The organism is Pedobacter nutrimenti (genome assembly GCF_032678445.1).
GTDB lineage: Bacteria > Bacteroidota > Bacteroidia > Sphingobacteriales > Sphingobacteriaceae > Pedobacter > Pedobacter nutrimenti_A.
Map to the genome: position 1 here is coordinate 288,357 of NZ_JAVTSQ010000003.1, position 54,907 is coordinate 343,263.

Here is a 54,907-nt window from a genome sequence, read left to right on the forward strand (position 1 = left end):
AAGGCCCCCATTCATAAAAATCGGTTACAAGGGGCATTCCCGCTATAGAAAAACTACTCGCTATACTTCGAACCTTCTCTATATCAAATGGACTCTTTTCCGAGTAATACAACCCTATGTCCAGATCTGATTTTTCATTAGCAAGACCAGCAGCATAAGACCCCCCCAAAACAATTGCAACTATACCCTCCACATCTTTCAATGCAGAAACCATTGCATCCAAAGTGGCTTTTTTTTCAAATAATTCAGTTCCCATGCGTAAATCCTTTTTAAGCGGACATCCCCTTTCTTCAAATAACAATCGACCGTAAGCTCATAAGCATAAGAGACATCCCCAGACCTCTATTTATTTACTAACGAGTTGCTCAGCTAAACCAACTAGAATCCCTTCAGTTCCTCTAATGTAGCAGAGTTTGTATGAATCTCCGTACTGAACCACCTCGCCAACCAGTTCAGCCCCATGCTTGATGAGCCTGGATACCAACTCATCAATATCCTCAACAGCGAACATAACACGTAGATAACCGAGAGAATTCACAGGAGCAGTCCTGTGATCTGAGATAGTAGGCGGGCTAAGAAACCGCGAAATTTCAAGCCGGCTGTGGCCATCAGGAGTAACCATCATAGCAATCTCCACACGCTGAGAACCCAGCCCAGTAACACGACCAGCCCATTCGCCTTCAACCATAGCCCGTCCTTCGAGCTTCAAACCGATCTCCGTAAAAAAAGAAATAGCATCATCGATGGACTCCACAACGATGCCCACATTATCCATTCGCAGTAATTTATTCTTTGCCATAGCTCAATCTATTTTCTAATTAAATTGATATTTTCTATTTAAAATTTCACTCAATGAGGCTGAAGTACCTTTTAAACTGAAGTTAGTAAAATCCCATTAAAAAGGAAAGCGGGAATGATCTCCGACCACTCCCGCTTAATCTAAATTAACGCTCTCGTATATAAAGACGCTAAACACGATCAAATATTGTATCCCAAATAAAATTATTTATAATTCCCCTTAAAATAAAATACCAAATAAGACCCCAAGAATGATAGTATATCGTTAAAAGAGGTAGAAATCGCATTATAGATCGGTTAGGTCCCCATATTATTTGAGTGCATAGAACTACTGCAAATGTCTTGGTTTTTGTTGCTGCGCAGCAAGATCTACAATTTCAGCTATTCGTTTTTGTCTGGTCTCCGGACGCTTTGCAAGAACAAGCCATTGTAAAATGGCTTTTTTTACCGATCTGCTTAAACCAATAAAGAAACGCTCCGAACTTGGCCTGTTTTTTAGTTCCATCTCCAGGTCTTTCGGAACCATCAGTTCCTCAACCTCATCTAATATTGTCCACGAACCATTTTGCTTTGCAATTTCAATGCTTTTGTGACCAGCCTCAGTCATTAGACCATTTTCTATAAGTTGTAGCACTTTCTGTTTATTAATCTTAGACCAAGTACTGTTTGATTTTCTCCTACTAAAAAACTGATGAGACGACTCTTCATCTATTTTTACTTTCTTACTGTCAATCCAACCAAAACAAAGAGCCACCTCAACAGCCTCACTCCAGGTAATAGATTTTTTATTTGAAGCTTTAATATAAAAGACAAGCCGTACAGCTTGCTTAGAGAGATGGTTTTTTTCCAGCCACTTCCTCCAGGCCAGTTTGCTGGCCGGATAAAAAATCTCTATTTCATCTTTTTGCATGAGCTCATCCAGTTTAATACCACAATTGATCAATCATAAAGTTAATCCTTTAGATCCAGAACAAATTTAAATATGCGTAATGACAACCCTATGTCAGAGGCGAAACACAAACATCTACACATTTAGATATCTCAATATATAGATATCAAACTACCTCCAGAAATGTATGCTACCCGCCAACCCCGGATATCCCCCCCAAAAAAACCTGCACCTCTCTTCACACCTCAGGACCTGTAAGGTCCAGTGAGAAAAGAAGTGCAGGTTTTTCACAAATCTTAATTGTTGCCAAGAATTTTGTTATTCCACTCCTTTTAGATAGTTTTAATCATAAATAAACCTCTTGAACAAATAAGAATGTTTGAAATAGAAGAAACCGGTGGCGCTAACATAGGATCTGCCCGAGCCACATGGCCATTTGTCAAATTGTTAGTGAACAAAAATGAATTGCAACTCAACGCCTCAATCCTAGGCAACCTGCATTTCAAGCCCTCAGATATTATCTCCATAGAACCATCAACCCTGCTTTCCGGAGCCGGCATAAAAATTAATCACCGTGTTAATGGATACAATGAAAAAGTCATCTTTTTAACATCCGGCGGCCGAGATTTGATCAAAAGAATAGAAAACACCGGATTTTTAAATAACCCAGGTCCCATACCTGCAGAAGTAGAATCCAGGATAATCAATTACCAGTCAAGCGGAAGCTTTCCAATGAAATGGCCAGCAGTAATAGCCTTTATTGTAATTTGGAATATATTATTCCTAGGTGATCTACTCGGTTATTTCGGAAAAACCAATAACCATATTCCAATTGGAATAGGTGCACAATCAGCCTTAGCATTTGCCTTTTTATTTGCCCTGGCAACCCTATTATCAGAACCATTTAGCCGCCTTATATTAAAACAAGGTCGTAAAGCAGGAGACATTAAATCATTCTTGCTCTTTTTAATGCTGATCACCGGAGTAATGTTTACCATGATTTCGATCATGCCACATTAACCACCACCCTCTCCGGTCTGCACCCAAGAAAAATATGATTTGCTGAACGAACATCAAGACCTGTAAGGCCCAGAGAGGTCAGAAAACATATTTTTCAGAATATCAAACCCAGGCAAAAGCTATTTATCAGCTCTAAAAACATTAGACACCAGCTTCCTTGGCCGCTTACCCTTCACCTCTCCCACCATACTGTCACCAGTACGATCCACCATACCAGGAAACCGGTTTTCTTTAAAAACCTTAGGTCTTTGCTCCCGATTTTCATCCGCAAGCTTTACCGTCATCTTCCGTCCCCTCAGCACGATACCATTTAACGCAGCAATAGCCCGCTCAGCCCCAGCCTGATCCACCATCTCCACAAACCCAAAACCTTTAGGACTATGCGTTACCCTATCGGTCAATAAATGAATACTATGCACCATCCCATGGATACTAAAGAGCTCAATAACATCCGCCTCCTGAATATCCAATGGATAGCCAACTACAAATAATTTAATCATGATTTTATTTAGGCTCCAAAGTTAACAAATTAAGAATTACTAACAAACTTAGAATCACCACCATCCCCAGTCTGTTCCTCAAAAAAACTACACCACTTATCGGAGCTCAGGGCCTGAAGCCACAACAAACCACACTTTGTAGAGAAATTCACCAAATCCAAAGCACCGCCTTCAACCAAAACCCCAATAAAAGAACCCACAACAACAAAAAGAAAGAACCAATCATTATGGCATAACAATTGAAATCCACGATTTCACACAATGAAACCAATTAATATCAACAGTCCAATTATGAAAAAGCTATTATTTCTATTGCTTCTAGCAATCGGTTTTGTGCCGACCAAATCAAACGCACAATTTAACCTCAGTGTAAACATAGGATCCCAGCCATCCTGGGGACCTTCAGGTTACGAACGCGCCGAGTACTACTACATGCCAGACATTGACAGCTATTATTACGTCCCAAAAAGACAGTTTATCTACATCAGTAACGGCAGGTGGACATTCTCAACCAATTTACCAGAAAGGTACAGAGACTACGACCTCTACAATGGTTACAAAGTAGTCATCAATTCCCCACAAGCCTACTACAATTACAGAGAAGATAGAATAAGGTACGCCAAATACAGATCCTGTCATTCCCAAACAGTAATCCGTTACGGCCGTTCAGATCGCTACTATGACAATGATGATGATGATGACGACAACGACAGACGATATGTAAGATACAAAGAACACGGACATGGCCATCACAAGCACCGTGACTATGACCGCGGAGAAAGAAACTGGCGAAGACATGATGACTAAAAATTAATCACCACCATACCCGGTCTGCACCCCAAAAAAACCTGCATCTCTTTTCACACCTCAGGGCCTGTAAGGTCCAGTGAGAAAAGAGATACAGGTTTTTCACCAAAGGTCAGCACCTCAAAAAAATCGTTTAGTTAACTCACCTAATTTCGATGTTTTTTGCCTTAAGGTAATTCTGAATTTCTTCTTTCTTTGCCAAAATCACCTTTCTAAACCTCGGCCTATCACATTTTCCATTAGGAGTAATACCACAAAGCCCACAATACATTTGATTAAAATCCGCATCAAGACTCTTATCCCACTCCACCTTAACCGTACTCAACTGACCAATATCCGTAGTACCGTAAAAACTATACAAGCCCAATACAGGAAATACATAAACCGTACGCCCCTTCGGCTCCACAAAGAAACTCAAAGCCCAATCTTTTAGAGTCGTAATTTTACCCTGCGTCCAGGGATCCATAACAATCGTATCCCTTTTTCCGTTATTTTCAATAATAGCCCCAGCAGCCACATGATAACGCCAATAGACCATAGAACGACCAGTTGAACTGATATTAAAAGCCAGTCCCCTGCTATTATTCACCAATTCCGGAGTGTTATATTCCTTTTCCACCAGCCCCTCCTTAAATATCCAAAAACTGACAGGATGAAAACCCAGTTTTTCCAGTACGTAAAACGTAAACTCAGCCCTGTTTTCACAATTATTACTGATTTCTTTCTTTGACAAAAGATAAATAGGCGCTTTCTGAATAATATCGAAAGCCCCATTTACATCATCCATTGTTTTAAGAGAAACACTCAAACTATCAAACCCATCTACCATTTTCAAATTATTTTGCGCAGCAGCAGCAAAACAACAAGCAATACACAAAACGAGCATGAACTGTAGCCTTCTCATAACTATACTAAATATAACCAATTCATTATTTATTCTAAAAAATAAAAGATATTGTAAGGATATCTTATCAGCTCCGACTAAGAACAAACCCTTATTAATTTTAAGAAAGAATATTAAAGCAATGCCATATGCAAACTGAGTCAAATGAAGCCGTCACCCTTAAAGATCGCACCCTCGATCCACAATCATGGGTAAGTAAACACGCAGACTACTTGTTCTCCTATGCCCTTACTCGTCTAAATGACGAAGATATGGCCAGAGATTTGGTTCAGGAAACATTCCTCTCGGCACTGGAAAGTGCGAACAAATTTGAGGGAAGAAGTACAGAACGAACCTGGTTAACCTCTATTTTAAAGTTTAAAGTGATCGATGTGTACCGCAAAAACTCTGCTGGCTTTACCAAACGTGGGGACCATGATGTTGACAAGGAAGAAGACAGAGACTTTTTTGACGCTCATGATGGCCACTGGAATGATCAGCATAGACCTAAAGAATTTGGCATTGAGCAACCCGACTTATTAGAAACCAAGGAATTTCAAAAAATACTGCAACTATGCATGAAGAAATTACCCATCCTGTGGCTATCCGTATTTACCATGAAACATATGGATGAAGAAGCAACAGAAATCATTTGCAGGGAGTTGAAGGTCTCCGCGTCAAATTTCTGGGTGATCATACACCGTACCAAAGTAAACCTGCGTTCCTGCCTTCAAAAAAACTGGATTTAAACTACAGCTATGAACGAACTAAAGAAAATACTGTATAACTGCAGAAAAGCAACCTATCTAATCGAAAAACAACAAATCGGTCGAATCACCCTGCGCGAGAAAATGGAACTCAAAATCCATTTGACCGGTTGCTCCATATGTAAAACATTCCAACGGCAAAGTATCCTGATCAACCATATGGTGAAGAACCTATTTAAAGCAGATCATCAAACCGAATTAAAATTGGATGATAAATTCAAGAACCATCTACAAAAACGCATTGAGGAAATCATAGAGAAAAAAGGCCCCTAAAAACGATGCTACAAGTCCAACCCCAAACCACGCTTACCAAACACCATAAGTTCTTTTGGTTTTAAAAAACCAGAAAAACGAAATATGACCGCACCCTCAGGATCTAAGATCAACAAGGTTGGATATTGTTCAACCCCCCACTTCTCCGCAAGTGATATGCCCTCGCCTTTTTCCATATCCAAAGAAACATTTATAAAATGTGCATTAAAAAATGTGGCTACCTCCGGATCCTTAAACGTGCTTGACTTCAACAATCTGCAAGGACCACACCAATCGGCATACGCGTCTACAAATATGTATTTTTTTGACAACTTTGCCTGCACAATTACAGCAGGCAAAGTATTCTCTGTGAACTTGATACCAGGCTTTCCCCCAAGGCCCGTTTGTCCGCTGACATTCAAAATCTGGCCGGTGAAAGCCAGGAACAACGAAATACCATAAATAAAAACATCCTTACATTTCATCCCGCAAAGATTTAGCAACAGCCTTAAGCAGAGAAGCACTTAGCCTTTGTGTAATATCCGGGTTAATATATTCAAACAGAATTTTACCACTCTTTCCCAGGATAAACACCGAAGGTACAGGCAATAGCTTATCCACATTTTTTCCACCAGAGCTTTCCGGTAAAAAAGAATCATAACTCTTAGGCCCTTTGAATGCAATTCCGAATTTTTTAGCGGCGCTGAGGTCGCCATCAGATAAAAGTGTATAAGATAATTTCTCCTTGCCCATCGTCTTATTCAGATTTTCCGGACTATCTGTACTAACAGCAATGATCTGATATCCCATCATTGTCAAATCACGCTCAATCTCCTGTAAGCCTGAAAGCTGCTTAGAACAATAGGGGCACCACCCTCCCCGATAAAAAACAAGTACAGTCGGTTTTTCAGCAACCGATTTATTCAGATCAAAACTTTCTCCCGAAGATTTTGACAACTTCAGTGTTGGTATCGTCTCCCCAATCAGCAACGGACGAATATCATTTGGTCGCAATGGTACGCCCGAAACCATCTTTATAGTATCACTTACCTGGTTCATACCCGTCATATCTGCAGCTAGAGCTTCCATTCCCGAGCTTAAAAAACAGATCAGCCCAAATGCGAGCAGATAGTTCTTCATTCCTTGCACAACCAAACAGTTGTTTTTGTTACGATTCATTTCCATACGATTATTAAGTTTTAGGCTTAGTCGTTACAACCGCACATTCCTTACAAAAAAACTCAACTAAAAGAAAATGGAGCACCAGAGATCATAACTAATGCCTTTGGTTTTAGTAGCCTGCAAAAAAGATCCGTTTACTACATTATGCCAGCAATAAATGAAATTGTAAAAGTGATTCTGAAATAGAATTAGAGTAACTTATACCTATAATCTCCCACCATCCTCAGATACCTCCCCCAAAAAACCCTGCACCTCTTTTCACACCTCAGGGCCTGTAAGATCCAGTGAGAAAAGTGGTGCAAGGTTTTACTTATAATAAACCTCATGTTCGAAAACATAAATTAAAAATAACGGAGCATTTCGGCAATAAAGAGTGTAGCAAAAAGAACGGAGGACTTGATCTTCTTTCTGTGTTTCAACCCAAATTCGATCAAAGCATTAATGACAGGCAGGGTTTCAGTGGCATGACTAGTAAGTGCATAAGATACCGTAACAGGCTTAGTATTGTTCACAGTTCGGGTAATCAGCAAATTTTCTTCTAATTGCTGCAATTCGTTCGACAGCACTTTTGGTGTTATACCTTTAGAGGTTTCAAGCAAGTCTTTAAACCGAATCGTTCCATTAAGATATAAACTTCTCAAAATAAGTATTTTCCATTTACCTCTCAATAAGTCAAGGGCATCCTGGAGCGCCAATTGCCGCTCAATGCTAGGTTCTGATTTTGATTTTCCCATAATTATAGTCACTATGCTAAAGGTAACGGATAACAAGACTATAGCAAATGTCCGATAATTTTGTACCTATCAAAAAATCAAATAGAAAAAGACATGGGAAATAAAAGAGAAAACGGTTTGGCCGGTAAAAAAGTTGTCCTGTTGGGCGGCACATCCGGTTTTGGATTGGCCACAGCAATAGCAGTGTCAGAGGAAAGTGGATCCGTTGTTGTGGTTTCAAGCAGTCAGCAAAAGGTTGACGAAGCTTTATCACTACTACCAAAAGACAGCACAGGTTTCACTGCAGATCTTGGTAATGAAAAGCAAATCGAGCAGCTTTTTAAGAAAACAGGCGAATTTGATCACCTTGTTTTTACCGCAGGCGATGCATTAAATTTCAGTAACCTCTCTGCGTTGGACATTGACAAAGCAAAGCAATCAATTAACCTGCGCTTCTGGGGCGCTATCATGGCTGCAAAGCACGGAGCGCCGCTAATACGCAAAGGTGGATCAATTATATTAACCACCGGCGCCATCGGGAGAAGACCGAGGAAAGGAACCGCTGTGGTTGCAGGAATGGCCAGCGCCATTGAGGGACTTACCCGCTCGCTTGCTTTCGAGCTTGCACCAATAAGGGTTAATGCAGTATGTGCAGGAACTTTCAGGACAAATCTTTTATCCAATATGACGGAAGCCGACAGGGAACAATTGTTTAGTCAGATTGGAAACAAATTATTAACTGGCAGGGTTGGCAATTCCAATGAAATTGCCGAAGCTTATTTATACCTCATGCGCGGAAGCTTTACCACTGGTCAGATTATAGTGGTTGACGGTGGAAGCTTACTTGTTTGAATTCGATGCTAAAAAAGAAATCCCCCTACCCGGATCCACCCAAGAAACATATTTCCCCATCACCATCTCCGGTCTCCTATTCCTTATCAAAAAGCCCCCTCTATTTTTCGGTAGTTTATTGCAAATGCCAATGTAGTGCAGAGTACTACACTTGCCCACACACGTTCAATAATATAAAATTCAGTATTTGTCATAAACAAAAGGCACAACAAGGGAAAGCTTAACAAGGATACGACAAAACAAATACCACCAATAACAGATATTAAATCTTTCGCAAAGCCCGAAAACCGACTTCCAATTACCCCGAAAACAACACCCAAAATGGGCATCCCAAAAAAGCTAAAAAGAACAAATACCGTACTTTTTTCAATATGCTGTTTAACCGGCGCAAAAAATAAAAAGTAATTGACCGCGAGGTACATCAAGATAAAATAAGGCACCAGGTATTTAAAAACCTTAAACGATTTTTTTGTTTTATCTTCATAATCAGGCGTGGCAATAACCAATGGCTGGTTGGTTTGTTCGTTTAATTCGAACTGGTAGTTGCTGTTTTTAATGGCATAACCCAAGACGCTTATCAAATCGCCGTTTTTAAGGGTTCTTTCGGTATAGCGAATATCATCTACCGCATACTTAATACTATGTATAGTGTCTGATTTGGCAGGCAAAAGGGCAAGATTAAGGCTATTTAGAATTACTTTTATTTTGCCCGTTGCATTAGTTAAATAAAAATCCTGAAACTCTTCTTCTACAATTACGCTGCCCTCACGTTCGGTATTATCTTCACTAATATAGCTAATATCTGCCTTCCTATAAGTATAAGCAATGCATTCTTGCTTAAAATAAGGCGTCTCAAAAGTTTTTGATGCACTTACTGTTCCCTGTATTTTAACCCAGCCCTCAGCAATCTGGTAAATGGGCATTGTAGCTGTTTTAATTAATTTCCGCTGGCTCTTGGTTGTGTACCATACCAAAAGCCCAACAATAATTGGAAACAATGGAACCAGAATGCGACCAAATGACAAACCTATATAAAGTGCGATCCCCAGTCCAATCAACACTAAAATACCTATTTTTAAGCCTATGGTTTTAATTTGCATCAAGCGTAGTTCATTTAAATACCTCAATTAACTTATGGAATAAAACGCATTTAAAATCAATCACATATCCTCAATGGATAAACCAATGAATTCAGCATGATAATCTTTGAGCTGAGCTTCAAGATTTCTGGCTTTGTCTTTTAATCCAGCTATGCTAATGTTTTCCTTTTCACGTTTTATCTCAGCGAAAATAATTGATTTTTCCAAATCATTTACAGCAACGATATCAATTTCCTTTAGATAGGTTAAGTTTCCTATTTCTACCACGCTACGATACTTATAAATAAAGCGGAACCAGAAATTCAAAAAGTTATCGTTAATGTAATACTTCACCGATCGGCTACTAGGTTTAGCGAAAATAGGCTTTACCTTACTAATCAGGCAAATATCGCAATCACCGCCCTACAATCATCTCGAATCTTATAAGTCTAATGCCCCTGGCTCATTAAGAAAGCAATAGAAAGTAAAGAAGCCCGCAGCAAGGTAACCGCTCTGGTCAACTGATTCTGAACAGTTTTTCTTAAAATATTCAGCTTCTCGGCAATTTCACTCGTAGAAAGATCCTCGTGATAACGCATCCTGTAGATATTCTGCTGTGCCGCAGGCATAGCCTGAATTAACAGATCATAATTTTTAAAAAACTCCTTCTGCAAAAGCTCCGCATCCGCTCCAGGATAGTAGGCTTTCGCCTCCAGCACCAGATCGCTGATCGGTAAAAACCTTTCATCTTTCTTAAAGCTCCCCTTATTTACATCAATCACCAGCATACCCGGATACCCATCAAAAAAAAACCTGCATCACTTTTATTTACCTCCAACTTAATCGATCTGAAATACGAAATATTTTATTTAAAAAAATGTTATTTATATGATATTATCAATAACTTAACATGAAAATAAAGTTATCAAGCAATGAATAATCTAAAAAACATCGTCACAAGTTTACAATTTACATTTGCCATTGCAACCGTATTGACCTTCGGTTTAGAAATGAATCAGCAAATCGCATTCATATCCTTCCTCATGCTGGGTACATTTCTGTTTTTAACTTTTTACCTCATCAGCCTGGATAGAAAATCTTCGGAAAACAGGATCTACCAGTTATTTAAAAAACAAAGGAATGCTGTTTCGTCTATTGGCAACAAAGCTACTTCTATGAGGAATCCAGGCGAGCCGGCATTTTAGCGAGAAAAGTTTAAACTATCACATTCACACAAAGACATCTAAACACATAGATATCTGTATTATATACATATAATACAGATATCAGGCGGTAAATTGCCTTTAATGAAGTATTGGTGTTATTCCACCTGCTTTTGAAAAGGTATTTTTACGTTAAAGCATGCGCCCGATCCTATTTTATTATAAATTTCCATCGTACCGCCTAAGCCCTTGATCAGGTGTTTAACCAATTCAAGGCCGAAACCATAACCTTTCTCTCCGCAGGTACCATTCGTACTCGAATAGCTGCCCATTTCTAAATATTTAAGCGCCTCTTCGCTAATCCCTGCACCCGTGTCTGAGATCTTCAAATCGAGCAAATGCTGGTGTTCTTGCTCAATTAAACTCAGCTCCACCTTAACCATCCCATTTTCCGGGGTAAACTTGATGGCATTAGAAATCAGATTGCCTGTAATTTGCAACAACTTGTTCTTAGGGAAAGGCGATAAAGTATCACCCTCATTAAGCTGAATGAGCAGGTTAATGTTTTTATTTTTCGCCTGGCCATTATAGAGATCCTCTAATTTGCCTTTAAACACACTCAGATTCAATTCATTATCCGTCAGTTTTCTGCCCTGCTGGTCTTCAGTCAAAATCTCATCGGCCAACTCTAGCAATGACTTACTGCTTTTGTGGATCAGTTGAATAAAATCCAGTACCTCACTCAGATTATTGCCATTGCCTTGCTGTACAATAATATTAGATAAGCCAATGATCCCTGCCAATGGTCCGCGAATATCATGTGCAACTTTACTTTTTGTTTGGTTCGCATTTTTGACCTCTCCCTTCAATTCCCTTATGGCCCTGTAGGTATTGATACGGTTGATCACCTGATCTGCTATAATTTTCAGCATTTCAATCTTTTCGGGGCTCAAATTTTTAGGAACCGTATCCACTACACACAGAGAGCCAATCTGCTGGCCATCGGGATCTGTAAGCGGTACACCCAAATAATACCGAAGCGACAAAGGTGCCTTAGTAAAATCTTTATCCTCAAAGCGCTTATCCAATAAAAGATTTGAAACTTCAAATTGCGGCTGCCCCATAATGGTATACTGACACAGAGACTCTTCTCTTGGTGTTTGCTGTACTTCCAATCCATGCCCCGAAATAGTCCAGGTAGTATAGGAATCAATAAGGTTGATCAGCGAAATATCGGTACCAGCTACTTTGGCCGCCAGCATAGCCAGGTCTTTAAATTCTTCAGAAAGTTCGGAATAATCCAGATCAAGCTCAGACAAATTCAACAATCTTTGCATCTCATTTGCCGGCACGGGGAAAGTCTCTTCTAATATCATTTTTTTAAAAATACAAGTATATTACGCTCAGCACTAATAAACAAGCGATCTAAGTTAAATTTACCATTACTGCCTTGTTAAATATTAAACGTTATTGAGTAGGTTTAACGTATTGTTCTGATTGCTTTTTTTTCTACCAGTTGTGCCATCGCATTAACATAAAGACATTTATATATTTCCAAAAAAATATATCTAGATTTAAAAAACCAAACGCTCTATCATGAAAACAACATCATTTTTCTTCCGAAAAAAAGCTGCCGGGACTTTATTATTTGCAGTTCTTTTGGTTTTATCCATCAATTTGGCCTTTGTAAACAAAACTCAACCCTTAAATGGAAAACTAAAGGTTACGGTGTATCAAAATGATACACCAATAATGGAATTAAACAATATCTATGTATTTGACCATTTCGTATTGGAAAAGGTCACATCAATTTTTGATACGGTTATCTACAATCCAAAGAAAAATCTAAAAGTACCGGCTGCTGACACTACTGTTCCCATCGCAGAAAATTTTGAACCGGTTAAACATAGTACAACAGAAAAACTAACCAGCTATCTGATCAGCAACCTAACAACCGGTATAAGTTCCAAATTTGACCTTTCCGAAACCAATCCAACCTTAATTGAAAAATTGCCTTTAAGCTCAAAGAAAAAAGAAGGCTTACAATTATCTGATTATTTGAATTCCATAAACTTGCCGGTAGAGAGGCTTAAATACAGTAAGGACACCTTATTAAATCATAAGAGTTTTAAAATGTTTGTTGATACTACAGCTCAACCTACTGCTTCTGGACTTAGGACCAAAACCATCTGCTATTTAGATCCAAGTATTTCTAACCTATCATTTCATATAAGCAAGGAATTTGACCAGAGAAACAAGGGATTTTTAAGCCGTATCGACGTCTTTTACAAAGATGTCCCTCCTATCAGCACGGTTTGTGAGTTTCAAGAGGGATTAGAAAAAGAGGAAGTCGCATTCATACAACGATATATCTCCTTGTCTGAGAAAAAGTAATGAAGATCTTGAATGGAACAAAATCCAATTTTACGCTGATAATAATCAATCACCTTATTTAAAAAAGCCTCCCCCTTACGCCTCAGTTCATTAATTTCCTTATGCAATTGCTCAATTTTTTGATCAATCGCTTTATGATACGCTGTATTTCCACCTTTAGGATCACGCAGCACCATGTTATCTAACAAGCTATTGATTTGATAGTTGTTCAGCTCTGTATTTTCGTATTTAGCCTGAAATTCCTCTGGAGTATACCAATTGCCATTCAGTTTATTATAAAGCCACACCTTGTGCAATAAGGCTTCCTTTACCATCGGCATTAATTTCTGTTTATCCCCAATTTTTTGCTGTTGGATGCTCAGGCGGAATTCCGGATCTACAATTCTCATGGTTGTTTGTTTGAAAATTTAAGTGACTACAAAGTTAAGCCAATAATTTTAGCACAAACAAACATCTACTAATATATTTAGTTATAAAATCAGAGAAAAAGCCACATTGTTGTGATTCGGAATTTTTGTATCTTCATTTAATTAACGAGTATACATATGGCATACACACTAGCCGCATTTGTCAACATTGACCCCATCTCAATACTTGTTGTATTAGCCATATTAATCGCAATAGGATTCTTTACAGGTAGAACCATACTCTCCAGAAAACTGAGACAGCAAAAGAAATACGTGATAAATATCTATTCCGGAATATTCAGTTTAATATTCACTATTGCCGTAATTCTAGCGGTTTTCTTCTTACTCAGATAACCCTAGAGATAAATGCAGCTACAGGGCAAAGAGAAAACTTCATATAACCAAATTATCTTTTTGTATGTTTAAATATGAAATCAAGCGCTCTAAAAAGTTCACTCCTTATCAAACTGGCATTACTTATAATGTTGTTCGCAATTTCAAGTTGTAAATCAACCCAAAAATCAGTACAAATACTTTTCCCTCCCCCAATAATCGCATTTACTGATCTAATCAACTTTTGCGACCTGCCCAACCACAATAATGAAAGCATTTATGTAAGATCCATCTATAGCAAAATTGATGGCCGTTGGACACTAAGAGCCGACAATAAAAACTGCAAAGATCTGAAAGTAGAATTTAAAATTGCAGACGGTGCCTACGTAAACGATGAGCACCTACTAAAAGAAATCGATCAAAAACCACCAAATTTCTATTTTATCATTGACGCTATTGGAACTTTTAAATTATACGACACAAAACGTGACACCACTACAGGATCAAATTCAGGAGAATTTATAGCGGAGAAGATCTTAGTGATTCAAAAAATTGCGAGTGAAAATGAAACTTTAGTTCACTAGCTTTATCAAGACAAACCAATAAACAATGCTCTTTAAATATTTCAAACTGAAACATAAATCAACAGATAAAAATATACTAGGCCATTGGATATTAGATCCTGAAGACATGACTTCATTAGAAATATACGGAAATATATCCATTCAGTTTAAAGCAAACTCCGAACTTATATACACCATACATTCCGATAACAGAGACCAGATTATTCTGATGACTTATGAAATAAAGGGTGGCATTTTGATTACAGACCAGCCATCTTCGCCCCAAAAAGAACAAACAAAATTCAATTTAGTCTCCAAAGATCGATTAGAATTGTTTTTTGGAGGAGAAAAGTCATCATATATAAGGAAGTAAGATAACTATTAGTCGAACAAATAGTAAAATTCACCAAAATTTCTCCAGAACGAATCGAGGCACTTTAAATCTTCCGTTCCCCGGATATCCCCCCAAAAAAAAACCTGCACCTCTTTTCACACCTCAGGGCCTGTAAGGTCCAGTGGGAAAAGAGGTGCAGGTTTTTCCCCCTTAATTTCCCGTTAAAACCACACCTCAATAACGCCCCTTCCGCAAATTCTGAGTAAAATCAAACCACAATGTCCCCTTAATCAACTCTCCATTAGCCAGATTTTTCTTGCTTTGAGGCCCCATCACCCCAGCAGCCTGAAATTTTGTACCAATAGGACTAATTGCATTTAAGAACCCAATATTCCCCTCAGGGAAAGCCGGTTCAACATTATTATTTTTAAGCGCATCTTTCTCTTTTTCAGGGTGCAACATTTGCAAATACATGTTCTTATCAGCAGTAAAAACAGTAAATGGCGATTCTTTATTTTCAATCACAACCCAATTCACCTCAGCATGGTAACCTTTAAATTCCGGATAACCAAAAGTCTCCCCTGTAATTGCATTATTATAAGCTTTATGCCAAACGCCAAATTGCTGACCTTTTAATCTATTTTTCCAGACTCTATATGGACCCCTGCCAAGCCATTTCATTCCGGTAATCTTCTCTTCCGGATAATTAAAGGTAATCCCAGTAAAATCAACTTCACCAGTCTGACTGTAGCTATAATCAAGTCTGGCAGTCAACGCCGAATGGAATGTCCATTTGGCTGTAAGAGCACCTCCACCTTCATATACGGCCTCCACAATGATATCACCATTACTCTTTTTGTAACTGAAACTTTTCAATGACGTATTTACCCCCGCCAGAACCGGCCCGCCAGATAAAGATATAGTTTTATCGTTTGCAACCACTTTCTGAATATACCCCGTACGCTTGTTAAAATAGAAACTTTTATCCTTTGATTTAACGATCAATTGATCACCTGTTTCAGAAGTAGAATAGGGAGAATTTTTGCCATGAAACAAACCATTCCCCGCATGTTCAGCTGGCGATGTGATAGGCCACGTCCAGGTAAACAACTCATTCTTATCCGGTCCATAAGCCGTAAGATAAAGCGCATCATTCTTTGACCATGCCGCAGGTAAAGCTATCTTAAGCACACCTTTTTCGCCAGGCTTAAGGTTCAGCATAGCCGGTACACCCGATGCTTTTACAATAGCAGATATAGCCTTGTTATTTGCCATTGGGAATTTAACCAAATTCCACTTGAATGTACATTGACTTAAATTGGTAAAGGAATATCTATTTTCAATGGCGACCTCCCCGTTAAAAGTTTTGTCAATTGGCTGCGGATTAATGTATACAGGCGACCATATTTCTTTGATGGTATAAAAGCTACCCTCCTTTTCACGATGCGGGCCAACTATACCATCAGGAGCATGGTTACCGTCGGTATCATAGGCATTATTTTTATCGGTACGGATAACCGCTTCATCCGAAAAAGCCCATATAAAGCCACCAGCCCCGTGCGGGTGCGTAAGCATCAGGTTCCAAAAATCATCCAGCCCTGCTCCCGCCCCTCCATCATACAAGCCATGCATAAACTCCGTTGGAAAGAAAACATCCTGCTCAGTAGCTACTGATTTCAGGACATAATTATAATCCGGATAATGCTTCGTATTGGTTCCATTAAAACTTTCCCAGGGATGTATCACAGTACGGTTTTGAGGATCATACAACCCGTAATCATTATCCAGTGCACGGTTCCAGCCGCCTTCGTTTCCATTATCCCAGAATATGATAGACGGATGGTTTACATCACGTACAACCGTCTCCTTAACCAGTTTACGGCCAACAACGGTATCATATTTAGCTTCCCAGCCAGTTAATTCATCCAACACATATAAACCTAATGAATCGCATACATTTAAAAAATCCTGATCGGGCGGATAATGCGACATGCGCACCGCATTTATATTCATCTCCTTCATCAGCTTTACATCCATCAAATGTATGGGGTGGCTAAGCGTGCGCCCGGTTTCGGGCCAAAAACTGTGGCGGTTACAACCCTTTAAAATTATCCTTGCCCCATTTACATAAAGACCATCATGAACACGCAGCTCTACCGTACGGAAGCCAAACTTATGCTTAACGCGATGAATGATTCCCTGCTTATTTTTTATAGTTACAATGACCTGGTACAAATTCGGAAACTCGGCGCTCCAGAGTAAAGGTTTATTAAAACTACTTTTCAGCTCCAGGTGACCCAGCGTAGTATCAACCGCAACCGAAAAAGCTTTGCCAACATTTTCACCATTCAGCTTTTGTACCTGTGCCTCTATAGTTTCATTGCCACGCAGATTTTGAGCATAAACATCCAGTTGAAAAGAGCCGTCAGCCTTTGCATTTACAGCAGTACGATCAATAAAAGTTTCAGGTACAATCTCCAAATAAACCGGACGATAGATACCACCAAACACCCAGAAATCAACATTCTTACGCTCCGCATCATTTACCGAAGAATTGGCCGATGTTTTATCAACCCTAACCTCCAGCAGATTTTTTGCGTTGGGCTTAAGCAGATCAGTTATATCATATTTAAAACGGTAAAAACTACCCTGATGTACCGGGCCAGCCTGTTCACCATTGATCATCACTTTAGTATCAGTCATTGATCCCTCAAAAACGATAAATACCCTTTTCCCTCGCCAGTTACCCGCTAAAAACTCATGTCTATAAAGCCCCTGCTCATTGCCCTTTACCTTATCATGCCCATAGTTGTAACTACCAAAACCCTGCAGTTCCCAGTTAGAAGGTACCGCAATTTTTGTCCACCGGCCGCTTTGTCTGCCACCAGAACAATAAAAATCCCATTGTACTGTATGATCCTTATCAGTACCTGATAAATACTTAGTAATGGTTTCCTGCGAGAATACATTAAAACAAATAACCAAGAACAACAACTGAAGAAATACTCTTTTCATAAACACCATGTTTAAAGTTATGTATCTAGATTAAAAGAAATTCAACTTCCTCTAAATTAAATTAGATGAACGATTGAAAGCAACCAATTCCCACCCTACCCAGATACCCCCCTCAAAAAAACCTGAACCTCTTTTCACACCTCAGGGCCTGTAAGGTCCAGTGTGAAAAGAAGTGCAGGTTTTTTTATTCCTCAAACGGAAACATAACAAACTCTTAGTAAAACACCCTTACCAATACCGATAATTATATATAAATTTGGTTACAAGGATCAAACAAACATCAAGGCAATCTATTCATATGGACAACCAAACAAACCTTTCCGAAGAAAAGTTCAATGCCATTTTAACCTACGCACCATTAGGACTGGCAGAAATTGATAAATATGGAACAATCCTGAAATTAAGCTTAGTTGGCAAAGATCTACTCGATCCCCTTTTTGAGATCTATAAGGTAAACAGCGATAACCTCTATCCAATATTAGACTGCATCCTTCCCGACATTTCAGAGCAGATACAAAACTATAAACCCGAAAGAGGTCAGATCCTCAATAACCACTTAAACATTTTCAGACTTCCACCGCCCAATAATGAAACAGAAAAGTACTACCAGTTCAACATCACTAAAATGTTTGAAGACTGTATCATTGTAGGCTTTGAAGATTTGACCAGCAAATACCTTGAAGAAAAAGCCATGCACCAGGCAGATCTCGACAAAGCCCTCGCCCAGGGAAAATTCGAAATTGCCTCAGAAGTACTACACGACATAGGAAATGCCGTAGTAGGCTTTGGCTCCTATCTAAACCGCACCAACCGTTTCCTGGACCAGGACAATATAAAAAACCTGCAAAACCTAAGCCTGTTTCTAAAAGACCAGCAAGCAGCTTTGACAGAAGCATTTGGAGAACAGAAAGCTCAAGCACTCGTCAATTTGATGGAAGGAATAACCCAAACCCAAAAAGACAGTCGGGAAGAAATCCGCAAATCTATAGATGAACAACTCAATATCATCAGTCACATCCAGGAAATCCTGGCCATCCAACGCCACTACGTAACCGGACATCCCGCAAGAGACCGTAAACCTGTAAATATAAAAGATATCATTCAAGACTGTCAATCCATGCTGTTCGCCTCTTACGACAAAAAAGGCATTAAGATTACCTTCAATATACCAGAACAAATACCCATGATCAAAGGAGACCGGACAAAACTCATGCAGGTCATATTAAACATTTTAAAAAACAGCATAGAAGCCATAGATACAGACCTCTTGAAAAAAGAAATCACCATATCACTTCTTCAAAATGACAAAACCCTACAACTGACCATAACTGATACAGGCAAAGGTTTCGATAAAACAACTGCCAGCAGACTTTTCGAACGCGGATACACCACCAAAAATACAGGTACAGGCCTCGGACTATACAATTGTAAATCCATTATCGAAAGCCATGCAGGCCTTATCGATGTATATAGTGAAGGGCCAGGTTTAGGCGCAACAACTTTGATTAAATTTACCAATTAAATTTATGATGAATCAAGTAAACACCTCCGTACTAGTCATCGACGACGAAGAAATGGTACGCGATAATATTGAAGAAATATTAAGGCCCGAGCACTCCACCAGTATAGAAAATGAGAATATCAACCAGGCAGCCAGCATTTTGTTTGATACACCAAAAGAAATACTCACACCACGCACCAGCAAAATCCCTGCATTCACTGTAGATAAAGCACCCAATGGAATGGACGGTGTCGAACTGGTAAAAAAAGCCATACAAGCAGGCCGCCCCTATGCAGTCATTTTCCTGGATATCCGGATGCCAGGCTGGGACGGACTGGAAACCGCAATGCAAATCAGGAAATACGACAGTAAAGCAGAAATTATCTTCATCACAGCCTATAGTGACCGCTCCATAGAAGATATTGTCGATAAAGCTGGTCAGAATGTAGGTTACCATTGTAAACCCTACGCCTCCGAAGAAATTATTCTGCTGGCCACCAAAGCCATCACAGATTACGACCGCCTACGCAACCTGGAAAAACTAATTGAATCCATTTCCACCATAGGCCTAAGCGAATACCAACTTAACGCCTTACTCAAAAACATCCTGGATCAACTCGCAATTTCAGTGGGAACAGATATGGCCCTGCTAGGAAAACTACACGACGACTTCACTTATGAAAAGATCATCTCCTTTGGCGCCATTGAAGAAAGAATAGATCTGGAAGAGCTCATTATCAGGATAAAAAAAATCCACCTCGAGCCAGATGAAGTTGTACAGCTAGATGATCTGGTCCTGGCCAGAATGGATTCCTATTCTGTTTTTGCAATATTGAAGAGACAAGAAAAGCTAAAAACAGAAAAAATGTACTTACTAAAACTGTTTGTACAAAATGCAGCCCAAGCCATTAGAAATGCAGAACTAAACGAAAAACTCATCCAAAAAGAGAAACTCTCTGCAGTCGGTAAGGCCATAGGCATGGTCATGCACGATTTACGCACCCCCATTAAGAACCTGAAACTCATCACCTCCATGATGCGGGAACAAAATGAAGGCGGCGAATCCATAGACCTTCTAGACCAGTGCGCCAACCAGGCAACAGAAATATTCGATGATTTCCTAGACTTTATAAAGGAAACACCCGTAAAAAAAGAACCATTTAATCTCAGCCAGGCTATTGATGCCGGAATTAAACTCGCCTTCGCCACAAATAATTATGGAAACTCGGTAACTGTCCACCAATCCATTCCCAAAGCGCTGATTATCCTTGGAGACGAAAGAAAACTCAAAAGAATCATGCTGAACCTCGTCAATAATGCTGTAGAAATCCTGCAACATGCAAAAGTAGAATCAGCCGCAGTACAAATTACAGCCAGTCCAGATGAAAAAAACAACCAGGTGCAACTTATAATAAGAGATAATGGGCCAGGAATTCCGCAAGAGATCATTAAAACACTTTTTGAACCATTCACTACCCTACATAAAATCAATGGAACAGGCCTTGGCTTGGCCATAGTAAAACAATACGTAACAGCCCATGGAGGAACGATAACAGTCAGGAACGATAACGGCGCAGTTTTCACAATCACCTTACCCACCACAAACCTCCTACCCGTTGGCCACAACGATTATGGAACCTGATATAATTCGAGATTTTGCTTCTTTTGTTATTTCCGGGATGACAGTAATCATCAAGAAAATATTAACAATAATATTACCTGATTTATTTTGGATGGTTTGTCGCTGATATTAATTTTATATAAAACATAAATACATGAAAAAGTTCGTGTTATCTTTATTTCTATTCATTGCCGGTATTTCGGGCTATGCGCAGACTTATCAGCCTGTTACCAGCAAAAACAAGACCTACCTGGCGACAGTCAAGGGACTCAGTTATACCTATGATAACGGAGTGGTTACGTTAAAAAATAACGGCAGATATAACTTAGGAACTGTAAGCATTATTGCCCATTCTAAAGTCGACAGCAATTTGTTTGGCATTGCTCTATTTGAAGATGGACTGGAAAAAGGTTCAACCAATAAAGCCGCTGTTTATTTTACCGGGGGCGTTGGAAAGGATTCACATGAGGTTCCTCTGAAAGAGATCGATCAGAAAAAGCTGGTTTTATCCTTTGATAAAGCTACAAGGGCAAAACCAGAAAAGCCATAAAAAAAACCGCAATCGATGTGTTCGATTCCAGCATGTACCATCCATGAGCGGGAACAATTGAACATTTAGAACGCTCCTATTTTAATAAGAACCGATGTTAACGGTAGTGATTTTTGTTTATTCAAATATTCTTTTACGAGACAACTCCTTTTGCACTTAAATTATTTAACTTTATTGCGAGATTATCACCCTCTTCAAGCCTGGTACTTATAAAGCACTGTATCATTTTTTGCAAAACGCAGTTATAACTGGATAGCAAACTCGAACCAGGAAACTGCCGATAAACCAGCTGACTTAGGTTACTGCAACTTTTAACTAAATCCACCCGTCAGCCCTGAACAAGATCAGCTTTAACAAAAGCGATTTTGCCATCCTTAAAAGTAATGTCGAAAAGGCCACCAATACTTCCCTCGGAAAAATTACCTGAAAATTTCACTTCGATATGAGCTTTACGGTTATTAACTAAATCCAAGCTTATCAATTCTGTCCGCGTATTATACCCAATAAAATAACTTTCAAAATATTCTTTTATCCCCACGTGGTCTCTAAATACCTTCCCGACAGAAGGATCATCGAGTACCGCATCCGGTAAATAAAAACTCAGGTATTTTTCTGTATCGAATGCATTGCCTGCAGCAATCCAGTTATTAATTAAAGTCTCTATATTCATCATATCTATTATTTTAACCACATTGGCCTTAGTTTAAATTCGCTCAAATCTCTCCGTTATTTGTACAATGCAAAAGTCATCACTGTCAGGTTTGCAGGATTAACCGAATTGGAAAATATAGTAGCCAAAATGACCTGGATCTGCCCGGTCAAAAAAACCTGCACCACTTTTCACACCTTCCACTTCCCCATTCCATCTGAAAACACCACAGACCAAGTAATATTCTATTCACTTTAATACATAAAATTTCTAATTTCACATTTATAAATTAAAAATGTAATGATAGAAACCCATTCGATATTACTTGCTCTCTGGCCAATCATTAGTCTCATCCTCCTGATCATAATAGTTAGATACACAGTAAAGACCATTAATAAGTTACTGTAAACTAGAAACTGGACAAGACCGATGAAGAATCCATTCGAGCTGATATCTCTGGCAGATGCCATGACCCGCTATCATATTCATCAGAAGATCTATGAAGATGAAGGGGATTTCAACGCACTCATTGAGCCTGATGGCTACTTCTATGTACATGAAGGCAATCTCCGGCTGGATGAGGATTTCCTACTCGACACAGGCGAATTGTCGGATGCCAGTCCCGATAAATGGATTTGTGGCTATATCATCAACGGAGATCTGATCGTGAACGGCAGTGTACTCAATGAAGAAGGCGATTACGGCCCGACGTTGCTGGTAACAGGCAGCTTGGTATGCCGTCACTTCCTCATCGGCGGCTCGGCGGTGACTGTGGAAGGCAATATCACTGCCGAAGAGGTGGTGATGCTACACTACAATCACGGCTGGATGGCCTGTGGCGGTATGATTGAGGCATCCGTATTCATCGCAGATGATTTTCATTTTGTGCCGGAGCGTAAGAATATCTCCGGGTTTTATTATCATTCCAGAGACCCATACAGTCCAGAGGAGAACGAATTTTATGAAGATGACGATGACGATGAACATATCGCAGCTGCCCTGACGGCTTTGCTAAAGAACCCGTTCATCACCACTTTTGAGGAATTGCGCCGCCGGCTGGCCACTGGCGAATCGGTGCTGAAATCCGCCATCTCTTCTCCTCATGATAAAAAATATTTCAGAGAGATCGTACAAAAAAATTACCGCGACCTAAAAACGGTGCTACCAGAATTTCTAACGAAAGAGCTGTGTATACTCGCTTTGCAGCAGACCGTATTTGCTTTGCAGTTTTTCCCGGAACAATTCATTGATACCGCAGTGGCACACAAGGCGGTGGAACAAGATGGCATGGCCCTGCGCCATATACCAGACGCACTCATCACAAAAGAGCTCTGTTATATGGCAGCGAATAACGGCGGCCTGCTCAAAACCGACATCCCTGAAAGATTCTATGAGTACGAGTTGCTGTTGGCAGCCCTCCGTAAAAGAGATTTCCAGATAGAGATGATCCCGGCAATATTCATGACCGAAGACATGCTTGTCGAATACGTAAAAATAGGCAGGGGAGCCTATCTCGACCGCTATTGTAAAACATATAGCATCTCCAAACAGGCCGTGTTACATCGCGTGATTGCTGCAGACATCAATTACCTGCAAAATATCTTTGGCTGGCATCTCTCCGCCGATACCTATCAATACGCAAGATCGTTGTATGATAACGAGGTTCATAAGGCTCAATGGGAATCCTTTTCAAAGCAATTTGACGCCAAGATACAACGGGTGCTGAAAGCCTAGCCTGTTAGCCAACCCCAACCTCCCCCTTCCCCGGATATCCCCCCCCAAAAAAATATACTTTAATTTGCCATCGGAATCGCGAATGGGCATTTTTACACGTCATTCTCACTAACTCAAACGATATATCTTGGATACTCCACTAATTATTTCGTAATTTATTTCCAGTATGAACCGTAAACCAAATTAAATGTTAAACCGTAGAAATTTCCTCAACTACGCTGCAACCGCAGTAGGAACCACTGCCCTGCTTTCTGCATTAGACAATCCGGCCTATGCCCTTTTCAATAAGACAATTGGCGCAAACGACCAAATCAATATTGGTGTAATAGGAATCAATGGCATGGGATGGTCTGACCTCAAAGCGGCCCTCAAAGTACCGGGAGTAAACCTGATCGCCCTGTGTGACAGTGATGCCAATGTACTTGATGAAAGGATGGCCGAATTAAAGTCGATGAATGTTGACGCCGCAAAAGTAAAAAGATATAAAGATTATCGTGCGCTGCTCGATAATAAAGATGTCGATGCAGTAATTATCGGGACACCCGATCACTGGCATGCCCTGATGATGATTCATGCAGTACAGGCAGGTAAAGATGTATATGTTGAAAAGCCGGTAGGCAACTCTATTGTCGAATGCAGTACCATGGTCAAAGCGCAGGAAAAATACAATAAGGTTGTACAGGCAGGTCAATGGCAGCGCAGTCAGCAACATTTTAAAGATGCTGTTGATTTCGTAAAGAGCGGCCAGCTGGGAAATATCAGAACTGTAAAAGTATGGTGTTACCAGGGCTGGATGAAACCTGCTCCCGTAGTACCAGATACCTTACCCCCTGCAGGCGTTGATTATGCCATGTGGCTTGGGCCGGCGAATAAAAGAGCATTCAATGCCAGCAGATATCACTTCAATTTCCGCTGGTTCTGGGATTATGCCGGTGGGTTAATGACCGACTGGGGAGTGCATTTATTGGATTATGGCTTGCTGGGTATGAATTCACCCGTACCAAAAACCATATCTGCATTAGGTGGCCGCTTTGCCTATCCCGATCTGTATGAAGAAACTCCTGATACGCTGACTACCTTATATGAGTTTGATAAGTTCAACATGGTATGGGACTCTGCCATGGGCATCGATAACGGCTCCTATAACCGCAACCATGGGATTGCATATATCGGTAACAACGGCACGCTGATCCTCAACAGGGAAGGCTGGGAAGTCATTGAAGAAAAGGTAAGCGGCAATAAAGTTAGCAAGCCCTTTATTAAATCCTCAGATAATGGACTGAACAATCATATGGTCAATTTCTTTAGTGTGGTCAGATCCAGAAAAAAAGAAGAACTGAACTGTTCTATACAGGATGCTGCGCATGTAGCTACCGTTGCACAAATGGGAAATCTTGCCTTCAGAAGCGACCAAAAATTATCGTGGGACAATGCCAAACACCAGTTTACAGACCAGCAGATCAACAATAAATACCTGCTGGCCCAGTATCACAACGGTTACAACTTGCCCAAAGTTTGATCCAACTAACGACCTTGTTATCCTATGACCTCCCCCCAAAAAAACCTGCACCTCTTTTCACACCTCCGAACCTGAAGCCCTTCGCGGAAGGTTCAGTAAGAAAACAAGTGCAGGTTTTTTCCACGAATAAACTTCACTGTTATTCAATAACCTTCAAATCTTTCAAAACAGACCTGGTAATCTCCTTACGACATTTCGAAAAATCGGCCCGGTTGTTTTTTCTCCTCTGCAACAACCTGGTAGCAAAAAAATAAACCTCGCCCTTTTTCTCCAGATAACCCACCCACCATCCAGTATTGGTATCATTTGCCATTGTCCAACCCGTTTTGGACCGAATAGTATAAGCCGAGTTTTGTTCAGTAATCATCACTCTTTTTACGATATCCATATTCCTTTTAGAAAATGGAAGTTTCCCTTCAAATAGCTTTCTAAGAAATACAACCTGCGAAACAGGAGAAATACCAAAAGGTCCAAAATTCCAAAAATCTGCACCAGCTTCCGAAAGGTCAACATTACCATACCCACACTGAGTAAGGTACCTCTTGTATAAGCCTCTGTCAATCCTTTTTGCAAGTTCAATAAATGCCCAGCCAGCAGAAACTTTAAATGCATCCTTTACACTGATATCATGATAAATATCAGGCCTGTAACCGTATTTTAAAGTATCCGTTTTCCCAGGCCACTTCACTACATAATCCTCATTCGATATTGTCCCGGTTTCCAAGGCAATCAACATATTGACAATTTTAAATGTAGAGGCAGGCAAAGTTTCCCTATTGGTGTTAACAGTATCTGACAAGATCCACAGATGCTTTTTATAATCATAAATCGCCACGGCACCATCTACTCCGCATTGATCAAAATGTTTTTTAAAATCAGGACGGATGACAGTCCCCTTAGACTGACAAAATACTGCCGGGGTAAGCATGAATAGCACTAAAGCTATAAGTATATCTTTTATCTTTATTTCCATAAGAGCAGAGAAATCATTTTCAAGGATTGGCTGATCTAAATTACGAATTCCACCACTAATCACAACCCTGCACGGTATGCACTCCCCCCAAAAAAACCTGCACCTCTTTTCACACCTCAGGACCTGAAGCCCTTCGCGGAAGGTCCAGTGAGAAAAGAAGTGCAGGTTTTTTCACAAAATTTTGCTTCGCTCCCAAATATTATCACAAAACAATCAAAATTTAATTTTTATATAATAATTGAAACTATAAATCATTATATATAGCTTTGCAACCATTAACTAATTATAAAAAAACGAACAATGGGAACATATCTAAAAACAGGAATCATCACCAGATTCAGTACAAGCCATCAAGAACTACAAAAAACAAAAATACATGGCATTAACCCAGAAGAAACATTTCCACGCCTGCTTGTATCCAATGAAAGAGCATACAAATTGGAGAAAATAGGCAACGAATACATCTGGACCTTAAAACCAACAATTATAGAAGATGAATTGGGAGACTTCATAAAAGAATATTACGATGACCTCTACGGATCAAAATTCCATTATGGAAGAGAGATCCAGGAACTAACCTATTTCTTCAAAACAACCCCCACGTATTCAGAAATCCAACTCTATCTCGAAAGTATTTATAACAGAGTTTTTTGCGCAGACAACTACCGTCAACAATACATCAATTTCGAAACTCAAAAAGTAAAGTGCCAAACCGATGTTATTCTATTAAGTACCGAAGCACAAGTGCTATACAAACCAGATTATGATCACCTCCCTTTCTTTGAAAGAGCCATAAGAACCCGATACTTAGATTTCGAGATAGGAGGCAGCCTATTTGTAGAAGCCAATAATAGAAAGCCAAAGCTTGCAGAGAAAAAAGAACCATCAATAATCTTCTAAACAATAAATAACGTTAAACAATGGGAACATACATTACAACAGGAATAATCACAGAATTCAGCGTCGGAACTAAATCGATAGAAAACCTGAAAGCCAAGAGCGAAACACCTATAGATGACTTTTTAAATGCAGTCGTAGACAACCCTACATCATTTAACTTTAGCGCAACAGAAAAGGTATATAAATGGACTTTAAAACCAGAAATTATGGAAAAAGAATTAAAGGCCTTTTTGGAACAATACTACAATGACATGTATGGAGCAGAATACGCCTTAGACGAAGATTGTGAAGAAATCCTATCATTTTTAAACACAAACCCAACCCAATTGGAAATCAATGCCTATTCTGAAGAGGCGGGTAACCCGGTTTTTAACGAGGTCTATAACTACGAGCAGAACATTACAGTCGGATCGCAAGAAATCTCCATTAGTCTTGGTACAATTACGTTGAGCTCAGAAGGTAAAGTTTCATACGAATCCATCTTTGGACATTTAGAGTTTTTTCAAAAATCACTCAGAAAAACCTACAAACAAAGTCCACTAGGAGGAGGTATAATTATAGACATTGATTAACTAAGGAACATCTATTACACACATATGCTACAAGCTAAAAAACACAAATCACCTCTCGAAGAAATAATCACTAAATCCTCCGAGTTTTATTCAATGGGCGAACAAAAACTTAAAGATATAAACGCCAGTAACTACAAACGTGCACGAAGCATATCATTTGCTTTAGCACACTCCTCTTCCGTCATTCTAACACCACTCGGTGGAGGAAACCAAGAGGCAAATCCACACCCGATCCTATCACCACCTCAAAAAGAACACCCACGCCTATTTCCTTCCTCAAAACGTCGAATTCCATTTCCACATGCCTTATTCGACTATTGCTAAAACTGTGGAAGAAACTGTGGAAGAAACTGTGGAAGAAATTAAATGGATTCCCTATTAAAGGAATCCTCCTCAACAATAAAAATCCTTGGGATTAAATTTAACGATATAAAAACTGAATTAAACAAGAAAGCAGCAATTTAACCACCCTCTCCGGTCTGCACCCAAAAAAACCTGCACCTCTTTTCACACCTCAGGACCTAAAGCCCTTCGCGGAAGGTCCAGTGAGAAAAGAAGTACGGGTTTATTTGATAAACATTCCGTTTCTAGCCCTCGCCTTCCCTGCATTGCTTCCAGCCGACCAATGCTGAGGGCTCCATGAAAACTGCAATAAAAAATACCTGCTGTCCGGATTAGAATGGCTATCTACAAACCCATTGCTCATTAATGTACGCGAAATGAAATTGTTTTGTTTCAAAGCATCCATAAGAACAACACTTACAATACCATTTTTCTGCTTAAATATTCTTCTCTCAAGATTTAAGTTCAGAATAAACCGGTTATGAGCATCCTTAAAACCCTGCACCAAACTCTTACCAACATCAAAACCGAATACAAAAACCTTGGATAAGTAAGCTTTACCATAAACATTAAACTCCGTAATGCCCGCATGGATTCCAGAAAAACCGGGTAAAGAAAACGCAGTTAAAAGCCAAGCAAAAACAAGCCAGGCATGCCAAAGAAACAGCATTTATTTTTATCAACTTTTTGCCATAACGCCCAATATAAAGTACCAGTAGCTTCATCCGGGTCATCAACAATTACCCCATATCTCCCTTATTTTGAAATTATTCCAATGGCATTAGTTTTTTCAATCCATTGTGGATGAAGCAAGAAAGACTGTGTGATAGTGGAGTTAAAGTATTAACATCTTTGGCTTGATCGTTTAAAGACTTAAATTACCTCTATCCTATTTTATGAAATACCGTTCTCCACTCAAGCAGCTATTATGCTGCTTTACCCCGAAGCGCTAGTTCGTTTTTGCAACACTCAAATACACAAATGGTTTCAGTGGTAGCTCAGGGCAAATATTTTTTTAACCAGCTCGTCCATGGGCATGGCCTGCCCGTTGGAGGTATAGGCCAGTACCAGGCCGTCGGCAGGAACATAAGTCAGTGTAGACAGGAAGCTGTCCATGCCTCCGGTGTGCCCGTAGGCGGGTTGTTTTGGGCAATCCATGATGCCCAGGTCCATGCCGTAACCGTCGGTGATTTTTTCCATCATTTGCAGGCTTTGCAGGCTAACCAGTTTGCCGTTAAATAATGCACTTGCAAATAGCGCCAGATCCTGACTGGTAGAAATAATCGCGCCGGCACCTTGTGGGATACTCCAGTCGGTTTCGGGAACAGGTTGCCAGCCTTTGTTATAATTATAACAAAAGCTTTCTTCAGATTTTGTACCTCTCTTAGGGCTATAATAGGTATGCCGCAAATTTACCGGTTCGGTGATGCGCTCCTTCAATAGCTGACCGTACGTTTTTTTGGCAACCCTTTCCAGAATATAGCTGAGCAAGATGTAACCCGAATTGCTGTAAACAGCACGGCTGCCAGGCTGGAAGTCGATGGCACTGGTTTCAATCACACGCAGCACTTCAGCTTCGCTATGCGGTTCGCGGATCCAGTAATCGATGCCAGGAATGGCCTTGATATCACTCAGCCCGCCACGATGGCTAAGCAGGTTGGCTATAGTTATCTTGCCGGCATTGGGCACTTTAGGAAACCAGCTAATGAGCTTATCACTGAGGTGGAGCCGCTTTTCCTGGATCAACTGGAAGATCATCACGGAGGTAAAAACCTTCGAGATAGAGCCGACTCGGTAGCCTGTAGTAGCGGTCGCTGGAATGCTGTCGGTCTTGCTGATCTGGCGAAAACCGTTCACGTGACCGTAGATGACTTTCCCATTTTGCGAGAGCGTCAACGCACCCATATATTGATGTTTGGCATATAAGCTATCCAGCAGGCTGTCGAGCCTTTTGTCCTGGATATTCAGGATTTGACCGTTTGAATTTGACGCTGCTATCACCAGGCAAAGCGCTAAAAATATTTGTTTTAATTTCATCGGTGATCGTAGCTGATGATTCGGCTGAGCTTCCAGGCACCGTTATCAAGGTGCCAGATATCAATAAAATTGGCTGTGGCGGTCAATTGTTCCTTGCCATCTATTTTGGTGTAGAAACGGTGTACGCCAGTTTCCAGTGCGCCATAACCGTTGAGCGGGTAAACCTGCTGGCTGCCCTCTACCAACTCCCGCCGTGAGAAGTTAGCCAAGTCCTTAAAATGCTTTTCAAAGTTCTCCATATTATCAGCGTAATGGCTCAGGCCGCCTTTGTCATGGTAGAATTCCAGATCGGTCGAAAACCAATTTTTGAGCCCGGTGATGTCGCGGTTATTATAAGCAGAAAATAGTGAGCTGTCTGCCGCTATCACCTGCCGGTACAGCGGATCACTTTTGGCGGCTGCTTGCTGCGGGTCGTGCGTTACGATCTGGTAATCCATTTCGCGGCTCATTTTCCAATCGCCCTGCTCCAGTACCCAAATGCGGGTGAAATGCGATTCCTCGACCATTTGCTCCGGCTGGCCGCCTGCGGTCGTATAAAAACGCTGCACGCCGCTTTGGGTAGCGGACCGGAGCCCGACCATGCTGACGCTGGCGCTGCCTTTGACCAGTTCCCTGCGGATGCTGAATTTAGCGGTCTTGACTGCGCAGCGACGGGCGATATTGCCGACAAACTCGGCGCGGCCGGTTAAGCGCGGGGCCATGTTGTCCCCTTTGTCCTGGCTGTACTGGAAATCGGCTGCTAAAGTGGCTTCGACCTGCTGCAGGTTACAGGTTTTCAACACAGCATTAAACAACAGGCTGTCTTTCGCCTGGAGTTTGGCTTCGAGACCCGCGGCGGACTGGGCACTGGCTATTCCGGTCATGGTCAGCAGGCAAGTGCAAAGGGCAGTAAAGGTTGAATTAAATTTCATGGTCTTTCTTTTTGATCAATAAATAATAGGTTAAAAAACCGACGCCCAGGAACACCGCTTCGATACCGAAACCGAGCGTTGAATCTTCGCTGGCCATAGGAATAAAATGGAGCAGGATCAGCCCGAGTCCGCCGGAAAGCAGCAAAAATCCCCATTTCAGGGCCTCATTGCCGGGGTGCCAGAGGTCCCGAATCAACCCGAGGGTATTTTCGTCCGCAGGCCGGGAATCCAACAGGCGTTTTTTGAGGCGGTAGTTGAACCAGTTGACCAGGACGATCCCGATAATGACCAACACGACGATCATGACGAGAAAGGGTGCAATATTTTTCATGTTGTGTAATTAATGTTTAGCCGTTAGTCAAAGGCAAGGGCCTGACGGTTGCAATTAATTTATTTTTTATTTGCTGCAACCTTGAAAGACAATTGGTTGACTAACGGGTATGAGCGAAGACCGGCTATTGGTTTCCAGGGTTTTGAAGGGCGAAGCACGTGCCTTCCGCGAACTGGTGGAGTTGCACCAGCGGCTGGTCAGCTCGATGGTGGGGCGGCTGGTACGCAACACGGCCGAGCAAGAGGATCTTTGCCAGGAAATTTTTATGAAAGTTTATGATAACCTGCATCGCTTTAACTTCCGCTCACGACTGTCGACCTGGATCGCTCGCATCGCTTATCTGCAGGCGATCAATACGGCCAAACGACAGCAAAACCGCCGGGAATTGCCATTGCCCGAAGATCTGCCTGAATTGAGCGCTCCGGAGGATAACCCGGAGCAGGCGTTGGATAAAAAGGAACTGGCCACTTATCTCGGTCTGCTAATTGGCGAGTTGCCCTTTTCCTACCAAACGGCGATTAATCTATATTACCTGCAGGAGTTCAGCCTGGCTGAAATCACCACAATCACCGGGGTGCCGGAAGGTACGCTCAAGAGTCACCTGTCGCGCGCCAGGGGTTTGCTTAAAGAAAAAATCCGTAAACATTTTAAAATTGAAATGCGATGAAAAATGAACAGTTTGATGAATTAGACGAGTTTATTCAACAGTCGGTTATCCATACCAACCCCTTGCCTGCCGGATTTGCTGAAAAGGTGGGTAACCAAATACTGGCGCGCCACCGGAACAAGGAAAACCGGTGGCTCTATGCCATCGGGCTGTTGTATTTCTGCCTGGCACTCGCCGGAGTTTTCGGGCTATCTTTGCTGATCGATGAGAGGCTTGCCTTTAACTTGTTGCAGACCTTGATTGCCTATAAAGCAGTTTTTGTTTTTGGTATGACCGTTTTTGTTGGTTACCATTTTTTTGATAAACGCCTGGTAAAGAAATTTTAGTAAATTTTATCACATCCTCAATTTTTATTCCTTACCATTTTGTAGTGCTTCCTGTTTCTTTCCTGGCTTCTGCCTATCTTACATCAATCTTTGTAGCCCTGCTTTCAAATTGAAAGTAGGCTTTATGTATAAACAGACTAAGAGCAAATACAGCTGCCAATGCAATCCATGAAGTAGATTCGGACCTAGTTGCACTACTTGCAAAAGCATAAGCCAAAAAACCCCATCCAAAGGAGAAGACTATTGCAAAAACATATCTAAATATTCGGATCCTAAAAAACAGATAACTCATAAGTAGCATGGAACCAATGAAAATAATAATTCCAAGAATCCAATTTAAGCTATATTGCTTACACACCCAATAGGAAAAAAAAGCACCTGAAAACAGCATTTCAAGTACAGCCAAAGGAGTTCCTCTCCTTCTAACGATAATTCTTTCTGCCATAGTAGATTTATTTACTATTTCTAAAATAGCATTTTTATTTTAAAATCTGAAAATCAATAAGTTAAAACAAAAATGGAGACGACATGATCACAAAGACGGTGTAAACATTTTAAAGAAAGCTGGAATTGTTGTAGACCCTAGAAATGAGCAATAAGCTTAAATGTATGGGTTGAGCAGGTGTTGTTTTGGAGCGTAAACTATCGTTTCATCATATTATTAAAAGATATTATAAGGGTAATTAACGATAACAGCATAAATATCACCAGTGTAACCATTGAGAATCCACTCTCATAAGAATGCGCTAAAATCTTATACACATAAACATACAGGATAACAATGCTAATCAGACATACCTTATCATTCGAACGATTACTTATTTTTTTGAATCCGGCTCTTAATAAGCTATAAACAGAGAGATAAATCGCTAGCAAAAATGCCATATTAGTTAAAATTACTAAAAACGGACTTGTACTTAAAGAGAAAAAGCTTGACGATCCGTCTACAATCAGAACTGGATAGACGAATAATAATATGAAAATAAAAACGCCAAATTTATCTCCGGAAGCATAAATAAGTAAGAAAGATATTCCAGTTAAAATCTTCAACAGCGGAAGTCGGGAGTTCAAATAGTTTTTCATTTTTAGAAGCATATTTTCATGATCAATTCTATTTTATTAATAAATGATCGTTGAAATTAGCACTTCAGAGCACGCAATTTTTTGACAAAAGGCAAAAAATTACTTTTGCTTTCTAACACGACTCAAGGTCGCCTGTGTAATACCCAGATAAGAAGCAATATATCCTAAGGGCACTCTACTAATGAGTTCAGGGTTGGACTCCAGTAGTTGATCATATCTCTGACGTGCATTTAGCATGCGTAAATTGTTAGCTTGTGCCTCATTTTTAATGTAATATTGTTCAGTAAGTTTTCTTCCAATAAAATTAAACTCAATGTAATGCTGATACAATTGATCTAACATTTCTCTCCTTAAAGAGATTAAGGTGCAATCCTCAATTGTCTCTATATACTCGAAACTTGGTTGGGCTGCAAAAAAACTATACACAGATATCAGCAATTCATTTTCAAGCAATAGCCAAGTTGTAGTTTCTATGCCCTGATTATTTAAATAGTAAACTCTCGCGGCCCCTTTAACAATGAAATAAATTGCATTACTCCGATCTCCTGCGCTTAGTAATTTTGTTTTCCTTTTTGCATGAACAATATCGCTGTTTTCAACTATAGCATTTCTCAAATCATCACTTAAAGGATAAATGGAACTGAAAATTTGCAATAGCTTCTCATATTCGAGATGGTTATTTTCTAAAGGCATATAATAACTTCTTTTACTTCACCTAAAATATACCATTTTTAAGACATAATTAAGGTTACATACAACTCCAAAAGACGCTGCAATATTGAACTTATATATTTTAGAACCTGCATCTGCCAGGTGAAGTATTCGATCATTTATTTGTGTTTTATCCATTGAGCTTTGTAAGCCTGAATTGTTCATCAAATTCAGCGACAATCCGGTTCCCGTCTCTTTCTGCAGAGAGATGGTTACCATTTTCCGCAACATGATAGCCTTTGGCGTTGAGGTAGTTTGTCAAGGCAACCTGGTGATTCATCTCAAACAATGAAATGAGCTGAGGAAAGGTAGTAAGAACCCGGTGATGGTCCTCCTTTCTGATCTTATCAATAGTGTCGCTTTTTATGGTTACCACCATTGCACCCTGTCCGTAATCAGCAACATAATAGGCACTTGAATTAAACATTCCTGACGCAATGAGCCCAATAAGGTGCAAGTCATCCTTTGAGGCATCAAACTCACTATTACTTAATAAAGGAATCTCATTCTCTTCACCATATTTTTTAAGCTGTAAGGCCTGCTGAATAATAGATTCAGGAAGCCCGGATTCCGTATTCGCCCAAGCCCAAAGCCAGGTTTCTGAACTATGGGAGAATGTGCCAAGTACCTGAATAGGAAAAACGAGATTTGTCCCAAAACTGATCTCACCTTTGGTCATATCCACATTCCAGTTATTGCTTCCAATCACTTCACTTAAATCTGATTGTTTATCCAAGGCAATTCCACCAAATCTTTGAATGAGCTCTTGTTCTGTTTTACAAGGCTCTAAATCTATTTTAGAAAGCTTTTCTCCAGTACCGACTGGATTGTTTTCTTGTTTAAATAGCTTGTTGAAAAATCCCATAGTGCTTTTCTTTAGGCTAAAGCACTCGCAAAATGATTGCCAATTTATTAATCTAACTGAGTTCGGGATAAGAAAAATATATAAACCATTGCATAAATACAAAGACACCTAGATATACATATATATATGTATGTATAAAATCTTATAGATCATTTATTTTTGGCTAAGGCAGAAAATCGGGCATCATTAATGGGAAACAACTATTCAGGAACAAAATGCCCTTAACTATGAAATCCTATAAACTACTATTGTTAATTCTATTGTTAAGTGTATCTGGAAAGATGTCCTCTGCTTTTTAGTAAGCAGCAGGGTATTCCAATGGTAAAACTCATGCTCAAGGTTTAATTGTTTTTCTGTATCCTGTAATGAAGCTGAACTGTATCATTATTCAATTTCGATACTTCTAACAAATTAAGTTTAAACTCGCCAACTACCTCTTTTAATAGTGGCAATCCCTTATCAAATAATACAGGCTCTACAACAAAGTAAATCTCATCAACCAATCCAGCATTTATAAATTGACTGATGGTCATTGTCCCTCCAATGATTACCGCTTCTGTATGACCTTTACTTTCTAACATCTGCTTAACTGCAGCAGGGCTGTCTTTTGTAAAGGTTACGGTCGGATTATCCGATTTTGCAGTTTCGTCTGTCGTTAACACGACTGTTGTTCCTTCATCTTTAAGCGGTAAATAATCAGGTGCAATAATATTATAGGTTGTTTTACCCATAATCACTGCTTTAAATTTCTGGCACATAGCGTACATGCCCTGGCCATACTCTGGAGAAAGCCAATCCGGTACATTTCTTGAATTTGAAATCAATCCGTTCGCAGAAGATGCAATATAAATGCTGATTTTCATTGGTATAACTTTATAGTTTAGTAAATTGGTGTTTGTTTATCTGTTTAAAATCTGTAGTAAAATTGTGAACGTTTTGCCTGGTATACAATAACTGACAAAATTGTTAGTAACAAATCTTACAACGATGAGAAAAAAAGAATCGACCGACTATGCCAATGAACAGTCCTTGTTCCAGCTTTGTGAGCGTAATTCAGCGATCAGCATGATTAGCGGACGTTGGAAAGGGCAAATTGTTTACTACATCTCTCAAGGCAATGACCGTTTTCATCTCCTGAAACAAAAATTGCCCGATATTTCAGAAACGGTTTTATCCAGACAACTAAAAGAACTAGAAAGTCATGCAATCTTGGTGAAAAGGGAAATTCCGAATACTGTTCCAACAGGTATAAGGTATATTTTAACCAACAAGGGCATTGATCTGGTTCCAATTTTGGATACCTTATGTAACTGGGGCAAATTATATGCGGACGGGAAAAAGATTACGGTTTATGAAGATAAGCAGGTTTAAAATTAGTTCGCCTTTTACAATTAAAAAAACAGCCGCATATCCATATTATTTACCTTTATAATCTTCTATGTCAACCTATAAACGCCGCGATTTTTTAAAACTTTCCAGTTTGACAGCCTTACCGCTTATTGCAGCGGTAGCCGTTCCATTTGATGCATTCACTGCACAGCAACAAGTACCCTCGAAGGATAATGAAGCGGTCTATTTTATCAATGATGGGATCTTTTATCGACCAGAAGATTTTATCAATAAGCTGCAGCAGATCAATACTGCCGATGCCATAGAAAGAGATAGTTATAGCGAAGGTGGTACGATGGAAAAGCTTTTAAAGAAGTTCGTGGAAATTACCGGAAAAGAGGCTGCTGTTTACCTGCCAAGTGGAACTTTGGCCAATCAACTAGCCATTAGTTATTTATGTGGATCTGGTACTAAGGCTTTTGTACAAGAGACCAGTCATGTTTATAGGGATGAAGGGGATGCCGCACAAACATTGTTCAACAAAAGACTGATTCCCTTGGCTGAAGGGAAAGGGTACTTTACCTTAGAAGAGCTCAAAAAATCCATCAGTTACCATGCGGAGCAGGAAGCATTTGTGGGCGCCGTTGGCGCTATATCGATTGAGACCCCTGTAAGAAGATGCGACAACCAGGCATTTCCTTTAGAGGAGATCAAAAGGATTTCAGCCTATTGCAAAGAAAAAGGCTATAAGTTGCACCTAGACGGTGCCAGGTTGCACATGGCGACTGCATTTACGGCTGCGACGGTTAAGGAATATTCTTCCTATTTCGATACCGTCTATATGTGTTTATATAAATATTTGGGAGCGACTGGCGGTGCGGTGTTATGTGGAGATAAAGCAATAATTGAAAATATGCATCATCTGATTAAAATTCATGGTGGGGGAATCTTCACCAATTGGCCAAATGCTGCGATGGCTTTGCACCACTTAACTACCATTGATGCCGAAATGGAAAAAGTAAAAGTAAAATCGGCCGAATTGTTCTCGCTTTTGAAGCCGCTTAAAGGCATCAAAATAACCCAAGTTACTAATGGCACAAACCAGTTCAATGTATCTGTAGGCAATGGTATTGATCCCGTCAAACTGAACAAAAGACTAAGAGCTGAACATAATATTGTGTTCGGCCTGCCCAGAGAAGATGGATTTGTGAAAATCAAAGTCAATCTAACATTGTTAAGAAGAGACAATCAACAAATTGTTGACGCTTTCAAAGATTCGCTTGGATTTGCAAAGATATAGCACCAGGTATAAATAGCTGTTTTCCCCTCATTTCAAATTACAAAACATGAATATCATCACCATGCCAGACTTAAAAGACGGCGATCGTTGTACCGTTATCTCAGGAACCCATAAAGGCAAATCGGGTACAGTAAGAGATATACACACCAGCAAAACTGGACACATTACAATTACGGTTGAGCAGGAAAATTCTGTAAGGTTCAAAACCCTTGGTAAGAATGTAGTTATTCTTTAAAACCACGAAACTCTCGATCACCCCCTACCAGGACACTCCCCCACAAAAAGTCTTCTGCAGTTACTTTTTCTGCCTGATTTCAGGTAGTTCCAAACCTTCTTTTGCATTTGTCCTAAGCTTTGCCTGGTCATCATACCATTTTTCCAAATCCTTACGACCATTGAAAAACAAACAATTTTCAGGAAAGGAAAACAAAGAAAGCGGAATAGCCTCTCTCTTTACCGAAACAACAGTAAAAGCCTGAACCTTCTCACCATACTGATAAAAAAACTGCATAATAAAATCTGTCTTTCTAAATTTATAATTTGCCCTCAACTTAAACCCATTAAGCGCTTTGCACACATACATAGAATCCTGGCGATTTGTTAACTTATTTGTAGCAACCACTTTCTGACATTTGTAGCCAAAAATATCCTTGTATTTATTCACATAGTCAAAGCGGTAATAGGATGAAGAATCGGCAAGTCCAGCAGTGTCACTATGTTTGGTAGCAACTGAATAACTCTCCTGAGGGCTTACGCTCCATTGGGTTAAATGTTCCAGGTTAATCAATTCGTAGTTAGGATAAGATATTACCGAACTTCCTCCCTGAGATCCATTATGGACAACTGTTTTAATTTCTTTCTGTGGAATAAGAGTAGAATCCGTAATAACTCCTTTTATCCAATTACCCGAAAAAGTATGATGAAAAAAATAAGAGGATTTTTCATGCTCATATCCGGGCTTAACCACAATGATTTCCGCCTCTACCGATTGTTGTGCAGAGACACCGAAATTTAAACCCAATACAAAAAGACAAATTAATACCAGCCACTTCTTCATTTTATTCTACTGTTACGTTCAATGTATTGCTTCCACTTGCACTTACTGTTCTAAGGCCTTCCCATGAACCTCCTCCAAAACTGTAATATAAAGAAATTTTTCCCGTGAAATTTACGCTACCATCGACATAGCTGGAAACTGCTTGATTAACTCCGCTATAAGTCAATGTACCGGGATCATCATATTTTGTTGCAGTTACAACTGTTGACGCTGTTTTGTAAATAAAGCCGCCATTAGATTTTATCTTATTAAATGTTAAATTGACACCAATTGTTACATTAACAAAAAAATAGATCTGTTTAGACCCCAAAAAACTGACTGTACCCCATGGCACATCATCTCCGCTATCATTGTCCATGATCGCATTGTTGACCCTAGCATTCGCAACGGGTAAAGTGGCAAGAATGGGGTACCTCTCAATTTGCCATTCAGGCAATCATTTTCCTTTTTTACCCAGTTCATTAAGCAATTCATCAACCATAATTCCGGCCTTGGGAGAAATGGAACGTATCTTCCCGTGAGAAACCGCATTTCTGATTCTGGTTACGTGCATGATTTTTTCTCTTTGCTCTGATGTGATTAAACCTAACTGAAAAAGTGCTCTGATCACCTGCTGAAAAGGCATAAACCGCTGGGAAGGCACCATGCCACTGTACGGATCATCTTTTACGCTGATAATAATCGATTACCTTATTCAAAAAAGCTTCGCCCTTACTCCTCAGCTCATTAATTTCCTTATGCAATTGCTCAATTTTTTGCTCAATCGCCTTATGGTAAGCTGTATTTCCACCTTTAGGATCACGCAGCACCATGTTATCTAACAGGCTGTTGATTTGATAATTGTTCAGTTCTGTTTTTTCGTACTTCGCTTGAAATTCCTCTGGGGTGTACCAATTGCCATTCAGTTTATTATAAAGCCACACCTTGTGCAGCAAGGCTTCTTTTACCATAGGCATTAATTTCTGTTTATCCCCAATTTTTTGCTGTTGGATGCTCAGGCGGAATTCCGGATCTGCGATTCTCATGGTTGTTTTTTAATGACGCTTCGATTTTATCTGGGGTATCCATATAAAATACACCGGTTTGAGCACACTGTTTCTGTGCAATTTTGTTTGCGATTTTCGCCAGAGTTTCTGTTGCACCGATGCCGATACAAACCGGAACTCCGGTATACTGGAGGATGCGTTTACGCAATTCGGTTGTGATTTTTTCGAGGTCATGGTCGTTTATTAATTATCAGTACTAACGTAAAAGTTGTTCGAATCTATTAATACGAGCACTGGTCCTCCTTCTCTGATCTAATATAACGTGCGGCACTACACCCCAAATCTCAAATTGAGTGCTATCATTTCTTTCAATGGGCTTATAATACGGACTATCCGGCATAAGATATTCCTTACTGTTCTTTTTGAAATAGGCCCGCAGGATAAATTCGTTTTCTAAGATTCCGACCACGATATCACCTTGTATTGGCGTAAGAGACCGATCCACCACAAGCAGATCATCTGGATAAATTCCTGAGCCGGTCATACATTCTCCCACCACTCTGGCATAAAACGTAGTATGCGAGTCTTTAGACACATAGGCATTGAGATCAATGCGTTCTTCCTCGTAGTCAGCAGCCGGATACTCAAATCCAGCATGGATTTGTTCGGCCGGCAACGGCCTCAATTCGGTAGATTCCCCCTTCTGATAGATCAACAGCTCCTTCATGTGTTTCTAATTTAAGTGACCACAAAGTTAAGCTAATAATTTTAGTATAAACAAATTTATACTAATTTATTTAGTATTTTAAATTGAAATAACGAATTGATTGCAGTACTTCAGAATTTTGTATCTTATGAAGATTACCTGTAATTGATCCGGTTGCCCGCAGTGTCTTTTAAATAAGCCACAACGTTTGCCGGAAGCTCGCTGCTTTCTATCGGAAAGCTGACAGAATCGGCAATGAAGTTTTTTGTATGGGCCACCTTCTGAAAAATTTCAAACAAAGCAATGGGTTCCTGGTTAAAACTGATACATGTGCTGATAAAATGCATTTCATCAACCTTATAATTGGGCTGTTTTAGCTTTTCGTTGATGTCCTTTAAACGTGAGATGAAATGCCTTTGCCTGATAAAGGTATTGCTATTGATGATAATGAATACATAGTCGGCATAGGCTGTTATTTTGCCATAATACTTATGGTTGTCGCCACCGCTCCGCTCTATCAGGTATTCACCCGAAGATTCAGATCTGTAAATCTCAACCGATGAACGCCAGATCCTTTCTTCATTATTTTTCTCGGGGTTCTCCGGTAAATTCCGGTTATAGCTATACCATACCCCAATCAGTTCATCCAATAGTCTGGTGTTCACCGTAGCTTTGGGGATACCGATTTTCAGATCATTAAAGTTAAAAGCTTCATGGTGCGAGTTGATGAAATCAATGTAGTTGTCGTAGCCCAGTACCTGTACAATCCTGCTTAGCTTACTCAAATTAGGTTTACTGCCCCCCCCAGGTCTTTCTTACCCTTATAAGCTTTTAATTTGTTAATAATGAGGTGTTCATACAGGTAGTTTGTACCAAACAGATCCGTTTCCTTTTTTATTTTTTGCTTTTTGTTCCGTTCCTGTAGCAGTCCGTTTAATTCTGCAACAATATAGGCCCATTCCGACTTTGATACATCCGCCCATGCATTTTTTTGTAAAAAATGACTGGCCAGAAAGTTCATCAGTTTTTCAAGATGTAAGAAATCCTCATTCTTCATAAGACTAATATAAGACTTAAATAAGTTATAATAATACGTATTTAAGTCTTTTATATTTTTCTGTTTCCTGTAGTTTGTCTATTGAAGATATTAATCCGTTAAGCTATGAAACCGCTACATTCCACCATTTCATTAACAGCAGAACAGTTAAATTACCAGGAAAACCCACTATGGATCAGGATCATCAATTACGTTATTGACGATGCCAACGCTGTAATCCCCTTTTCTAAAAAATTAGCGCAAACAGAAAAATGGACTGCAGAATTTACCGAAGGTGCCATTCTTGAATACAAGCGTTTTATTTACCTCTGCTGTGTTTCAAAAAATGGTGCGTCGCCTTCCGTCGTGGTCGATAAGGTATGGCACATGCACCTGCTTTATACTACGGAATACTGGAAGAATTTTTGTCGCCATATCCTCCGTCGTGAGCTGCATCATTTTCCAAATGTAGGTGGCATCATTGATTACAATAAGCACCACGACTGGTATCTGGAAACAATGATCCTCTATATGAAGGTTTTTAAAAAAGATCCGCCTGCAAAGTTCTGGCGTATCCCGAAAATATTAAAGCCATTTCTGCAGCAATCTGGTATTAAAATACCAGTACAGCTTTGTTATTTAGCTTTGGCCATTCCCTTTCTGTTAAACTGGTTGCTGTTTGGCAGCTTGCAGCTCAATAATCTTTCCGACCTGCAATACCACGTTCTTTTTATACCATTGATCCTGATCATTACCTGGGTTGTATCTATCAGCAACGCCCGTCACCTGCAACCACTCATCAGGAAGCTACCCGGCTTCAACCGTTATCAGATGGCCTATTTATCGGGAGGGCACCACAATGCTTTTTTACTGCTGGTGAATGATCTTGAAGAATATAACTGGATTAAACTGCATTATGGAGCAGAAGATTATGACCAAAGGCATTTTGCGCTTAAAGACATTCCCTCCAGGCCTTCAGCGAGCTCAAACTTAATTCATCCTGATTTGCTGCTGCAGGCGTTAAAAACATTGCCAGACCCTTTGCATTTTAATCTTACCCAGCTAAGGGAAGCTGTGAATGAATACTTAGATGGCATTGCCACTGTGGAGCAGGGACAGGCTAACCTAGATCCCATTATCTTTCCTGTTTGGATGGTATTGACCCTTCTGCTGATCTGGTCTTACCCAACGGAAGACCCTCTTATTCCTGTCGTTGCTTTAGATTTTGTCCTCGCCATCATTACCGGAAGGATGATGTATGCCTGGATTGTGAGAGAAACGGACCAGGAGATGATCAAAAGAGAGATGAAAAAGTATAGCCTGTTTTTTAACGACGTTAATACCTTAAACCAACAGCAGATCATTACGGATCAATATTCAGGCGTTTCAAATTATTTCTTCTTCAAAAACCTGGGTAATTTTTTTATCAACAGGAAATCCTGCGGGGCTACACCTCCTCCCAGCTGTAGTTGCGGCTGCTGATGGAGGTTTGTTCGGATGACTTTCAATGAAAATCACTAAATTCACCTCATATCAAATTACAAAACATGAATATCAACACCATTCCAGACTTAAAAGACGGCGATCGTTGTACCGTTATCTCAGGAACCCATAAAGGCAAATCGGGTACAGTAAGAGATATACACACCAGCAAAACTGGACACATTACAATTACCGTTGAGCAGGAAAACTCTGTAAGGTTCAAAACCCTTGGTAAGAATGTAGTTATTCTTTAAACCACGAAAAGGCCCACTTCGCTTTCCCAAAATTTAAAGCATACCCAGGCATCATCAGATGAAACGGTAAATTTTGTAATAACAGATGAAAACAAATAGATCTATCCTTGTAATATTCATGGCTCTGTGCGCAAGCGCATGCTCCAGCAACATCGTAAACAGATCTTTTGCTATATACACTGGTAAAAGTTTTCGAACTGTTCCCCTGAACGACAGTTGCTATACAAAGCACATCGATATTGTTCATTTTACAAATGAAAACCAGCAACTCTACTATAAGGAAGTTTATATATGCAAAACACAAAAAGGGAGAACAAAAAAGGAAGAAACCAGGTTGGGAGAAACATTCCAGTATTCTATATTCGATAATAAGATCATTACCCCTGGTGCCGTTTACGATACATTAGAAATAACGCGACGAGGGCTTAAAACAGAGCATGGATTTTTAAAGCCCATGTCTGCAAAAAAAACACAGGAATACAGAAAAGCCTTGTAAAGCCATAATTTGAATTGCTGGAGGGAATAGCCACATTACCCAAGGAAATTGGCCGACTTACACCCATTTATAACTACACTCAGAATAATGGTATAATGGTATAGTGGATTTTAAATTAGTGAGAATGTATTTCTTAGTATAGCGAAAGTAATTTCAGTCTTGCATCGAGTGGATATTCCGTTGCGTAGTATCCCCATAATCACCGAATATGATGAATAATCAAGATTGAATTATCTAGTCAGCAAAACGGTTCAAAAATCCGAAGGACAGACGATCTAAGACATTGATCTTAAACAAATAAATTTCAATTTCCCATTAAAAACTATAGATGAGATTAATTGTTGTTCACATGTAATCTTACGATTTATTATTAAAATCACTTATTATTATCAAGTTATGTTAATAAATTTGACGCGTCAATACCCAAAGGGTAAGGGACATGGCAGGTGACAAGTTCACTACGATCGCATTGCCTTAAGGTGCGTGCCTCACTTACGAAGTGAGGTTTTTTTTTGCTTTTCATATTAACTTAGCTAATCAATACGAAAAGCTCACCCCAAATACTCTTTCATCAGGTCCTTCAACTCCGCTGCTTCTCTAATTAATGATCGCCTATTATCGGTACAACTCTGAGAATTTTATTTTGACGATCAAACATGACCTCAATCAATTCCGAGGGCTGATCTGCCGCCAAATTTGTACCCTTATATTGTAGTTTTAGATACCTTTTTTCGTCGATAAACGTTCCGAAACCTTTAAAAAAGATAGTTAGATTTCCTTTGTCCTTAACATGATTTCTTGTCCCGGTTAACTGAAGATCAGTAATCTCTTTGACAGGATCGGATAAATACTGTCTACTGCCTATGAGATCATTGGAAACCAGCTTTGAGACAAAACTCTGGAAGTTCAGGTCTGCCGATTTAACATCTTGCTCATTAAGGACTTTTTTAACGATGTTTCTAATGAATATCCTGATTTTATGGTCCGGAGTCGTGACTATCGTGTTACCCTCTTTCTCGTAATAATTAGTGATCACTGTATACATCTCCACTTGTGTACTATCATTAAGATTCCAAATGTCTTGTCTCTGCAATCCATGAAGTTTATCTATCTTTGATAAATCAGTTAATTCACCCGTTGAAATACTTTTCCCATATTTAGCTGTTAATCGTTTTAAAAGCTCGTTGTACTTTTGAATCAACAACTTTTGAAAACCAAGTGATTTGACATTATTATCGCCTTTTTCAAAGTTGCTAATATCCCATTCATAAAAGATATTGTCCATCAGCGAATCTGTTTTATTGAAAGTATAGTAAACCAGCAAATCTGGTAGCCCATTTTTTTCAGGTCTTCTGAAAACTATGGGATCTGCGGTACCATCAAGAGAGATGAAATTCCTATCAGAATGATATAGTTTACCTCCTAACCTGTTTTCATTTTTGATAAGCTCAGCTACTTTCTTCCCATGGATATCTGCATAGATATTTTGGGCGAAGCAGAGCATACAATTCAGGCAAAGAACAGAAAGAATTGTTAGAATTAATTTTTTCATTGAGCGAAGTTTAGAGCGTTAATACAGTTAATACAATTGCAAGGATATTACAGAATTCTCTCCAGAACAAAAGTGTAGAATGTATTTTACATATTGTGTAAAAATGAAGTAGATTTAAGAATGTTGATATGGTAATGATTAGAATTTTATTTTTTTCAATTCTGTTTATAATTTGCTCAAACTGTGACGCACAGAAAATTATCGTCAAATTTGAGCGGCCATCTTTTGCGCAGGTAGATTCAATAATTACTGCACAGAAATGTGAAGTGCGGCAATTCGATTACCAAATAACAGTTTCAAAAGATTATTTTCCTGGTGCCGATACTTTGAAATTAGGGAAACCTATTGTTTTCTCCAAGAATCTCGACAGCCTTAGTTTCGAACAAAGCATATTTTTTTCACTACCTGATAGTCTCATCCGCTTATCTGATTATACATGGAATGCCAATCAAAGAACACTGAAACAATTAAAACAGCAATTCGAAATAAACAAAAAATTTGTATCGGAATATTTTGGAAAAGCGGGTATCTCCGTTGTTAAACAGCCTGGTCCTGGTGATGAAAACTATTTTTCAGAATCGGTTACCTGGCAAAACGAATATGCTTATGTAAATGTCTATTTCATCGCTGGAATGGGTACCTATCGAACACGAGTAATCGTTAGTTGGAGAAAGAGAATCTAAATTCAAATGCCATGAGTATTAAATTTAAAACGAAGTTAAAGCAATCCTTATAATTACGTTGGAATTACCTGTTTAATTCCGACAGAATTGTGGTCTAATTTGCTAATTTTAGGTCTGCACAATTGAGGAAATCGGCTCTAGATAGGAGAAAACTAGTAGCAAATTAAACACAAAGCGACTTATAAATAGGTCGCTTTTTTTTGCTCTACCAAAAGCGTAAATTTTTAACTTTAAAGTAGCTGGCCGTTAAAACTTAAAAACTCATGAATAATATAACCTTTGATCATAGATTTTATAATGATGTCCGTTATTCAATAATGGATGAAGAAAAAAGCTTAAATAACATCAAAACAAGGGTTGAAGATAATATATCTAAAACAATTTGGAAAGAACATGGTAAAACCACAGACGACTGGGCAAGGTACGCACATGCTCACCATCTTTGGTATCCTACAACCGTATATAAAGATAACGAACCCTATGCCTATATTGTGAACACAGAAAAAACAGTACACGTCAAGATTCTTGATGAAAGATTGTTTTGGACAGTAAGCATTTTATTTAAAAAAGAGAATAATGGCCTGATGTTTTTAAGTGAAGTTTGGATAAGGAGTTATGCTGGTAAAAATATTGAGATGTTGAAAGATCTCCTAAAAGATCAACATTTAGTTTTTACTCCTAAGGGAAACCTCAGTGTTACCACTGAAACCATTATTCGGGAGCCCTCATTGAAAATTGAGCGAGAGAAGAAAGAAGCAGCACATCCTATCAATGTTTCTCAGAATTGGAAAAAGATTCCTAATTACGCGGAGTATGATGAACTTTTGGATTACGAATCGATTATTAAACCAGGTGACCTTTTAAAGGGAACTACTGCGTAACACCGCAGCCAATCATTTTTAGTGACATCTAGATTAATTTATGGCTCATCCTTAACATATTATGATCAATACTATCCCAGAACAACACAGGCGAGCTTTATCATCAGCCATTGCAAAAGGTGATCTTGACAGCATGCGCAGCACTATTGAAGCAAACAAAATCGACCTCAATGCTTACGAAGAGCAATTTTACACGCCAATTTTAATGGCCGTGCTCACTTCCTACGGCATCAAAGACGAAAGCGATAGAGTTAACATATTGCGTTATTTCCTGGAGAATGGCGCCAACCCCAACCTCAATTGTAAAGCAGGTTATAACAGCCTTCGTGTTGCCGTGCAACAGCAACATTTAGTAAGACGCATAAGGAGTATGCAGATTTTATATCAAGCACTTTGAATAAGGCTTCGTTTTTTGATAAGAAGGAAAAAGACAAGATCAGTAGCGCTGTTAAAAAATTGACCTATGCTAGAAAACCTTATCTGGAGGATGATGTTTATGATTACCTGACTGACCAGATCTGCCTGTATTACCAGCAAAACTCTTCGGTATCAAATTAACATGTTTTTCACCCCCAACTTGCCATTATATTGAACTGTTCGGTCATGAGCAGTTTACACGACTCATATTCCAGGAACTCCAACCACCCTCTCCGGTCTGCATCAAAAAAATCTGCACCTCTTTTCACACCTCAGGGCCTGAAGCTCTTCGCGGAAGGTCCAGTGAGAAAAGAAGTGTAGGGTTTTTCACCCTCCATTTCCCATTCCGTCTGAGAGCACTACAGACAAAGTATTATTCTATTCATTTTAATACAGAAAATTTCTAATTTCACATTTATAATTAAAAATGTAATAATGGAACCCCATTTGATATTATTTGCTCTCTGGCCCTTTATAAGTTTCATCTTCCTTATCCTAGTAGTTAGATGGATAGTAAAGACCGTTGCTAACGTATTTGCCAAAAAATAAATTCTAGTCCCCTTTCGTCGATTAATATTTCCAAGTACTGGGCTATTCTTCCTGTAACAGGATAGAAAGCAAGTAACTATCATTAGTATAATCTTAATGATATTACATCTGAATTATCGTAATGCAGATTACCGTAATGTACATTACGATAATATCATAAACATATACAAATTCCTCTTATTCCTCAAATCACCCAATAACATACCTCTTCCCTCCCCGGATACTCTCCCCCCAAAAAAACATGCACCTCTTTTCACACCTCAGGGCCTGAAGCTTTTCGCGGAAGGTTCAGTGAGAAAAGAAGTGCAGGGTTTTTCACAAAATTTTGCTTCGCTCCTCAATATTATCATAAAACAATCAAAATTTAATTTTTATATAATAATTGAAACTATAAATCATTATATATAGCTTTGCAACCATTAACTAATTATAAAAAAACGAACAATGGGAACATATCTAAAAACAGGAATTATTACCAGATTCAGTACAAGCCATGAAGAACTACAAAAAACAAAAATACATGGCATTAACCCAGAAGAAACATTTCCGCGACTGCTTGTATCCAATGAAAGTGCATACAAATTGGAAAAAATAGGCAACGAATACATCTGGACCTTAAAACCAACAATTATAGAAGATGAATTAGGAAACTTCGTAGAAGAATATCACGATGACCTCTACGGATCAAAATCCCATTATGGAAGAGAAATCCAGGAACTAACCCATTTCTTCAAAACAGCCCCCACATACTCAGAAATCCAACTCTATCTCGAAAGTATCTATAACAGAGTTTTTTGTGCAGACAACTACCGTCAACAATACATCAATTTCCAAACTCAAAAAGTAAAGTGCCAAACCGATGTCATTCTATTAAGTAACGAAGCAGAAGTGCTATACAAACCAGATTATGATCACCTCCCTTTCTTTGAAAGAGCCATAAGAACCAGATACTTAGATTTCGAGATAGGAGGCAGTCTATTTGTAGAAGCCAATAATAGAAAACCAAAGCTCGCAGCGAAAAAAGAATCATCAATAATCTTCTAAACAACATTAAACAATGGAAACATACATTAGAACAGGAATAATCACAGAATTCAGCGCCCTGGCCCTACCAATCGGCACGATGAAAGAAACGAATGAAATACCAATAGAAGAATTTGTAAATAAACTCGTAGACAATCCCGCTTCCTTCAACTTAAACATAACCGATGGAGAATACAACTGGACTTTGAAACCAGAAATTATGGAAAAGGAACTGATGCCATTTCTAGAACAATACTATTGTAACATGATCGGCAATCGATACATATTAGACAAATATTGTCAGGAAATCCTATTATTTCTAGATTCAAACCCAACCCATTCAAAAATTAACACCTATGCCATAGAAAATAACAATCCAGTCTTTAAGGAAGATGCAACTTCTATGTACAACGTCACTATTGGTTCAGATCAAGTCCCTTTTCTAGTTAATACAATTTTATTGAGTGAAGAAGGAAAGGTTTCATATGAAGAAATCAGTGAGCATGTAGATTTTTTTCAACAATCACTTCGAAAAAACCACAAGGAAAGTCCACTTGGAGGTTGTTTAATTATAGACATCGATTAACTAAGAAACATCTATTACACATATATGTTACAAGCTAAAAAACACAAATCGCCCCTCGAAGAAATAATCACCAAATCCTCAGAGTTTTATTCAATAGGCGAACAAAAAATTAAAGATATAAACGCCGGCAACTACAAACGTGCACGAAGCATATCATTTGCTTTAGCACACTCCTCTTCCGTCATTCTAACACCACTCGGCGGAGGAAACCAAGAACCAAATCCACACCCGATCCTATCACCACCTCAAAAAGAACACCCACGCCTATTTCCTTACTCAAAACGTCGAATTCCATTTCCACATATCTTATTCGACTATTGCTAAAACTGTGGAAGAAACTGTGGGACAAAACTGTGGAAGAAATTATCAAAAGTTATACAGATGGTAAAGTACACCAAGCTTTCTCCAGAACAAATCGAGGCATTATAAATAGTAAATATTCATCAAAGGTTCCATCTAACAATTAAAGAGAGTAAAACAAATAGATGAAAACAAAGAACATAAAAACAGATGAACTCGTTGATAAACTTGAATCTGCAGCAATAGCTCTAGCCTTGTCACAAGTAGAAGGAGTAGTACTATTCCCTGAACAAATTGAAAACGCAAAAAAGTATTTAAAACAGATAAACGAAGAAGCAGCAATTTAACCCCCCTACCCGGATACTCCCCCCAAAAAAAACCTGCACCTCTTTTCACACCTCAGGACCTGAAGCCCTTCGCGGAAGGTCCAGTGAGAAAAGAAGTGCAGGGTTTTTCACCCAATTTTCCCAAGAAACACACTCGTACTCACCCTCCCCCCATCCTCACTCACAAAATGCATCCACCCATACAACACATCATCCACAAAGCTAACCGGCAACCTCAACAACGCCTCCTTCGAAGACCGAAACGCCACATCCTTAAACCCCAAAAACTTACCCTTCGTACCATTATACACAATAAAATTAGCCAGATCCGAAGCCCCACAAAACACAGAAAGCGGCCCATTAGACCAAACCACATGAACAGAAGCATTCAATAACAAAAACACATTTTTCACCCAGGAAATCAACAACTCCCCCCGGCTAAAAATCGCCTTCGAAAAATCAATACTAAAATCCGGCCCCTCGCCAATCAGCGCCTCCTTCATATGATAAGAAACCGCAGCATTCATAGCCGTTTTCTCCTCCACACTATGCTGATACCCAATATTAATCCAACTCAATAACGGCCTCAACCAGCTACTCACAATAGACAACTTCAAGCGCTGATTTAACTGCGCCTCCGTAGGCGGCACACTACTCAAATCATGCAAACCCTTCAAATAAGGAATCCCCTTCCAAGAAGACCCAATCACACTACCAATTTTCCCCGAAACATTCCCATTTATACCATTTTTATACCTTCCCATAACTATAAAATTTAAATTAAAACATTAACCAATAATTTCACCCAACACCACAATATCCTCCTGTAAACCAGCAATCAGCGTCAATAACAACTGCGCATTCTTATCCTCCACCTCAATCTTACCCTCAAACAAATCATCCATCCGGTCAAAATATAAAGCATCCGTCTCCGTATAAGCCTCCCGCTTTTTGAACGTGAACATGCACGAACAATGGCAAATCACCATCTGAAATATCAAATAATGACTATACAGCGCATACAGCCTATCCTTATAACTCATCCCTTCCTCCGGCTCCTCCACATCATAAGAATAATACAGACCCGAAGCAAAATCAAAACAATCCATTTCCTGAATAATCTCTAAGCCCTCCAGACCATTAATCATCAAAAAAGTCCTGGAACATTCCAATACCCTATTCACAGAAACCATCAACCCCTTAACCACAGGATCCTCCAAAGAATCCAACAAATCCAATTCAATATTCAGTACACTAATATGATCCATCGTTTCACAGTACGAATTCGGCTCAACCAGATCTTTCAAATCAGAAAGCTCCCCCTCAAAAGCCAAGGAAAAACACTCCTCCATCAACCTGGAAATCACAAAATTCAACGAATGAAAAGCAATACCCTTAATCTCATCCTCCAGTTCCATAGCGCAACCAATTAGAATACCTGTAAATAGACCTTTTATGCCGCATCCGCTGATAAACACCATCCCCATTTCTCCCACCAGACGGATCCGTATTACCTTCAACTGTAACCACCCAATCCCCTTTCACCCCCAGCACCAAACCACAATGCGCAATTCTACCAAGCGATTTAAAATAGATTCCGAACACCAAACCTGGAGCAGGCCTTTCAACAATCCGCCCCGCAGGAAACAAAGCCGGAGACCAACCCGTCCTAGGAACCCCATACCCAGCTCTCATAAACACCCAGGATACAAAAGCCGCACAATAAGGCGCCCCCCTTTTCAAACCCACGCAACCCAAATACTCCTCCACCCGAGGCCCATCATTTCTCCCACTTAACTCCTTAACACCAAGCTCTCCTTTCGCAATACCTAACAAATCGCCATCATGCAACCCACCGCCGCCAACAGCAGTAAAGCAAAAGAACACAAGTAAAACCCTAACTGCATCCATAACTCCAAATCCTTAAATTGTAAAACCATCAAACCAACCCCCGGTAAACCAATCCCCCTCCAAAACCTATCCAACAACCACCAGCACAAACCCAGCAAGCCCAAAAAACAAATCACACTCAACACCATCAGCAACAAAATATTCTGATCAATAAAGCCAGCCTGCGCATCATACCTATTCAAAAAACCAGGAACAAAAAACCAAACCATCACTAAGAAAACCAACACATGGTATTCCCACTTAACCCTCCCCATAAAATCCACCACCTCTAAACCCCAATACTTTAATCTCAACGCTTTCATAACATAAACCATTAAAATAAAACCAAAAGCAGGCGTGCCCAAACGGGCACGCCAAACCATTAAATCACAGGCAACACACCCGCATACACACTATTACTCACCAGCTTCCCATCCAAACTCACAAAAGCCATATAGCAATGCACATCATGACCAATCCAAGCCGCAGGCAACTGTAAAGTAAATGTTAATGCCGTCCTCGCTACCGCATTCCGCAATGTCACATACTTCAACAGCGTAGGATTATACACCATAAAAGTCGCCTTATCCGTCGCAGCACCGTGGTCCGTATCCACCAAAGCACCCCAGTCAAACAGCACCTTTGCTGCCCCACCAGTCGTCACACCCGGATCCTGTGGCTCCTCCAGATCACCCACACTAAACACCACCTTAACCGGATTAATCAAATAATCAGGAGCAGTACCCATCACCGCGTACTTCAAATGATAAGAACAAGCCGCATTAAAAGGCGAAATCCCATCCGTAAAAGCCTGATAACCGATCTCCAGCAGCAACTTAAGCGGCTTCAAAAACTCCATCACCGTGCTAAACTTCAACTGCTGATTCAACTGCGCCGGCGTAGGCTTCCTATCCGGAGACACATCCGGCAAACTACGCATGTAGTGGATTCCCTTCCAAATCGCACCAACAACAGTGCCCACAATTCCCCGGAACGGGCCGAGAATCCCTTTCTTATATTTTCCCATATTTCTAAAATTTAAGGGTTAAAAAATCTGTTAATTCGCAAGCGATAAACCTTCCCTACTGGCCAGTCAATTAGAATCAAACACCCACAACACAAAGATAAACACCTCAAATACAACAAACTATAGTTCAAAAACCACTGAACCCTTTTGAACCAAATTGAACCCTTTCTGAGCCCATTTGATCCCTATCAATACAGAGAAGATTTCAAGTAAAACCACTTTTTCCCAATTTTCTTCGAAACCCAGGCACCATCCTCACGCCTCCTGTACAAGGTAGCCTTGCCAATATTCAGCAACTGCTTCACATCAGCACTATCCAACCAAACCTCATTTTCCTCAACCGCCCGCTCCACCCTCCTCTTCTCCGCCCTCCAAGCCTCCAATCCCTCCTTAATCTCCCCCAAAATCTTCACGATCATGATGATATTCTCTAAAAATGTTTTCATAATAAATTAAGATTATATGGTAAAAGCAGTCCCAAAAACAGCAAATACCACCGTTAATTAAATAAGAAGCAGAACACAATAACCAGTCTATCTGCACCACCGATACGACAGAACATCGCATCTAAAATCTAAGTATGAGTCTTTCCATAGTATTAATTTAAGTCACAATAAAAGATGATTGATACAAGATACCCACACAAAAAGTATCCACACTTGTAATATTATAAGCAATCACTTTTCAAAAACCCCTCTGCGCCACACCCTTGTGCATCACATCGATTTGCATCATTCTAGGTCTGCATCATTCCCCGGTTTGCACCCCAAAAAAAAGCCACACCTCTTTTCACACCTCAGGGCCTGTAAGGTCCAGTGTGAAAAGAAGTGTAGCTTTTTACATTTAAATCAATCAACTGCTACTTGTCCTTTTCCTGGGGATGTTCTTCGAAATATTCTCGCGCCTTTTTTAAACCGGTTGCAATGGCAATTCCCTCATCACCGGATTCTTTTAGGATTTCGTTCGCAATTTCTACAGCTTTATCCCTTAAATGCTTAGGTTGATTTTTATAAGATGGTGGATAGTCTCCGTTATACCAAGGCATAATTCCTCCTTTTTTAAATAGATAGATCTTGGCTTCCGGCATCCAACGAAGAAATATCTTTAATTGACACTTTACCATCTATACGATCAAATGAATATGTATTGATCGTTTTATTCTTCAAAATATTTTTAAATAGCTTTTCTACTTCAGGAGTTTTATTGTATTTTCTTGGATAAGGAGTACAAAATGGTGTCCTATTTTATTTCTCTGAAAGCTTGCTGAAGTTTTTCCATCCGCTCAATAATTTCACTAAATGGCCTTGAATGCCCATAAATCATATTCTCTTGCATTGCTTTATAATCAGCTTCCCAATCTTTAATTACCTCTCTTGGCGGAATAAAATTGATTTTGTCTTGCCCATGGTTATTATAATCTATCCCGCGGATAATATTAAATTTTGAACGATGTTCTACAATTGATTCATATAAATTTCTATCCTTTATAGCTTGATCAGCATATTCGGTATCCATTATCCTGTCGATATCATAAAGATGCCTGGACATGCGATCCGCCCTGATCTTATCAGTAGTTTTGCTAAACTCTTCGTGTAATAGGAACAACTTTTCGAGAAAGGTTCGAACCGGGGTCACGGTTAAGATACTAAACGATTCTCCTGCTGTTTTGTCACCGAGCGTTTCACTAATAATAGAATTGATTTCCTTTTGTTCAGAGGGCTCCCTTAATGAGCGGGCCCCAATTTCTATTAATACCGCCTCTTTAAGGTAACTTCCTTTTTCTA

Annotated in this window: 70 protein-coding genes (2 of these 70 only partly in view); 30 read left to right on the forward strand and 40 right to left on the reverse strand. The window is 39.6% G+C overall.

Annotation, left to right across the window (positions count from 1 at the left end; translation table 11 throughout):
* The 3 genes from R2S08_RS06305 to R2S08_RS06315 all read right to left on the reverse strand — a co-directional run.
* Nucleotides 1–256 carry the start of a nucleotidyltransferase domain-containing protein gene (locus R2S08_RS06305; RefSeq protein ID WP_316834344.1) on the reverse strand. 626 nt of this gene lie to the left of the window's left edge, so 256 of the gene's 882 nt are visible here — the first part of the coding sequence; the start codon lies at nt 254–256; its stop codon lies beyond the left edge, outside the window.
* Between the two features lie 90 nt (nt 257–346).
* On the reverse strand, nt 347–799 hold the full coding sequence (locus R2S08_RS06310; protein ID WP_316834345.1) for a VOC family protein: 453 nt from the start codon (nt 797–799) through the stop codon (nt 347–349).
* Between the two features lie 327 nt (nt 800–1,126).
* A complete protein-coding gene (locus R2S08_RS06315; RefSeq protein WP_316834346.1) occupies nt 1,127–1,708 on the reverse strand; it encodes a YdeI/OmpD-associated family protein in 582 nt (193 codons plus the stop codon).
* 354 nt (nt 1,709–2,062) lie between these two features.
* Here R2S08_RS06315 and R2S08_RS06320 point away from each other — a divergent pair, with 354 nt between their 5' ends.
* The gene (locus tag R2S08_RS06320; protein WP_316834347.1) at nt 2,063–2,707 is read left to right on the forward strand and encodes a hypothetical protein; all 645 of its coding nucleotides are present in this window, start codon (nt 2,063–2,065) and stop codon (nt 2,705–2,707) included.
* A gap of 119 nt (nt 2,708–2,826) precedes the next feature.
* Here the strand turns inward: R2S08_RS06320 and R2S08_RS06325 are convergent, their stop codons facing one another.
* A complete protein-coding gene (locus tag R2S08_RS06325) occupies nt 2,827–3,207 on the reverse strand; it encodes a hypothetical protein (RefSeq protein ID WP_316834348.1) in 381 nt (126 codons plus the stop codon).
* Nucleotides 3,208–3,498: 291 nt separating this feature from the next.
* On the opposite strand from R2S08_RS06325, the gene R2S08_RS06330 reads away from it, so the two are divergent.
* Nucleotides 3,499–4,014: a hypothetical protein gene (locus tag R2S08_RS06330; protein ID WP_133781573.1), complete on the forward strand. Its 516-nt coding sequence runs from the start codon at nt 3,499–3,501 to the stop codon at nt 4,012–4,014.
* Nucleotides 4,015–4,156: 142 nt separating this feature from the next.
* Here R2S08_RS06330 and R2S08_RS06335 read toward each other — a convergent pair whose 3' ends face one another.
* Nucleotides 4,157–4,918 (reverse strand): protein-glutamine glutaminase family protein, encoded by a 762-nt coding sequence (locus tag R2S08_RS06335; protein WP_316834349.1) that lies wholly within the window; start codon nt 4,916–4,918, stop codon nt 4,157–4,159.
* Between the two features lie 128 nt (nt 4,919–5,046).
* Between R2S08_RS06335 and R2S08_RS06340 the strand changes: the two genes are divergently transcribed.
* Both R2S08_RS06340 and R2S08_RS06345 read left to right on the forward strand, forming a co-directional pair.
* Nucleotides 5,047–5,646: a sigma-70 family RNA polymerase sigma factor gene (locus R2S08_RS06340; RefSeq protein ID WP_316834350.1), complete on the forward strand. Its 600-nt coding sequence runs from the start codon at nt 5,047–5,049 to the stop codon at nt 5,644–5,646.
* A 9-nt stretch (nt 5,647–5,655) separates the two neighbouring features.
* Nucleotides 5,656–5,937: a hypothetical protein gene (locus R2S08_RS06345; protein WP_316834351.1), complete on the forward strand. Its 282-nt coding sequence runs from the start codon at nt 5,656–5,658 to the stop codon at nt 5,935–5,937.
* A gap of 8 nt (nt 5,938–5,945) precedes the next feature.
* Here the strand turns inward: R2S08_RS06345 and R2S08_RS06350 are convergent, their stop codons facing one another.
* The 3 genes from R2S08_RS06350 to R2S08_RS06360 form a co-directional block, all read right to left on the reverse strand.
* Nucleotides 5,946–6,401: a thioredoxin family protein gene (locus tag R2S08_RS06350; protein WP_316834352.1), complete on the reverse strand. Its 456-nt coding sequence runs from the start codon at nt 6,399–6,401 to the stop codon at nt 5,946–5,948.
* On the reverse strand, nt 6,391–7,095 hold the full coding sequence (locus R2S08_RS06355; RefSeq protein ID WP_316834353.1) for a peroxiredoxin-like family protein: 705 nt from the start codon (nt 7,093–7,095) through the stop codon (nt 6,391–6,393). The genes R2S08_RS06350 and R2S08_RS06355 overlap by 11 nt, the downstream gene beginning before the upstream one ends.
* A gap of 344 nt (nt 7,096–7,439) precedes the next feature.
* Nucleotides 7,440–7,832, reverse strand: a complete 393-nt coding sequence (locus tag R2S08_RS06360) for a helix-turn-helix domain-containing protein (protein WP_316834354.1) — start codon at nt 7,830–7,832, stop codon at nt 7,440–7,442.
* Between the two features lie 93 nt (nt 7,833–7,925).
* On the opposite strand from R2S08_RS06360, the gene R2S08_RS06365 reads away from it, so the two are divergent.
* Entirely contained in the window at nt 7,926–8,663 is a 738-nt protein-coding gene (locus tag R2S08_RS06365) for an SDR family oxidoreductase (protein ID WP_316834355.1), read from the forward strand.
* Nucleotides 8,664–8,749: 86 nt separating this feature from the next.
* Here the strand turns inward: R2S08_RS06365 and R2S08_RS06370 are convergent, their stop codons facing one another.
* The 3 genes from R2S08_RS06370 to R2S08_RS06380 form a co-directional block, all read right to left on the reverse strand.
* Nucleotides 8,750–9,766: a hypothetical protein gene (locus R2S08_RS06370; protein WP_316834356.1), complete on the reverse strand. Its 1,017-nt coding sequence runs from the start codon at nt 9,764–9,766 to the stop codon at nt 8,750–8,752.
* Between the two features lie 57 nt (nt 9,767–9,823).
* Nucleotides 9,824–10,069: a hypothetical protein gene (locus R2S08_RS06375; protein ID WP_316834357.1), complete on the reverse strand. Its 246-nt coding sequence runs from the start codon at nt 10,067–10,069 to the stop codon at nt 9,824–9,826.
* Nucleotides 10,070–10,191: 122 nt separating this feature from the next.
* The gene (locus tag R2S08_RS06380) at nt 10,192–10,530 is read right to left on the reverse strand and encodes a sigma-70 family RNA polymerase sigma factor (RefSeq protein WP_316834358.1); all 339 of its coding nucleotides are present in this window, start codon (nt 10,528–10,530) and stop codon (nt 10,192–10,194) included.
* A gap of 144 nt (nt 10,531–10,674) precedes the next feature.
* On the opposite strand from R2S08_RS06380, the gene R2S08_RS06385 reads away from it, so the two are divergent.
* Nucleotides 10,675–10,947: a hypothetical protein gene (locus R2S08_RS06385; RefSeq protein ID WP_316834359.1), complete on the forward strand. Its 273-nt coding sequence runs from the start codon at nt 10,675–10,677 to the stop codon at nt 10,945–10,947.
* A gap of 116 nt (nt 10,948–11,063) precedes the next feature.
* Here the strand turns inward: R2S08_RS06385 and R2S08_RS06390 are convergent, their stop codons facing one another.
* Entirely contained in the window at nt 11,064–12,281 is a 1,218-nt protein-coding gene (locus R2S08_RS06390; RefSeq protein WP_133781531.1) for a GAF domain-containing sensor histidine kinase, read from the reverse strand.
* A gap of 220 nt (nt 12,282–12,501) precedes the next feature.
* Between R2S08_RS06390 and R2S08_RS06395 the strand changes: the two genes are divergently transcribed.
* Nucleotides 12,502–13,299, forward strand: a complete 798-nt coding sequence (locus R2S08_RS06395; RefSeq protein ID WP_316834360.1) for a hypothetical protein — start codon at nt 12,502–12,504, stop codon at nt 13,297–13,299.
* Here the strand turns inward: R2S08_RS06395 and R2S08_RS06400 are convergent.
* Nucleotides 13,230–13,688, reverse strand: a complete 459-nt coding sequence (locus R2S08_RS06400) for a hypothetical protein (protein ID WP_316834361.1) — start codon at nt 13,686–13,688, stop codon at nt 13,230–13,232. The genes R2S08_RS06395 and R2S08_RS06400 overlap by 70 nt on opposite strands.
* A 446-nt stretch (nt 13,689–14,134) precedes the next feature.
* On the opposite strand from R2S08_RS06400, the gene R2S08_RS06405 reads away from it, so the two are divergent.
* Nucleotides 14,135–14,623, forward strand: coding sequence for a hypothetical protein (locus R2S08_RS06405; protein WP_316834362.1), 489 nt, complete (start codon nt 14,135–14,137; stop codon nt 14,621–14,623).
* Nucleotides 14,624–15,170: 547 nt separating this feature from the next.
* Here the strand turns inward: R2S08_RS06405 and R2S08_RS06410 are convergent.
* Nucleotides 15,171–17,951, reverse strand: a complete 2,781-nt coding sequence (locus tag R2S08_RS06410) for a glycoside hydrolase family 2 TIM barrel-domain containing protein (RefSeq protein WP_316834363.1) — start codon at nt 17,949–17,951, stop codon at nt 15,171–15,173.
* A gap of 298 nt (nt 17,952–18,249) precedes the next feature.
* On the opposite strand from R2S08_RS06410, the gene R2S08_RS06415 reads away from it, so the two are divergent.
* The 3 genes from R2S08_RS06415 (at nt 18,250) to R2S08_RS06425 (ending at nt 21,623) form a co-directional block, all read left to right on the forward strand.
* Complete coding sequence (locus R2S08_RS06415) at nt 18,250–19,473, forward strand: HAMP domain-containing sensor histidine kinase (protein ID WP_316834364.1); 1,224 nt, start codon at nt 18,250–18,252, stop codon at nt 19,471–19,473.
* A 4-nt stretch (nt 19,474–19,477) separates the two neighbouring features.
* Complete coding sequence (locus tag R2S08_RS06420) at nt 19,478–21,094, forward strand: hybrid sensor histidine kinase/response regulator (protein ID WP_316834365.1); 1,617 nt, start codon at nt 19,478–19,480, stop codon at nt 21,092–21,094.
* 133 nt (nt 21,095–21,227) lie between these two features.
* Nucleotides 21,228–21,623, forward strand: a complete 396-nt coding sequence (locus tag R2S08_RS06425) for a hypothetical protein (protein ID WP_133781516.1) — start codon at nt 21,228–21,230, stop codon at nt 21,621–21,623.
* A 328-nt stretch (nt 21,624–21,951) separates the two neighbouring features.
* Here the strand turns inward: R2S08_RS06425 and R2S08_RS06430 are convergent, their stop codons facing one another.
* A complete protein-coding gene (locus R2S08_RS06430) occupies nt 21,952–22,296 on the reverse strand; it encodes a nuclear transport factor 2 family protein (RefSeq protein WP_316834366.1) in 345 nt (114 codons plus the stop codon).
* A 405-nt stretch (nt 22,297–22,701) separates the two neighbouring features.
* On the opposite strand from R2S08_RS06430, the gene R2S08_RS06435 reads away from it, so the two are divergent.
* Both R2S08_RS06435 and R2S08_RS06440 read left to right on the forward strand, forming a co-directional pair.
* A complete protein-coding gene (locus tag R2S08_RS06435; RefSeq protein WP_316834367.1) occupies nt 22,702–24,006 on the forward strand; it encodes a hypothetical protein in 1,305 nt (434 codons plus the stop codon).
* 187 nt (nt 24,007–24,193) lie between these two features.
* Entirely contained in the window at nt 24,194–25,525 is a 1,332-nt protein-coding gene (locus R2S08_RS06440; RefSeq protein ID WP_316834368.1) for a Gfo/Idh/MocA family oxidoreductase, read from the forward strand.
* Between the two features lie 139 nt (nt 25,526–25,664).
* Here the strand turns inward: R2S08_RS06440 and R2S08_RS06445 are convergent, their stop codons facing one another.
* Nucleotides 25,665–26,498, reverse strand: coding sequence for a penicillin-binding transpeptidase domain-containing protein (locus tag R2S08_RS06445; protein ID WP_316834369.1), 834 nt, complete (start codon nt 26,496–26,498; stop codon nt 25,665–25,667).
* A gap of 300 nt (nt 26,499–26,798) precedes the next feature.
* Between R2S08_RS06445 and R2S08_RS06450 the strand changes: the two genes are divergently transcribed.
* Both R2S08_RS06450 and R2S08_RS06455 read left to right on the forward strand, forming a co-directional pair.
* The gene (locus R2S08_RS06450; RefSeq protein WP_316834370.1) at nt 26,799–27,398 is read left to right on the forward strand and encodes a hypothetical protein; all 600 of its coding nucleotides are present in this window, start codon (nt 26,799–26,801) and stop codon (nt 27,396–27,398) included.
* Between the two features lie 20 nt (nt 27,399–27,418).
* Complete coding sequence (locus tag R2S08_RS06455) at nt 27,419–27,970, forward strand: hypothetical protein (RefSeq protein ID WP_316834371.1); 552 nt, start codon at nt 27,419–27,421, stop codon at nt 27,968–27,970.
* A 565-nt stretch (nt 27,971–28,535) separates the two neighbouring features.
* On the opposite strand, the gene R2S08_RS06460 is transcribed toward R2S08_RS06455, so the two are convergent.
* The 4 genes from R2S08_RS06460 to R2S08_RS06475 form a co-directional block, all read right to left on the reverse strand.
* On the reverse strand, nt 28,536–28,982 hold the full coding sequence (locus R2S08_RS06460; RefSeq protein ID WP_316834372.1) for a hypothetical protein: 447 nt from the start codon (nt 28,980–28,982) through the stop codon (nt 28,536–28,538).
* A gap of 317 nt (nt 28,983–29,299) precedes the next feature.
* Nucleotides 29,300–30,349: a serine hydrolase domain-containing protein gene (locus R2S08_RS06465; protein ID WP_316834373.1), complete on the reverse strand. Its 1,050-nt coding sequence runs from the start codon at nt 30,347–30,349 to the stop codon at nt 29,300–29,302.
* Nucleotides 30,346–31,260 (reverse strand): nuclear transport factor 2 family protein, encoded by a 915-nt coding sequence (locus R2S08_RS06470; RefSeq protein ID WP_316834374.1) that lies wholly within the window; start codon nt 31,258–31,260, stop codon nt 30,346–30,348. The genes R2S08_RS06465 and R2S08_RS06470 overlap by 4 nt, the downstream gene beginning before the upstream one ends.
* Nucleotides 31,250–31,591: a DUF6249 domain-containing protein gene (locus tag R2S08_RS06475; RefSeq protein WP_316834375.1), complete on the reverse strand. Its 342-nt coding sequence runs from the start codon at nt 31,589–31,591 to the stop codon at nt 31,250–31,252. Before R2S08_RS06475 ends, R2S08_RS06470 begins: the two co-directional genes overlap by 11 nt.
* A gap of 109 nt (nt 31,592–31,700) precedes the next feature.
* On the opposite strand from R2S08_RS06475, the gene R2S08_RS06480 reads away from it, so the two are divergent.
* Nucleotides 31,701–32,258, forward strand: a complete 558-nt coding sequence (locus R2S08_RS06480; RefSeq protein WP_316834376.1) for an RNA polymerase sigma factor — start codon at nt 31,701–31,703, stop codon at nt 32,256–32,258.
* Nucleotides 32,255–32,584, forward strand: coding sequence for a hypothetical protein (locus R2S08_RS06485; protein WP_316834377.1), 330 nt, complete (start codon nt 32,255–32,257; stop codon nt 32,582–32,584). The genes R2S08_RS06480 and R2S08_RS06485 overlap by 4 nt, the downstream gene beginning before the upstream one ends.
* A gap of 73 nt (nt 32,585–32,657) precedes the next feature.
* Here R2S08_RS06485 and R2S08_RS06490 read toward each other — a convergent pair whose 3' ends face one another.
* The 4 genes from R2S08_RS06490 to R2S08_RS06505 form a co-directional block, all read right to left on the reverse strand.
* Nucleotides 32,658–33,029, reverse strand: coding sequence for a hypothetical protein (locus R2S08_RS06490; RefSeq protein WP_316834378.1), 372 nt, complete (start codon nt 33,027–33,029; stop codon nt 32,658–32,660).
* A gap of 737 nt (nt 33,030–33,766) precedes the next feature.
* Complete coding sequence (locus R2S08_RS06495) at nt 33,767–34,360, reverse strand: Crp/Fnr family transcriptional regulator (RefSeq protein ID WP_316834379.1); 594 nt, start codon at nt 34,358–34,360, stop codon at nt 33,767–33,769.
* 148 nt (nt 34,361–34,508) lie between these two features.
* Nucleotides 34,509–35,243, reverse strand: a complete 735-nt coding sequence (locus R2S08_RS06500; protein WP_316834380.1) for a DUF6882 domain-containing protein — start codon at nt 35,241–35,243, stop codon at nt 34,509–34,511.
* A gap of 341 nt (nt 35,244–35,584) precedes the next feature.
* A complete protein-coding gene (locus R2S08_RS06505) occupies nt 35,585–36,106 on the reverse strand; it encodes a dihydrofolate reductase family protein (protein ID WP_316834381.1) in 522 nt (173 codons plus the stop codon).
* Between the two features lie 124 nt (nt 36,107–36,230).
* On the opposite strand from R2S08_RS06505, the gene R2S08_RS06510 reads away from it, so the two are divergent.
* The 3 genes from R2S08_RS06510 to R2S08_RS06520 all read left to right on the forward strand — a co-directional run bounded on the left by R2S08_RS06510 (nt 36,231) and on the right by R2S08_RS06520 (nt 38,107).
* A complete protein-coding gene (locus R2S08_RS06510) occupies nt 36,231–36,614 on the forward strand; it encodes a helix-turn-helix domain-containing protein (protein WP_316834382.1) in 384 nt (127 codons plus the stop codon).
* Nucleotides 36,615–36,681: 67 nt separating this feature from the next.
* On the forward strand, nt 36,682–37,872 hold the full coding sequence (locus R2S08_RS06515) for a threonine aldolase family protein (RefSeq protein ID WP_316834383.1): 1,191 nt from the start codon (nt 36,682–36,684) through the stop codon (nt 37,870–37,872).
* 46 nt (nt 37,873–37,918) lie between these two features.
* Nucleotides 37,919–38,107, forward strand: a complete 189-nt coding sequence (locus R2S08_RS06520) for a KOW motif-containing protein (protein WP_316834384.1) — start codon at nt 37,919–37,921, stop codon at nt 38,105–38,107.
* A gap of 60 nt (nt 38,108–38,167) precedes the next feature.
* Here R2S08_RS06520 and R2S08_RS06525 read toward each other — a convergent pair whose 3' ends face one another.
* From R2S08_RS06525 to R2S08_RS06550, 7 genes are all read right to left on the reverse strand, one after another.
* Nucleotides 38,168–38,929, reverse strand: a complete 762-nt coding sequence (locus R2S08_RS06525; RefSeq protein WP_316834385.1) for a hypothetical protein — start codon at nt 38,927–38,929, stop codon at nt 38,168–38,170.
* A gap of 1 nt (nt 38,930) precedes the next feature.
* Nucleotides 38,931–39,287, reverse strand: coding sequence for a hypothetical protein (locus R2S08_RS06530; RefSeq protein WP_316834386.1), 357 nt, complete (start codon nt 39,285–39,287; stop codon nt 38,931–38,933).
* A 301-nt stretch (nt 39,288–39,588) separates the two neighbouring features.
* Nucleotides 39,589–39,954, reverse strand: a complete 366-nt coding sequence (locus R2S08_RS06535) for a hypothetical protein (RefSeq protein ID WP_316834387.1) — start codon at nt 39,952–39,954, stop codon at nt 39,589–39,591.
* Complete coding sequence (locus R2S08_RS28845; protein WP_410479513.1) at nt 39,896–40,159, reverse strand: hypothetical protein; 264 nt, start codon at nt 40,157–40,159, stop codon at nt 39,896–39,898. Before R2S08_RS28845 ends, R2S08_RS06535 begins: the two co-directional genes overlap by 59 nt.
* A 12-nt stretch (nt 40,160–40,171) precedes the next feature.
* Nucleotides 40,172–40,642, reverse strand: a complete 471-nt coding sequence (locus tag R2S08_RS06540) for a translesion error-prone DNA polymerase V autoproteolytic subunit (protein ID WP_316834388.1) — start codon at nt 40,640–40,642, stop codon at nt 40,172–40,174.
* A gap of 134 nt (nt 40,643–40,776) precedes the next feature.
* The gene (locus tag R2S08_RS06545) at nt 40,777–41,406 is read right to left on the reverse strand and encodes a hypothetical protein (protein WP_316834389.1); all 630 of its coding nucleotides are present in this window, start codon (nt 41,404–41,406) and stop codon (nt 40,777–40,779) included.
* Complete coding sequence (locus R2S08_RS06550) at nt 41,403–41,678, reverse strand: hypothetical protein (RefSeq protein WP_316834390.1); 276 nt, start codon at nt 41,676–41,678, stop codon at nt 41,403–41,405. The genes R2S08_RS06545 and R2S08_RS06550 overlap by 4 nt, the downstream gene beginning before the upstream one ends.
* Nucleotides 41,679–41,783: 105 nt before the next feature.
* On the opposite strand from R2S08_RS06550, the gene R2S08_RS06555 reads away from it, so the two are divergent.
* From R2S08_RS06555 to R2S08_RS06565, 3 genes are all read left to right on the forward strand, one after another.
* Nucleotides 41,784–43,139 carry a hypothetical protein gene (locus R2S08_RS06555; protein ID WP_316834391.1) on the forward strand — a complete coding sequence of 452 codons (1,356 nt, stop codon included), beginning with the start codon at nt 41,784–41,786 and terminating at the stop codon, nt 43,137–43,139.
* Nucleotides 43,140–43,204: 65 nt separating this feature from the next.
* Nucleotides 43,205–43,393 (forward strand): KOW motif-containing protein, encoded by a 189-nt coding sequence (locus tag R2S08_RS06560; protein WP_316834392.1) that lies wholly within the window; start codon nt 43,205–43,207, stop codon nt 43,391–43,393.
* A gap of 85 nt (nt 43,394–43,478) precedes the next feature.
* Complete coding sequence (locus R2S08_RS06565; protein WP_316834393.1) at nt 43,479–43,889, forward strand: hypothetical protein; 411 nt, start codon at nt 43,479–43,481, stop codon at nt 43,887–43,889.
* A 601-nt stretch (nt 43,890–44,490) separates the two neighbouring features.
* Here the strand turns inward: R2S08_RS06565 and R2S08_RS06570 are convergent.
* The gene (locus tag R2S08_RS06570; RefSeq protein ID WP_316834395.1) at nt 44,491–45,441 is read right to left on the reverse strand and encodes a hypothetical protein; all 951 of its coding nucleotides are present in this window, start codon (nt 45,439–45,441) and stop codon (nt 44,491–44,493) included.
* 134 nt (nt 45,442–45,575) lie between these two features.
* Between R2S08_RS06570 and R2S08_RS06575 the strand changes: the two genes are divergently transcribed.
* From R2S08_RS06575 to R2S08_RS06605, 7 genes are all read left to right on the forward strand, one after another.
* Nucleotides 45,576–46,124, forward strand: coding sequence for a hypothetical protein (locus R2S08_RS06575; protein WP_316834397.1), 549 nt, complete (start codon nt 45,576–45,578; stop codon nt 46,122–46,124).
* A gap of 263 nt (nt 46,125–46,387) precedes the next feature.
* Complete coding sequence (locus R2S08_RS06580; RefSeq protein WP_316834398.1) at nt 46,388–47,005, forward strand: hypothetical protein; 618 nt, start codon at nt 46,388–46,390, stop codon at nt 47,003–47,005.
* A 61-nt stretch (nt 47,006–47,066) separates the two neighbouring features.
* Entirely contained in the window at nt 47,067–47,402 is a 336-nt protein-coding gene (locus tag R2S08_RS06585; RefSeq protein WP_316834399.1) for an ankyrin repeat domain-containing protein, read from the forward strand.
* Nucleotides 47,399–47,563 (forward strand): hypothetical protein, encoded by a 165-nt coding sequence (locus R2S08_RS06590; RefSeq protein ID WP_316834400.1) that lies wholly within the window; start codon nt 47,399–47,401, stop codon nt 47,561–47,563. The genes R2S08_RS06585 and R2S08_RS06590 overlap by 4 nt, the downstream gene beginning before the upstream one ends.
* An 852-nt stretch (nt 47,564–48,415) precedes the next feature.
* Nucleotides 48,416–49,015, forward strand: a complete 600-nt coding sequence (locus tag R2S08_RS06595) for a hypothetical protein (protein ID WP_316834401.1) — start codon at nt 48,416–48,418, stop codon at nt 49,013–49,015.
* 13 nt (nt 49,016–49,028) lie between these two features.
* Nucleotides 49,029–49,580, forward strand: coding sequence for a hypothetical protein (locus tag R2S08_RS06600; RefSeq protein WP_316834402.1), 552 nt, complete (start codon nt 49,029–49,031; stop codon nt 49,578–49,580).
* 485 nt (nt 49,581–50,065) lie between these two features.
* Nucleotides 50,066–50,227 carry a hypothetical protein gene (locus R2S08_RS06605; protein ID WP_316834403.1) on the forward strand — a complete coding sequence of 54 codons (162 nt, stop codon included), beginning with the start codon at nt 50,066–50,068 and terminating at the stop codon, nt 50,225–50,227.
* Between the two features lie 107 nt (nt 50,228–50,334).
* Here the strand turns inward: R2S08_RS06605 and R2S08_RS06610 are convergent, their stop codons facing one another.
* The 8 genes from R2S08_RS06610 to R2S08_RS06645 all read right to left on the reverse strand — a co-directional run.
* Entirely contained in the window at nt 50,335–50,970 is a 636-nt protein-coding gene (locus R2S08_RS06610) for a DUF6266 family protein (protein ID WP_316834404.1), read from the reverse strand.
* Between the two features lie 24 nt (nt 50,971–50,994).
* Nucleotides 50,995–51,624 (reverse strand): hypothetical protein, encoded by a 630-nt coding sequence (locus R2S08_RS06615; protein WP_316834405.1) that lies wholly within the window; start codon nt 51,622–51,624, stop codon nt 50,995–50,997.
* Nucleotides 51,608–52,117 (reverse strand): peptidoglycan-binding protein, encoded by a 510-nt coding sequence (locus R2S08_RS06620; protein ID WP_316834406.1) that lies wholly within the window; start codon nt 52,115–52,117, stop codon nt 51,608–51,610. The genes R2S08_RS06615 and R2S08_RS06620 overlap by 17 nt, the downstream gene beginning before the upstream one ends.
* Nucleotides 52,036–52,419: a hypothetical protein gene (locus tag R2S08_RS06625; RefSeq protein ID WP_316834407.1), complete on the reverse strand. Its 384-nt coding sequence runs from the start codon at nt 52,417–52,419 to the stop codon at nt 52,036–52,038. The genes R2S08_RS06620 and R2S08_RS06625 overlap by 82 nt, the downstream gene beginning before the upstream one ends.
* Nucleotides 52,420–52,478: 59 nt before the next feature.
* Nucleotides 52,479–53,123 (reverse strand): DUF6266 family protein, encoded by a 645-nt coding sequence (locus R2S08_RS06630; protein WP_316834408.1) that lies wholly within the window; start codon nt 53,121–53,123, stop codon nt 52,479–52,481.
* Between the two features lie 188 nt (nt 53,124–53,311).
* Complete coding sequence (locus R2S08_RS06635; RefSeq protein ID WP_316834409.1) at nt 53,312–53,569, reverse strand: hypothetical protein; 258 nt, start codon at nt 53,567–53,569, stop codon at nt 53,312–53,314.
* Between the two features lie 413 nt (nt 53,570–53,982).
* Nucleotides 53,983–54,246, reverse strand: a complete 264-nt coding sequence (locus tag R2S08_RS06640) for a hypothetical protein (protein ID WP_316834410.1) — start codon at nt 54,244–54,246, stop codon at nt 53,983–53,985.
* A 116-nt stretch (nt 54,247–54,362) separates the two neighbouring features.
* Nucleotides 54,363–54,907, reverse strand: the 3' portion of a protein-coding gene (locus R2S08_RS06645) for a nucleotidyl transferase AbiEii/AbiGii toxin family protein (protein ID WP_316834411.1). 454 nt of this gene lie beyond the right edge of the window; 545 of the gene's 999 nt are visible here — the last part of the coding sequence; its start codon lies off the right edge, out of view; its stop codon occupies nt 54,363–54,365.

Excerpts from the sequence above, each read along its gene's own strand:
- R2S08_RS06310 (WP_316834345.1), bottom strand. The coding sequence starts at position 799 with ATGGCAAAGAATAAATTACTGCGAATGGATAATGTGGGCATCGTTGTG.
- R2S08_RS06315 (WP_316834346.1), bottom strand. The coding sequence starts at position 1,708 with ATGCAAAAAGATGAAATAGAGATTTTTTATCCGGCCAGCAAACTGGCC.
- R2S08_RS06320 (WP_316834347.1), top strand. The coding sequence starts at position 2,063 with ATGTTTGAAATAGAAGAAACCGGTGGCGCTAACATAGGATCTGCCCGA.
- R2S08_RS06325 (WP_316834348.1), bottom strand. The coding sequence starts at position 3,207 with ATGATTAAATTATTTGTAGTTGGCTATCCATTGGATATTCAGGAGGCG.
- R2S08_RS06330 (WP_133781573.1), top strand. The coding sequence starts at position 3,499 with ATGAAAAAGCTATTATTTCTATTGCTTCTAGCAATCGGTTTTGTGCCG.
- R2S08_RS06335 (WP_316834349.1), bottom strand. The coding sequence starts at position 4,918 with ATGAGAAGGCTACAGTTCATGCTCGTTTTGTGTATTGCTTGTTGTTTT.
- R2S08_RS06340 (WP_316834350.1), top strand. The coding sequence starts at position 5,047 with ATGCAAACTGAGTCAAATGAAGCCGTCACCCTTAAAGATCGCACCCTC.
- R2S08_RS06345 (WP_316834351.1), top strand. The coding sequence starts at position 5,656 with ATGAACGAACTAAAGAAAATACTGTATAACTGCAGAAAAGCAACCTAT.
- R2S08_RS06350 (WP_316834352.1), bottom strand. The coding sequence starts at position 6,401 with ATGAAATGTAAGGATGTTTTTATTTATGGTATTTCGTTGTTCCTGGCT.
- R2S08_RS06355 (WP_316834353.1), bottom strand. The coding sequence starts at position 7,095 with ATGAATCGTAACAAAAACAACTGTTTGGTTGTGCAAGGAATGAAGAAC.
- R2S08_RS06360 (WP_316834354.1), bottom strand. The coding sequence starts at position 7,832 with ATGGGAAAATCAAAATCAGAACCTAGCATTGAGCGGCAATTGGCGCTC.
- R2S08_RS06365 (WP_316834355.1), top strand. The coding sequence starts at position 7,926 with ATGGGAAATAAAAGAGAAAACGGTTTGGCCGGTAAAAAAGTTGTCCTG.
- R2S08_RS06380 (WP_316834358.1), bottom strand. The coding sequence starts at position 10,530 with ATGCTGGTGATTGATGTAAATAAGGGGAGCTTTAAGAAAGATGAAAGG.
- R2S08_RS06385 (WP_316834359.1), top strand. The coding sequence starts at position 10,675 with ATGAATAATCTAAAAAACATCGTCACAAGTTTACAATTTACATTTGCC.
- R2S08_RS06390 (WP_133781531.1), bottom strand. The coding sequence starts at position 12,281 with ATGATATTAGAAGAGACTTTCCCCGTGCCGGCAAATGAGATGCAAAGA.
- R2S08_RS06395 (WP_316834360.1), top strand. The coding sequence starts at position 12,502 with ATGAAAACAACATCATTTTTCTTCCGAAAAAAAGCTGCCGGGACTTTA.
- R2S08_RS06400 (WP_316834361.1), bottom strand. The coding sequence starts at position 13,688 with ATGAGAATTGTAGATCCGGAATTCCGCCTGAGCATCCAACAGCAAAAA.
- R2S08_RS06405 (WP_316834362.1), top strand. The coding sequence starts at position 14,135 with ATGAAATCAAGCGCTCTAAAAAGTTCACTCCTTATCAAACTGGCATTA.
- R2S08_RS06410 (WP_316834363.1), bottom strand. The coding sequence starts at position 17,951 with ATGAAAAGAGTATTTCTTCAGTTGTTGTTCTTGGTTATTTGTTTTAAT.
- R2S08_RS06415 (WP_316834364.1), top strand. The coding sequence starts at position 18,250 with ATGGACAACCAAACAAACCTTTCCGAAGAAAAGTTCAATGCCATTTTA.
- R2S08_RS06420 (WP_316834365.1), top strand. The coding sequence starts at position 19,478 with ATGATGAATCAAGTAAACACCTCCGTACTAGTCATCGACGACGAAGAA.
- R2S08_RS06425 (WP_133781516.1), top strand. The coding sequence starts at position 21,228 with ATGAAAAAGTTCGTGTTATCTTTATTTCTATTCATTGCCGGTATTTCG.
- R2S08_RS06430 (WP_316834366.1), bottom strand. The coding sequence starts at position 22,296 with ATGATGAATATAGAGACTTTAATTAATAACTGGATTGCTGCAGGCAAT.
- R2S08_RS06435 (WP_316834367.1), top strand. The coding sequence starts at position 22,702 with ATGAAGAATCCATTCGAGCTGATATCTCTGGCAGATGCCATGACCCGC.
- R2S08_RS06440 (WP_316834368.1), top strand. The coding sequence starts at position 24,194 with ATGTTAAACCGTAGAAATTTCCTCAACTACGCTGCAACCGCAGTAGGA.
- R2S08_RS06445 (WP_316834369.1), bottom strand. The coding sequence starts at position 26,498 with ATGGAAATAAAGATAAAAGATATACTTATAGCTTTAGTGCTATTCATG.
- R2S08_RS06450 (WP_316834370.1), top strand. The coding sequence starts at position 26,799 with ATGGGAACATATCTAAAAACAGGAATCATCACCAGATTCAGTACAAGC.
- R2S08_RS06455 (WP_316834371.1), top strand. The coding sequence starts at position 27,419 with ATGGGAACATACATTACAACAGGAATAATCACAGAATTCAGCGTCGGA.
- R2S08_RS06460 (WP_316834372.1), bottom strand. The coding sequence starts at position 28,982 with ATGCTGTTTCTTTGGCATGCCTGGCTTGTTTTTGCTTGGCTTTTAACT.
- R2S08_RS06465 (WP_316834373.1), bottom strand. The coding sequence starts at position 30,349 with ATGAAATTAAAACAAATATTTTTAGCGCTTTGCCTGGTGATAGCAGCG.
- R2S08_RS06470 (WP_316834374.1), bottom strand. The coding sequence starts at position 31,260 with ATGAAATTTAATTCAACCTTTACTGCCCTTTGCACTTGCCTGCTGACC.
- R2S08_RS06475 (WP_316834375.1), bottom strand. The coding sequence starts at position 31,591 with ATGAAAAATATTGCACCCTTTCTCGTCATGATCGTCGTGTTGGTCATT.
- R2S08_RS06480 (WP_316834376.1), top strand. The coding sequence starts at position 31,701 with ATGAGCGAAGACCGGCTATTGGTTTCCAGGGTTTTGAAGGGCGAAGCA.
- R2S08_RS06485 (WP_316834377.1), top strand. The coding sequence starts at position 32,255 with ATGAAAAATGAACAGTTTGATGAATTAGACGAGTTTATTCAACAGTCG.
- R2S08_RS06490 (WP_316834378.1), bottom strand. The coding sequence starts at position 33,029 with ATGGCAGAAAGAATTATCGTTAGAAGGAGAGGAACTCCTTTGGCTGTA.
- R2S08_RS06495 (WP_316834379.1), bottom strand. The coding sequence starts at position 34,360 with ATGCCTTTAGAAAATAACCATCTCGAATATGAGAAGCTATTGCAAATT.
- R2S08_RS06500 (WP_316834380.1), bottom strand. The coding sequence starts at position 35,243 with ATGGGATTTTTCAACAAGCTATTTAAACAAGAAAACAATCCAGTCGGT.
- R2S08_RS06505 (WP_316834381.1), bottom strand. The coding sequence starts at position 36,106 with ATGAAAATCAGCATTTATATTGCATCTTCTGCGAACGGATTGATTTCA.
- R2S08_RS06510 (WP_316834382.1), top strand. The coding sequence starts at position 36,231 with ATGAGAAAAAAAGAATCGACCGACTATGCCAATGAACAGTCCTTGTTC.
- R2S08_RS06515 (WP_316834383.1), top strand. The coding sequence starts at position 36,682 with ATGTCAACCTATAAACGCCGCGATTTTTTAAAACTTTCCAGTTTGACA.
- R2S08_RS06520 (WP_316834384.1), top strand. The coding sequence starts at position 37,919 with ATGAATATCATCACCATGCCAGACTTAAAAGACGGCGATCGTTGTACC.
- R2S08_RS06525 (WP_316834385.1), bottom strand. The coding sequence starts at position 38,929 with ATGAAGAAGTGGCTGGTATTAATTTGTCTTTTTGTATTGGGTTTAAAT.
- R2S08_RS06530 (WP_316834386.1), bottom strand. The coding sequence starts at position 39,287 with ATGGACAATGATAGCGGAGATGATGTGCCATGGGGTACAGTCAGTTTT.
- R2S08_RS06535 (WP_316834387.1), bottom strand. The coding sequence starts at position 39,954 with ATGAGAATCGCAGATCCGGAATTCCGCCTGAGCATCCAACAGCAAAAA.
- R2S08_RS06540 (WP_316834388.1), bottom strand. The coding sequence starts at position 40,642 with ATGAAGGAGCTGTTGATCTATCAGAAGGGGGAATCTACCGAATTGAGG.
- R2S08_RS06550 (WP_316834390.1), bottom strand. The coding sequence starts at position 41,678 with ATGAAGAATGAGGATTTCTTACATCTTGAAAAACTGATGAACTTTCTG.
- R2S08_RS06555 (WP_316834391.1), top strand. The coding sequence starts at position 41,784 with ATGAAACCGCTACATTCCACCATTTCATTAACAGCAGAACAGTTAAAT.
- R2S08_RS06560 (WP_316834392.1), top strand. The coding sequence starts at position 43,205 with ATGAATATCAACACCATTCCAGACTTAAAAGACGGCGATCGTTGTACC.
- R2S08_RS06565 (WP_316834393.1), top strand. The coding sequence starts at position 43,479 with ATGAAAACAAATAGATCTATCCTTGTAATATTCATGGCTCTGTGCGCA.
- R2S08_RS06570 (WP_316834395.1), bottom strand. The coding sequence starts at position 45,441 with ATGAAAAAATTAATTCTAACAATTCTTTCTGTTCTTTGCCTGAATTGT.
- R2S08_RS06575 (WP_316834397.1), top strand. The coding sequence starts at position 45,576 with ATGATTAGAATTTTATTTTTTTCAATTCTGTTTATAATTTGCTCAAAC.
- R2S08_RS06580 (WP_316834398.1), top strand. The coding sequence starts at position 46,388 with ATGAATAATATAACCTTTGATCATAGATTTTATAATGATGTCCGTTAT.
- R2S08_RS06585 (WP_316834399.1), top strand. The coding sequence starts at position 47,067 with ATGATCAATACTATCCCAGAACAACACAGGCGAGCTTTATCATCAGCC.
- R2S08_RS06595 (WP_316834401.1), top strand. The coding sequence starts at position 48,416 with ATGGGAACATATCTAAAAACAGGAATTATTACCAGATTCAGTACAAGC.
- R2S08_RS06600 (WP_316834402.1), top strand. The coding sequence starts at position 49,029 with ATGGAAACATACATTAGAACAGGAATAATCACAGAATTCAGCGCCCTG.
- R2S08_RS06605 (WP_316834403.1), top strand. The coding sequence starts at position 50,066 with ATGAAAACAAAGAACATAAAAACAGATGAACTCGTTGATAAACTTGAA.
- R2S08_RS06610 (WP_316834404.1), bottom strand. The coding sequence starts at position 50,970 with ATGGGAAGGTATAAAAATGGTATAAATGGGAATGTTTCGGGGAAAATT.
- R2S08_RS06615 (WP_316834405.1), bottom strand. The coding sequence starts at position 51,624 with ATGGAACTGGAGGATGAGATTAAGGGTATTGCTTTTCATTCGTTGAAT.
- R2S08_RS06620 (WP_316834406.1), bottom strand. The coding sequence starts at position 52,117 with ATGGATGCAGTTAGGGTTTTACTTGTGTTCTTTTGCTTTACTGCTGTT.
- R2S08_RS06625 (WP_316834407.1), bottom strand. The coding sequence starts at position 52,419 with ATGAAAGCGTTGAGATTAAAGTATTGGGGTTTAGAGGTGGTGGATTTT.
- R2S08_RS06630 (WP_316834408.1), bottom strand. The coding sequence starts at position 53,123 with ATGGGAAAATATAAGAAAGGGATTCTCGGCCCGTTCCGGGGAATTGTG.
- R2S08_RS06635 (WP_316834409.1), bottom strand. The coding sequence starts at position 53,569 with ATGAAAACATTTTTAGAGAATATCATCATGATCGTGAAGATTTTGGGG.
- R2S08_RS06640 (WP_316834410.1), bottom strand. The coding sequence starts at position 54,246 with ATGGTAAAGTGTCAATTAAAGATATTTCTTCGTTGGATGCCGGAAGCC.